Consider the following 57,198-nt stretch of genomic DNA (forward strand, 5'->3'; position numbering starts at 1 on the left):
CCTTGCCACTGATGGTCTGCTCGGCCTTGGACTCGTCGATGTTGACGATGTCGTCACCGGCGATGACGTCGATGATCAGACCGGCAATCGGTTCCTCGATCTTCACCTCGTACGCATGCTTGGCGGTAACGTCGATGCTGTTGCCCGCGGCATCGTGGGCCACCAGGGTGGCGTTGATGCTGGTGGCTTTCGCCAGGTCGGCACCGGCTACCTGCACGCTCCATTCGCCCGCGGTGTTCACCACGGTCTGATAGGCCGTGCCGTTGAGGTCGAACTTGACCACGTCACCGGCCTGGAACTCGCCTGTCACTTTGCCGCTGATGGTCTGCGGGGTCTGCGATTCGGCGAAGTTGAGGATGTTGTCGGTGGTGACGTTGTTGATGGTCAGCTGCGCGACCGGCGCGGTCACGTCCACGGTGTAGCCACGATCGGCCACGACAGCGGCAACGTTGCCCGCCACATCGTGGGCTTCCAGGGTGGCGTGGATGGTGCCAGCCTTGGCCAGATCGGCACCGGCTACCTGCACACTCCAGTTGCCCGAGGTGTCGACAGCGGCGCTGTACTGCGTGCCGTTGAGGGTGAAGCTCACCAGGTCGCCGGCCATGAACTCGCCAGTGGCCTTGCCGCTGATGGTCTGCTGGGCCTTCGATTCGTCGAGGTTGACGATGTCGTCACCCGCCACGGCGTTGATGGTCAGCTGGGCCACCGGCGCAGTAACGTCGACCGCGTAGTTGTGGCTGGCACTGGCGCTCGCGCTGTTGCCGGCAATGTCGGTGGCGACGAAGGTGGCGTCGATGCGGTGATCGGCATCGGCAGCCAGCTCGGCACCCGGAACACTGATGCTCCACTTGCCGTCGGCATCGACAGTGCCGCTGTAGGTCACTTCGTTGACAACGATCTTGACGATGTCGCCGGCACGGCCGCCGGTGGTGCTACCGGTGATCGACTGGTTGGCCTGCGACTCGACGGCGTTGACGATGTCATCGCTGCCCAGGACGTTGATGTTCAGCGACGGGAACAGCGGTTGGGTGATGACGGTGTACGGGCGGTCAGCCTCGACATCGACGGCGTTGCCAGCTTCGTCATGGGCCTTGAGGGTGGCATGGATGTTGGACTCAGCCGCCAGATCGGCGCCGGCTACCTGCACGCTCCACTTGCCATCGGCTGCCACAGTGGCGCTGTAGGTGGTGCCGTTGAGCTCGAAGCTCACCACGTCACCGGCCTTGAACTCGCCAGAGGCCTTGCCGCTGACGGTCTGCGCCTGGGTGGCTTCAGTGCCGTTGAGCATGTCGTCACCAGCAACGGTGTCGATGGTCAGGGTCGCCACCGGGGCGGTGGTGTCCACGCTATAGGCATGCTCGGCCACGATAGAACCGGCGTTGCCTGCCGCATCATGGGCGACCAGGGTGGCCTTGATGTTGCTGCCCTTGACCAGGTCAGAACCCGCTACCTGCACGCTCCACTTGCCATCGGCGGCGACGGCGGCACTGTAGGTGGTGCCATTGAGCTGGAAGCTCACCACGTCACCAGCCTTGAACTCACCGGTGGCCTTGCCGCTGATGGTCTGCTGAACCTTGGACTCTGCGCTGTTGACGACGTCGTCGCCAGCCACGGTGTCGATGGTCAGTTGGGTGGTGGTTTCGCTCGGACCGCTCAGGTCGATGACGAGCGGGAACGGCTGCGATTGCTCGCTGATATTGCCCGCCGGATCTTCGGCGGTAACGGTCAGGCCATGATTGCCTTCGGTCAGGGCCTTGTCGGCCGGAACTTCGAACGACCAGGTACCGTCTTCTTTGACAACGGTGGAGCCCAGTTCGGTCTCGCCATCGAAGACATGGATGATGTCGCCCTTCTCGGCGCCACTACCGGAAATCACCGGGGTGGTGTCGTTGGTCGAGCCATCTTTCGGAACGTCGATCAGGTTGGCCGGATCGTCGTTGTCGGTCACCTTGTCGATGCTCGGCACTGCCGAGGCAACGAAGTCCACGTTCAGGTGGAAGCCGTCAGAACTGCTGTGGTTGCCGGCCTTGTCATGCGACTCGGCGACGAAGGTGTAGGCGGTTTCCGGGCTGCCCACCAGGCTGTGGGCATCGGTTGGCTTGATCTGCCAGTTGCCGTCCTTGTCTACAGTGGTGCTGCCAATCTCGACGCGCTTGCCACCATCCTGTTCTGCGAACAGATGAATGACGGTGCCCGCTTCGCCCTTGCCATGGAACACCGGGTTCGGGTCGTCGGTATAGCCGTTGTCGAGGACCTGGCCCTGGACCTTGCCGACGGTGTCTTCGACGTAATCGATGGTCGGTTGGGTCGGGTTGGTGACGTCGATATTGATGGTGAACGACGAGACCTGCTCACTCCAGTTGCCGGCCGGCTCCTTGGCACGCACGGTGAGGACATGCTCACCCTCGGCCAGGGGCGAGGTGTCGAGCGACCAGTTACCCGATGCATCGGCAGTGGTGCTGCCAATCAGGGTGTTGGTGTTGTCGTAGACCTCGACCAGGCTGCCCGCTTTGGCAGTGCCATGGATTTCCGGGGTCGGGTCATTGGTGTAGCCGCCACGCTCTACCGGCAGCAGGATCGAGCCTTCGTCGTTGAAGACGCCGGTGATGGTCGGGGCGTTGGGGTCCACGTCAGTGATAAAGGAGACTTGAGGGCTCCTCTCACCTTCGTTGCCAGCCAGGTCGGTCACGGTCACGCTGAAGTCGTGCGGGCCATTGGGCGCCGGTACGTCTACGGACCAGGTGCCATCTTTGTTCACCGTGGTCGAGCCAATCGCCTTGTCGCCGTCGTAGACGGTCACGATCGAATCCGGCGGCAGGGTTTCACCCGCGGCGTTACGCACGGTCGGCACTTCGTCGTCGGTCACATCGCCACTGTTGATCAGGCCTTTCAGATTGCCCACGTCATCGATGATATCCCACTGATTCGAGGTCAGCGGTGCCGGTGCCTGGGTGTCCACAATGAAGTGATACGGGCCAGCCTTGGTGCTTTCCATGCCGGCGGCATTCACGGCAACGGCGTAGATGGCGTACTCGCCGTCCGCGCTGCCTGCGGGCAGGTTGATCTGCCATTGCCCATTGGCGTCGGCATCGACGGTACCCAGCAGGGTCTCGCCATTGAACACCTTCACCTTCTCGTTCGGCTCGGCGGTGCCCTTGATCAGTGCGGTGTTGTCATTGGTGTAGCCCTTGGGCTGCACGTTCAGGTGCGGGAAGACGTCGTCGTTCCAGACTTCCTTGATGACTGGTGCGGTAGGCGGTGCGGTCAGGACGGTGAAGTCACGCTCGTTACTGAACTCGCTCTGGTTACCGGCCAGGTCAGTGGCCTTGGCCACCAGCTTCACGTCTCCTGCCAGGGGCGCCTTGTACTGATCGCTGGTCAGCGTCCAGTTGCCATTTTCGCCGCTGATGGTACGGCCGACTTCCACTTCCTTGCCGTTGACGATGTTGTACACCACGATCGTCAGACCGGCTTCGTTCGCGGTACCCGAGATGACCGGCTTGCGATCATCGGTCGGAACGCTGCTGCTGATCTCGCCCTTAACCTCGCCCTCGTTATCGACAACGTGCTCGATACGCGGCGCGACCGGTGCGGTTACATCAACGTGGATCGGGAACGCCGGCGACGGCTCGCTGATGTTGCCGGCACTGTCTTCAGCGGTAACCGTGAGATTGTGCTCGCCTTCGACCAGGGCCTTGTCAGCCGGGACTTCGAACGACCAGGTGCCATCTTCCTTGGCAACCGTGCTACCCAGCTCGGTTTTGCCGTCGAAGACGTGGATGACGTCGCCTTTCTCGGCGCCGCCACCGGAAATCACCGGCGTGGTGTCGTTGGTCCAGCCGTCCTTCGGAACGTTGATCAGCTGCGCGGGATCACCGTTGTCGGTGACCTTGTCGATCTGCGGGGCGGACGAAGCGTTGCTGTCGACCACGATAGCCACAACATTGGGCTCGCTCGTATTGCCCGCTGCGTCGGTGACGATGACGGAGATTGCGTTTTCGCCGTTCTCCAGGGGCTGGGTCGGCGTTACCGACCAGTTACCATCTTCATCGGCGATGACGGTCGCCACTTCGCCCGTGGGGAAAGTGACTTCCACGGTCGAACCCGGCTCGGTCTTGCCGTCGATGGTCGGGGTCGTGACGTTGGTGATGCCATCCCCCTTGGTGCCGCTGTCGGACTCTTCATTGAGCCACGCATCAGCCGGCGGAACGGAGGTGTCGACGATGATCGGCAGGACGTTCGGCTCGCTGATGTTGCCAGCCGGATCAGTGACGATGACGGTGATTTCGTTTTCACCGTCCACCAGGGGCTGGGTCGGCTTCACCGACCAGTTGCCGTCTTCATCCGCGGTGACAGTCGCCACTTCACCGTTGGGGAAGATGACTTCCACGGTAGAGCCCGGCTTGGTCTTGCCGTCGATGGTCGGCTTTTCTTCGCTGGTGATGCCATCGCCCTTGGTGCCGCTGTCGGACTCTTCATTGAGCCAGGCATCGGTCGGCGGAGCGCTGGTGTCAACGATGATCGGCAGAACATTGGGCTCGCTGGTATTGCCCGACGGGTCAGTGACGATAACGGAGATTGCGTTTTCGCCATTCTCCAGGGGCTGGGTCGGTGTTACCGACCAGTTGCCATCTTCGTCAGCAATGACGGTCGCCACTTCACCGTTGGGGAAGATGACTTCCACGGTAGAGCCCGGCTTGGTCTTGCCGTCGATGGTCGGCTTTTCTTCGCTGGTGATGCCATCGCCCTTGGTACCGCTGTCGGACTCTTCATTGAGCCAGGCATCGGCCGGTGGCGTATTGCTGTCGACGATGATCGGGAAGACGTTGGGCTCGCTCGAATTGCCCGCCGGGTCGGTGACGATCACGGAGATTGCGTTTTCGCCGTTCTCTAGGGGCTGGGTCGGCGTTACCGACCAGTTGCCATCTTCATCAGCGGTGACGGTTGCCACTTCGCCCGTGGGGAAAGTGACTTCCACGGTCGAACCCGGCTCAGTCTTGCCGTCGATGGTCGGGGTCGTGACGTTGGTGATGCCGTCACCCTTGGTGCCGCTGTCGGACTCTTCGTTGAGCCACGCATCGGCTGGCGGAGTGATGGTGTCAACGATGATCGGCAGGACGTTGGGTTCGCTCGTGTTGCCAGCCGGATCAGTGACGATGACGGAGATTTCGTTTTCGCCATTTTCCAGGGGCTGGGTCGGCGTTACCGACCAGTTGCCATCTTCATCAGCAGTGCTGGTCGCCACTTCGCCGTTGGGGAACGTGACTTCCACGGTAGCGCCCGGCTCAGTCTTACCTTCGATGGTCGGGGTCTCGACATTGGTGAAGCCATTACCAAGGGTACCACTTTCCGACTCCGGGCTCAGCCAGGCATCGGTTGGCGGGGTGCTGGTGTCAACGATGATCGGCAGAATGTTGGGCTCGCTCGAGTTGCCTGCTGGGTCGGTGACGATCACGGAGATTGCGTTTTCGCCATTTTCCAGGGGCTGGGGCGGAGTCACCGACCAGTTGCCGTTCTTATCAGCAGTAGTGGTGGCTACTTCACCTTTGGGGAAAGTTATTTCCACGGTCGCGCCCGGCTCGGTCTTGCCGACGATGGTCGGGGTTTTGTCGCTGGTGATGCCATCGCCTTTGGTGCCGCTGTCGGACTCCGGGTCCAGCCAGGCATCGGCCGGCGGAGTGCTGGTATCGACGATGATTGGCAGGATTTTCGGCTCGCTGCGGTTGCCCGCCGAGTCAATCGCGATAACGACGATCTCGTTGCTGCCTTCTGTCAGCGGCTTGGTCGGGGTAATCGACCAGTCACCGTTAGCATCCGCAGTGGTGGTTACCACTTCGCCGTTGGGGAAAGTGATTTCCACGGTCGCGCCCGGCTCGGTCTTGCCGTCAATGGTGGGGGTCTTGACGTTGGTAACTCCATCACCCTTGGTGCCGCTGTCGGACTCGGGATTGAGCAACGTCTCGACCGTTGGAGCGACGCTATCGACGATGATGTCGATGACTTTGTTCGGCGCGCTGGGCTTCTCGCCCGCGACTTCCTGGATCACCTCGATGGTGTGCGCACCGTCGGTGAGCTCAGGTACAAACGTCCAACTGCCGTCAGGCTGAACAGTAGTGCTGCCGATCTCCACACCGTTGTCGGTGACATGAATGGTCGCACCAGGAATACCGCTGCCGGAAATTTGCGGGCGGGTATCATCCGTGGAGTCGCCATCGGCCAGTTGGCCCTGGATCGAGCCGACATTGTCGGTCACTTTGGTGTTGGTCGGCGCCGCAGTGGTCTTGGTGCCAGTCTTCTTACCATCATCCTTGTTATGACGGATGATGGCGGCAGTGGCAGCGCCTGCACCGGCCAGGCCCAGCAGCAGTGGCCACAAGGCAAAACCGGCGGCGTCTTCAATCATGGCCACGGCGTAGGGAGCCCCGTCACCGCCCAGGGCGATGGGCGCAGTTTCGCCATCGACCATCAGCAGCTTGCCATAGAAGCCTTCGCCGTCGGTGCGCACGTACGCGTAAAGATGGCCGTCTTCGGAGACGCCATAGAGCTGGCCGTCCATGCCGTCTGCGAAGAAGTCCTGGATGGTGAGGTCAGGCTTTTCACTGCCCTCAAAGGATACCTGCAGGTCGTCTCCGACGCGCTTGACGGTGACGTTCTCCGGAGCGACATCGGTGCCGTCAACCTGAAGCAGGTACTTGGTGCCTGCCTGTGCCTTGACCTTGCCATTCGCCTTGACCGCAACCTTCTTGGCTGCGTTCTCGGTGACGGCTACCAGGCCGATAGTTTCAACTGCCATTTATACCCACCTCAATTGGGTCACTTGTGAGGTAGTAAGGATATTTACCCGATAGCACGAGGCATATTCAGAGGTTTCTCATAAAACTCCGAACTCTCTGACACTCCCTCCTACAACAGCAACATCGGACATGTGGATAGCAGCGCCCTCCCCCTCAGTTGTCGACCCTGGAAATCGACCAACCAAGAGATGCCTCACACACGCACCTTCAAAAAAATAATATTCGGACTATTCCCAAAAAAATACGAACCCCACAAAACCCAAGACCAAGAAGGCCCTATAAAAAGCAGCGCTTCGCCTAGAACCAGGAGATAAGAACAGAAAAAACCGGACTAGCAAAAAGCATCAAGTCTCAGCATTCAGAATATTCCCAAAAAAAACCGAACTATCTTACAGAGCCTCTACCCTGATAACCTCAGCAAAACCAAAACCACAACCAGCTCAACATCGATCTCACCATAGAAGCACAATCGAACGCCTGCATATCGCTCATAAATTTGATATTCGGACATTTCCCAAAAAGCCACTTAACCAATCATTTGCAGCCGAACCTCAACCTGCCAATTGAATCGCCCCTAGTTTCGTAGACACCTCCAAGCCTCATAATGAGGCCCATCAGGAGGTGCCATGAGCAACCAGCGTTACCCCGAAGAATTCAAAATCGAAGCGGTCAGACAAGTTACCGAGCGCGGCCTGCGTGTAGCGGATGTGGCGGAGCGTTTGGGTGTGTCGGTGCATAGCCTCTATGTCTGGATCAGGCGCTATAGCAAGCCCCAGGAACAGCGGCAGCAAGAAGGCGATCAGCAAGCCGAACTGCGTCGTTTGCGCGCCGAACTCAAGCGGGTGACCGAAGAGCGAGACATCCTAAAAAAGGCCGCCGCGTACTTTGCCAAGGAGTCCGGCTGAAGTACGCCTTCATCAGCAAGCTGTCGGTGGAGTACCCGGTTCGACGTCTCTGCCAGACCCTCAAGGTGCATCCCAGCGGTTACTACGCCTGGCTGGCCGAGCCGAAATCCGTACGCGCTAAGGAAGATCAGCGCCTGCTCGGATTGATCAAACATGCCTGGCTGGAAAGCGGTGGGGTCTACGGCTATCGCAAGATCCACGACGACCTGCGTGAGCTGGGAGAGTCCTGTGGCCGGCATCGCGTAGCCCGCCTGATGCGGGGGAAGGGTTGCGCTCGCAGACCGGCTATCGTCGTCGGCCCGGCTACTACGGCGGCAAGCCCACGGTGGCTTCGCCCAACCGTCTGGAGCGGCAATTTACCGTCAGCGAGCCGAACAAGGTCTGGGTCACTGACATCACTTACATCCGCACTTATGAAGGCTGGTTGTACTTGGCGGTGGTGCTGGATCTGTTTTCGCGCCAGGTGATCGGCTGGTCGATGAAACCTCGGATGTGCAGCGACTTAGCTATCGATGCGTTATTGATGGCGGTTTGGCGACGCAAGCCCAAGCAGGAAGTGAAGATCCACTCCGACCAGGGCAGCCAGTTCAGCAGCTCGGACTGGCAGAGTTTCCTCAAGGCCAACAACCTGATCAGCAGCATGAGCCGACGCGGTAACTGTCACGATAACGCCGTGGCAGAAAGCTTTTTCCAGTTGCTGAAGCGCGAACGCATCCGACGAAAAACCTATGCCACTCGCGAAGAAGCTCGCAGTGATGTGTTCGATTACATCGAGATGTTTTATAACCCCAAACGCCGGCACAGCAGCGCTATGCAGCTATCGCCAGTGGAGTTTGAGAAACGCTATTTCCAGAGCTTGGAAAGTGTCTAGGAAAGCCGGGGCGATTCAAACAGATAACGCAGAAACTTTAAAACACCCAACCACATCATATTAGATATATGTAGGTAGGTATCCAAACTCCTGCGGGAGTGCAGCGAGCATCAGGCACTAGCAGAGGAAGCCCGGGAAGCAGCCTCAACCACCGATGATCTTCATGATGGTGACGCCGCCGGAGAACGCGACCTCTTGCTTGTCCGCCAGGGCACGCACCAGCAGCCGTTGCAGGGCCGGGAGCGCCTGGTGACGGGGCTTGTCCAGCAGGTCGCCGACATAATGGCGATTGCTCGACGACAGACAGCCATGCAGCCAGCCGGTCGAGGACAGGCGCAGGCGCGAACAGGTCCGGCAGAACGGCACGCTCTCGTTGGCGATTACGCCAAAGAAGCCCTGCCCTGGTACCTCGTAGCGAATGGCGGTGGCATCCACCGGCGCATCAGCCTGAATATAGGGATGGCGCTCGCCAATCAAATCAAGCAGCTCCGTCATGCCGATGAACTGCTGGTTGAAGCCGTTCGGATCGCGGGCCAGGTGGCCCATGCGCATCAGCTCGATAAAGCGCAGCTCGAAGCCGTGCTCCAGGCAGTAATCCAGCAGCGGCACCACCTGGTCGAGATTCTGCCCGCGTAGGGGCACCATGTTGAGCTTGATCTTCAGGCCCGCGGCGCGAGCCTCTTCGAGCCCCTTGAGCACGGTGGCTAGGTCGCCGCCACGGGCGATGCGTCGGAAGGCGTCGGCATCCAGAGTATCGAGGGACACATTGAGGCGGCGGATACCACAATCGAGCAACAGCGGCAGCTTCTTCGAAAGCAGTTGGCCGTTGGTGGTCAGGGCGATCTCCCGCAGGCCGAGGCGGCTCACGCCGTGCAGGAAGACATCCAGTTTCGGGCTGACCAGCGGTTCGCCGCCGGTAACCCGCAGCCGCTCGATGCCGGCCGCCTCAATCAGGTAGGCGACGCCACGCACCAGCGAATCGGCGGAGAGCTCATCCTGCGCGGCGACCAGACGCTTGCCGTCCGGCACACAGTAGGTGCAGGCGTAATTGCATGCGGCGGTCAGGCTGACCCGCAGGTTGCGGAAGCGCCTGCCCTGGCGATCGACGATCATGCTTGGCTCCGGTGGGAATCACTCAGGCAAGTATATCCCCACCCTCACCACAAGCCCTGTCGCAACTGCGACGATGGGCCATCTGAATGGCGACTCAGGCGGCCGGTGTATCGCCGTCGCGTTTGCGCTTGTTGCCCATGCGCACGCCGATGTCCATGAGGAACTGGAAGAACCCTTCCTGATCCTCCAGCACATCGCGCCAGAACGGCGAGTGGTACAGCGCCACGGCGCCATGCACCAGTGCCCAAGCCGCACAGTAGTGGAAGTAGGCCGGCACGTCTTCCAGCTTGCCGGCCGCGATGCGTTCCTTGATCAACTGGCTCAGTCGCTCGAAGTTGGATTCGCGGATCTTGTGCAACTCCTCGACCATCTCCGGGACCTGGCTGGTCTTCACCACCTTTTCTTCCAGGCGATCGAACAGGCGGTAGCGCTGCGGGTCGCGCATGCGGAACTCGAAGTAGGCGCGCGACAGGCGCTCCTTGTCGCGGGCGACGTCTTCGGAGTGGAACAGGTCGGCCAGATCGCGCTCGTAGTCCAGCATCAGGCGCAGGTAGATTTCCGCCTTGGACTTGAAGTGCTTGTAAATAGTGCCTTTGCCGATACCCACGGCATCGGCGATCATTTCGACCGTGACACTGTCTTCGCCCTGCTCGAGGAACAGCTTGAGGGCGGTGTCGAGGATTTCCTGTTCGCGACGACGGAATTCGCGAACCTTGCGCGGCTCTTTCTGCATAAAAAGACTGTTCGGTCAAAAATAGTCAAAATTCGAAGCCGCGTATTATGCCTATTCAGCGCCAAATTGCACGGATCATCCGACATGATTAGCTTTTCTTCCGAGTTTCCCCAACAAGCCGGCCTGCGCTACCTGAACCACGCAGCCGTCGCACCCTGGCCCAGGCGCGCCGCGGACGCTGTCGCCGCCTTCGCCCAGGAGAACATCCTGCAGGGCGCCCGCGATTACCCGCAGTGGCTGATCATCGAGAAACGCCTGCGCGAGCGCCTGATGCGCCTGGTGAACGCCCAGACCACCGGCGACATCGCACTGGTAAAGAATACTTCCGAGGCACTGTCGTTCGTCGCCTTCGGCCTGGATTGGCGCGCCGGCGACCAGGTTGTGATCAGCGATCAGGAATTCCCCTCCAACCGCATCGTTTGGGAAGCACTGAAGCCACGTGGAGTGGAAGTCATCCAGGTCAGCCTGGACGGTGACGACCCGGAAGGCGACCTGCTGGCCGCCTGCACCCCGCGCACGCGCCTGCTGTCGATCAGCGCCGTGCAGTACGCCAGCGGCCTGCGCATGGACCTGGAGCGTCTTGGCGCGGGCTGCCGCCAGCTTGGCGTGCTCTATTGCATCGATGCCATCCAGCAACTGGGCGCCCTGCCCTTCGATGTTCGGGCCTATGACTGCGCCTTTGCCATGGCCGACGGCCACAAGTGGATGCTCGGCCCAGAGGGCCTGGGTGTGTTCTATTGCCGCGCCGCCGAGCGCGAGCAACTGGCGCTGCAGGAATATGGCTGGCACATGCTGGAGAACGCCGGCAATTACGACCTTGCCGACTGGCAGCCGGCCCGCAGCGCACGACGCTTCGAATGCGGCAGCCCGAACATGCTGGGCGCTGTGGCTCTGGAAGCAAGCCTGAGCCTGCTTGAGGAAGTCGGCATGGGGACGGTGGGCGAATTGGTGCAGGCGCGCGTCCAGCAGTTGCAGGATGGCATGGGGCGTATCAACGGCGCCTCGCTGCACAGCCCGTTGGACCCGGCACGTCGCGCCGGCATCCTGACATTCAGCCTCGCCGGCTGGGACAACACCCGCCTGCTGGAGCGCCTGCGCGCCGAGCAAGTGGTATGCATCCAGCGGGGCGCCGGCATCCGCTTCTCGCCGCACTTTTACACCAGCGAGGCGGTCATCGAGGAAACCCTGGGGCTGATCGGGGAGCTGGCGGCACAATAACGCCGGCGCGACCGAGAAAGCTGCTCAGCCCGGTGTGATGTATTCCAAATCCGTTTAAAAAACACCGGGCACCCCGTGGCAGCCGCCGCATCTTGGCCAATACTTGTAGATACCGGTGCGCGGCATCTCCCCCCAAGTGCCCCGCCGGTGAAGGTACCGAGGATCGCGTACCTTATTGTTACACTCCTAATGGTCTTGACCCGGATTCATCCCCCAGAACCCGGGTTTTTTTTGCGCGTAACAAAAGTATCAGCGCCGACGCAATCAGGTGGCGAGCGGGAACAGCCGGCGGAAGTTGGCGGTGGTCTGCTCGGCCAGGGCCTCGAAGCTCACCCCGCGCAGCACGGCCAGGTACTCGGCGACCTCGCGCACGTACTCGGGCAGGTTCGGCTTGCCGCGATGGGGCACCGGCGCCAGATAGGGCGAATCGGTCTCCACCAGCAAGCGATCCACCGGCACCTGGCGGGCCACTTCGCGCAGCTGCTCGGCATTGCGGAAGGTGACGATGCCCGAGAGCGAGATGTAGAAGCCGATATCCAGCGCCGCCTTGGCCATTTCCCAGTCTTCGGTGAAGCAATGCAGCACTCCGGCCTGCGGCAGTGCTGCCTCTCGCAGCAGCGCCAAGGTGTCGGCGCGGGCTTCGCGGGTATGCACGATGACCGGCTTGCCAGTGACCTTGGCTGCCTCCAGGTGCAGGCGGAAGGCCTCTTGCTGCAACTCGGCGGCTTCGGGCTCGTAGTGATAGTCCAGGCCGGTCTCGCCGATGGCCACCACACGCGGGTGGCTCAGCTCGCCCAGCAGCCAGTCCAGCGCAGGCGCGGCGCCCGGCTCCAGGTCCAGCGGGTGGACGCCCACCGAACAATGCACATCGGTATAGCGGTCCGCCAGGTCTTTCACCGCCTTGGCGTTGTCCGCACTCACGCCGATGCACAGGAACTGGCTGACACCGCGCGCGCGCGCGGCGTCCAGCGCGGCTTCCAGCGATCCGTCATGGGCGGCGAGATCGAGGCGATCGAGATGGCAGTGGGAATCGACCAGCATGAAAACACTCTCCGAAAAAAAGACGAAGCGCCCCATCGGGCGCTTCGTGCGTGCAGCTTGTATAGCTACGAATTCTACATGGTATGCGTCGGGCGGTCCGACTTCAGCGCGCCGGCAAGGTAGGTCTCGATCTTGTTGCGCGCGGTGTTGTCGCCATCGTTGAACTGCACGCCGATGCCGGCGGCACGGTTGCCCTGGGCGCCCTTCGGCGTGATCCAGACCACCTTGCCGGCGACCGGGATCTTCTCCGGCTCGTCCATCAGGTTGAGCAGCATGAAGACCTCATCACCCAGCTTGTAGGTCTTGTTGGTCGGAATGAACAGCCCGCCGTTGCGGATGAACGGCATGTAGGCGGCATACAGCACGGACTTGTCCTTGATGGTCAGGGACAGGATTCCGTTACGCGGACCCAGATTTGGTGGCAAGCTCATTCAGCTGTCCTGGCAGATTTTTCCGATGGCCGGATTCTAGCCCGGCCCGGGCAGACTTGCCCACTGTACGAGCAAGGCTTCGAGAAGCAAGGCACGGTTGAGGTTGGCTTTGTTGAGGACTTTCTGCCGTTGCGTCAGCAGCCAGTCCTGCATCGCCAGCACCTTGGGCTGTGTCGACTTCTCGGCGAGATACTGCACGACCTTGCGCATGTCGGTCAGCCCGAGACCTTCTTCGTCGCGGGCCAGCTGATAGCGCAGGATCAGCAGCGACCAGTCGCAGAACCAGTCGAACAGCAGCGTCAAGGGTACGGCATTCCAGCTTTCCGCCAGCTGACTTGGGGCAACCTGCTGCTTGAGCAGCTTCTTCACCCCTTCCACCACCTGTGCCCGCTGCTCGCGCACGCCCTGGCCCTGCAGGCGCAACGCGGTCAGCGGCGAGCCGCCGGCCAGTACCAGCCATTCGTCCAGCGCCTCCGCCGACTCATCGGGCAGAGAGCCTGCCAGCCAGGTGCGAGCCTGCTCGGCAGTCGGCTGCGGGCAGGCCTGCTGCACGCAGCGGCTCTTGATGGTCAGCAGGAGACGGCTGGGCTGATGGCTGATCAGCAGCAGCACGGTATCGCCGGAGGGCTCTTCGAGGCTCTTCAGCAGCGCGTTGGCGGCGTTGAGGTTCATCGCCTCGGCTGGCTCCAGCAGTACCACCTTGCGACCGCCGAGCTGCGCGGTCTGCACCACGAAGTTCACCAGCTCGCGAACCTGATCGACCCGGATCGGCTTCTCCGCCTCTTCTGGCTCCAGCAGGAAATAATCCGGATGGGTGCCGGCCGCCAGCAACTGGCAGGCCTTGCATTGACTACAGGCCTTGCCGCCTTCAGGGCGCTGGCAGAGCAGGAAATGCACGAAGTTTTCCGCCAGCACACGCTTGCCGATACCGGCCGGGCCATGCAGCAGATAGGCATGGGCATGTTGCGGGCGGCTGCTGAGCTGCTGCCAGAGGCCCTGCTGCCAGGGGTAGATGTCAACCATTGAGGCGCTCCAGCAAGGCCGGCAGCAGCTTGTCCAGGTCGCGCTGCACCTCGGCCAGCGATTGCGCGGCATCGAGGATGTGATAGCGCGCCGGCTCGGCACGGGCGCGAGCCAGATAGGTGTTGCGCACCGCGTCGAAGAAGGTACGGCCCTCCTGCTCGAAACGATCCAGGCGACCACGGGCGGCCGCGCGGGACAGGCCGATTTCCACTGGCAGGTCGAAGACCAGCGTCAGATCCGGGCGCAGGCCGCCCTGGACGAAGCTTTCCAGCTGCGCGATGCGCTCGACCGGCAGCCCGCGACCGCCGCCCTGGTAGGCGTAGGTGGCATCGGTGAAACGATCGCAGAGCACCACGGCGCCCCGCTCGAGTGCCGGGCGGATCACCTGGGCTATGTGCTGCGCACGAGCAGCGAAGACCAGCAACAGTTCGGTATCCACCGCCATTTTTTCATCGCTGGGGTCCAGCAGCAGCTCGCGGATACGCTCGGCCAGCGGCGTGCCGCCGGGCTCGCGGGTCAGCTGGACCTCGATGCAACGCTCGCGCAGGCGCTCGGCCAGGTACTCGCGGTTGGTGCTCTTGCCCGCGCCTTCGGGGCCTTCCAGGGTGATGAACAGGCCGGTCACTCGGCTCACTCCTTGTGTTAACGGGCTACTGCGCTGCAGGAGAATCTGCAGCGGGAGCATCTGCATCCGGCGCCTGCGCCGGCAGCGGGACGGGCGCCGGACTGGAACGGTAGTCGGCGCGACGCTTGATCTGGAACTCCTGGACGGCCTTGTTGTGGTCGTCGAGGTTGTCGGAGAAGGTATGGCTGCCATCGCCGCGGGCGACGAAGTACAAGCTCTGCCCCGCCACCGGGTTGAGCGCGGCATGGATGGCCTCGCGGCCGGGCAGCGCGATGGGCGTCGGCGGCAGGCCGGCGACAACGTAGGTGTTGTAAGGCGTCGGCGTGCGAAGGTCGGTGCGGGTGATCTTGCCGGCGTAGCGCTCGCCCATGCCGTAGATGACGGTCGGGTCGGTCTGCAGCAGCATGTTCTTCTGCAGGCGCCGCACGAAGACGCCGGCGATCTGGCCGCGCTCCTGGGGCACGCCAGTTTCCTTCTCCACCAGCGATGCCATGATCAGGGCCTGGTAGGAGTCCTTGTAAGGCAGCTCCTGCGCGCGCTTGTCCCACTCCTCGGCCAGGATGCTGTCCATGCGCTGGTAGGCGTGCTTGAGGATATCCACATCCTTGGTGCCGCGGACGAAGCGGTAGGTATCGGGGAAGAAGCGGCCTTCCGGGAAGACGCCGGGCTTGCCCAGCTTCGCCATGACCTCGGCATCGCTGAGGCCATTCAGGGTCTGCTCCAGCTTGGGCTGGCGGGCGAGCAGCTCGCGCACCTGGTGGAAGTTCCAGCCCTCGACCAGGGTCAGGCCGTACTGCACCACAACGCCTTCGCGCCACAGATCGAGCAGCTGGGCGGCGGTCATGCCAGGCGTCAGGCGGTATTCGCCGCTGTGCAGCGCCTCACCGGCCAGGTTGAAGCGCCAGTAAAGGCGCAGCCAGAAACCTCCGTGCAGGACGTTTTCGTCCTCCAGGCGGGTCAGCAGGCGGCCAGGGGTGGCGCCGCTGGCAGCATCAAGCAGTCGCTCTTCGGTGAGCTGGAGCGGCTGCTGCAGCGCACGGTGCTGCTCCCAGGCCGCCAGGCCCAGCACGAGCCCGGCCAGCAGCAGGCCGCCTTCCAGCAGCACCAGCAATTTGCGCATCACGTATCAGGAATCCAGAAGTTCGCGGAGTTGGCCCTGCAGTTTACGGGTCAGGGGCCCGACCGGCCAAGCGTGCTCGGCAATGCCGCACACCGGCCAGATACCGTAGAGACTGTTGCAGAGAAAGACCTCATCGGCCTGCGCCAGTTCGCCGTGCTCTACATCACGGACGATGACCGGCAACCCCAGATCGCTGGCGCGCTCGATGATTTCGGCACGCATCACACCAGCGACGCCACAGCGGCTGAGCTCGGCGGTGATCAGTGCGCCCTGCTTCACCAGGAACAGGTTGCTGAACACGCCCTCGACGATCCGCCCGGAAACATCGCGCATCAATCCTTCGGCGAAGGCCGGGTCGCTCCATTCGGCGCGAGCCAGGACCTGTTCCAGGCGATTGAGGTGCTTGAGGCCGGCGAGCAATGGCTGTTCGGCCAAGCGGGTGGCGCAGGGGAAGAGCATGACGCCCTCCTCGCGGTTCTTCGCCGGGTAGGCCGGCGCGGGCGAGGCCAGCAACACACGGCGCACCTGCGCATCGGCCTGCGGGGCATAGCCACGCGCGCCTTCGCCACGGGTCAGCATCAGCTTGGCGACGCCATCGCCGAGCTGGGCGGAAAACCGCAGGAGTTCGTCTTCGATGAGATCGAGCGAAACCGGCAGGCACAGGCGCCGAACGCCCTCCTCCAACCTCGCCCGATGGCGTGCCAGCAGGCGCGGACGACCTGCGGACACGCGGATGGTCTCGAACAGCCCGTCACCGTAGGCCAGCCCGCGATCACGCGCGGACAGGGCCTCGGCGCTCTGGCCGTCGATCCAGCTCAGCATCAGCCGTGGAACCGGCGGAATACCAGGGAGCCGTTGGTGCCACCGAAGCCGAAGGAGTTGGACAGGGCGACGTCGATCGGACGCTCCTTGGCCTGATGGGCAACCAGGTCGAGGTCGCAGCCTTCGCTGGGGTTGTCCAGGTTGATGGTCGGCGGAGCCACCTGATCACGCAGCGCGAGCACGCAGAAGATCGCCTCGACCGCACCGGCAGCGCCCAGCAGGTGGCCGGTCATGGACTTGGTGGAGCTCATCGACAGCTGGTAGGCGTGGTCGCCGAAGATCGATTTCACCGCGGCAATTTCCGCGATGTCGCCGGCCGGCGTCGAGGTGCCATGGGCGTTGATGTAATCGACCTGCCCGGGGTTCAGCCCGGCATCACGCAGCGCGGCTTTCATGCAGCGGGCAGCGCCGGCGCCGTCTTCCGGCGGAGCGGTCATATGGAAGGCGTCGCCGCTCATACCGAAGCCGACGACCTCGGCGTAGATACGCGCGCCACGGGCCTTGGCGTGCTCCAGCTCTTCCAGCACCAGCGCACCGGCGCCGTCGGAGAGCACGAAGCCGTCGCGGTCCTGGTCCCACGGACGGCTTGCCCGGGTCGGGTCGTCGTTGCGGGTGGACAGCGCGCGAGCGGCGCCAAAGCCGCCCAGGCCAAGACCACAGGCGGCCATTTCGGACCCGCCGGCGACCATCACGTCCGCATCGCCGTAGGCGATGTTGCGCGCGGCCATGCCGATGTTGTGGGTGCCGGTGGTGCAAGCGGTGGTGATGGCGTAGTTGGGGCCCTGCAGGCCAAGGTTGATCGACAGGAACCCGGAAACCATGTTGATGACCGAGCCAGGCACGAAGAACGGCGAGATGCGCCGCGGGCCCTGCTCGAACAGCGAACGACAGGTGTTTTCGATGTTGGTCAGGCCGCCAATGCCCGAACCGATGGCAACACCGATGCGCTCCCGGTTGGCGTCGGTGACTTCCAGGCCGGAATCGCGCACCGCCTGATAGCTGGCGGCGAGGCCGTACTGGATGAACAGGTCGAGTTTGCGAGCTTCCTTGGCGGACATGTATTGCTCAACGTCGAACCCTTTCACCGAGCCGCCGAAACGGGTGGCAAAGGCGGACAGATCCATGTGTTCGATCGGGGCGATACCGCTGCGCCCGGCGAGAATGCCTTCCCAACTGCTCGGCACATCCACACCCAGGGGCGACAACATACCCATGCCAGTGATGACTACGCGTCTACGCGACACTGTGACTTCCTCTCATGTATTTCACGGCAATAACGCCGGCTGGTGCCGGCGTTAAAGAAAAGCCGCACGCCTTTGCAGGCCGTGCGGCTTCTTTCGTCGGGGAACCGACGACTACGTCTTATGCCTGGTGGGCAACGATGTAGTCGATGGCTTCCTGAACGGTGGTGATCTTTTCGGCTTGCTCGTCGGGGATTTCGGTCTCGAATTCCTCTTCCAGAGCCATCACCAGCTCAACGGTGTCAAGGGAGTCGGCGCCCAGGTCTTCGACGAAGGAAGCGCTGTTGGTGACTTCTTCTTCCTTAACGCCGAGTTGCTCAGCAACGATCTTCTTGACGCGTTCTTCGATGGTGCTCATACCTTGTTTTCACTCCTATGGACAATCCGTACAGCTGGGCTGCGGGTAAGTGTATAGAAAGGGTTTTCTGCATTTCAAGCTGAACGCTGACGCCCCTTCGCGGCAACCCAGATGCCCTGTCTATTCCAGCGCTACGACGCTTGGATAATTTCAGACAGCGCATATGACATCGCCACTAAGGAACTCGTCACATCAGCTCATGTACATTCCGCCATTCACCGGTACCGTGGCACCCGTTACATAAGCTGCGCCCTCGGAAGCGAGGAATGCTACCACTTTGGCGATCTCTTCGGCTTGTCCCAGTCGACCCAGCGGAATCTGGCCAAGCAGCGCTTCACGCTGGGCCTCCGGCAGTTCGCGAGTCATGTCGGTGTCGATGAAGCCCGGAGCAACCGCGTTGACAGTGATAGCACGTGAACCGACCTCGCGCGCCAGGGCGCGAGTGAAGCCTTCCAGGCCGGCCTTGGCAGCGGCGTAGTTGGTCTGCCCGGCGTTGCCCATCGCACCGACGACGGAGCCGATATTGATGATGCGACCCCAGCGAGCCTTGGTCATGCCGCGCAGGACGGCTTTCGACAGACGGTAGAGGCTGTTGAGGTTAGTGTTGACCACGTCGAACCACTCGTCGTCTTTCATGCGCATCAGCAGATTATCGCGGGTGATGCCCGCGTTATTGACGACGATAGCCGGTGCGCCGGATTCTTTCTGGATGGCTTCCACAACGGCGATCACGGACTCGTCGTTGGATACATCCAGGACCATGCCCGAACCCTGGATGCCGTTTTCCTTGAGGTATTCGGAAATTTTCTGAGCGCCGGACTCGCTGGTCGCGGTGCCAACCACAGTGGCACCCATGCGACCCAGTTCCAGTGCGATGGCCTGGCCAATACCGCGGCTCGCGCCGGTAACCAGGGCAACCTTACCTTGCAGACTCATGCCTTATCTCCTGTTCAAGCCAGAGCCGCGCGGGCTGCGCCGAAGGCGTCCGCGGAGTCCAGGTTGTGGGTGGTCACGCCTTTGGCGCAACGCTTGTTCAAACCAGCCAGCACCTTGCCCGGACCACATTCGACCAGGTCGGTGACGCCCTTCTCGGCCAGCAGTTGCACGCTCTCGACCCAGCGGACCGGGCTGTACAGCTGCGCCAGCAGGTCGCGCTTGAGCGCGGCCAGATCGGCCGGGACCTGGGCGGTAACGTTCTGCACCAGGGCGATTTGCGGCATCTGCCACTGGACGGCTTCGACAGCCTCCGCAAAACGCTCGGCAGCCGGGCGCATCAGCTCGCAGTGCGACGGCACGCTGACCGGCAGCGCGACAGCACGCTTGGCGCCACGAGTCTTGCACGCCTCGATGGCGCGCTCGACGGCCTTGGCCGCACCAGCGATCACCACCTGGCCGGGTGCGTTGAAGTTCACGGCACTGACCACTTCGCCCTGAGCCGCGTCAGCGCAGGCGGCGAGCACGTCAGCGTCTTCGAGACCGAGAATGGCAGCCATGCCGCCAGTGCCGGCAGGGACAGCTTCCTGCATCAGCTGGCCACGGCGCTCGACCAGCTTCACTGCATCGGCGAAAGCCAGGCTGCCAGCGGCGACCAGGGCGGAGTACTCACCCAGGCTGTGGCCGGCGACATAAGCCGGCTGCACACCACCTTCGGACTGCCACAGGCGCCAAAGGGCGATGGAGACAGTGAGGATGGCAGGCTGGGTCTTGTCGGTCTGGTTCAGGCGCTCTTCCGGACCTTCCTGCACGAGAGCCCAGAGGTCATAACCCAGGGCGGCGGAGGCTTCGGCGAAGGTCTCGCGCACGATGGCGTGTTGAGCGCCCAGTTCGGCAAGCATGCCGAGCGACTGCGAGCCTTGACCGGGGAATACGAAGGCGAGGGATGCGGACATTGCAACAGGTCCCTTTTGTCTGTGTCGTCAAATGGATAACGCCGGCGAGAGCCTGGCGCATTGAACTGACAGTTGGATGACGGTCTGACGACCGCGGTCACATTAGGGTCTGTTAACGTTTCGCCGCGAGCCGCGTTGCCGCGGCAAATCACGCCAGGCTAGACGCGGGGCGACGGCAATGGTCGCTCCCTTGCCTAGCCCCGCAACGACGCATGGCGTGATTTGCCGCGCAACCCGAAGGGACGGGCCGCATTTTGCGCAGAGCGTCGTTACTCGTCGTTCATTTGGAATGACCAAACCACACTCCTCGCGCTAACTCTGCGCAAAATGCGGCGCCGTCGCGGCCGCGTCGAAACGTTAACAGACCCTATCAGAGCAGATGTTCCAGACGGCCATGCAGCCGCTGGGGCAGATTCTCACGAACTTCCAGCAGCGCGCGCCGCAATGCGCTCTGGATGCCCTCCTCCTTCGCACTGCCGTGACTCTTCACCACGATGCCCTGCAAACCGAGGAAACTCGCGCCATTGTGTTGTGACGGCGTGAGGTCGCCACGCAGCCGGCGCAGGAAAGGCATCGCCATCAGGCCGACCGCCTTGGCCGGCAGGCTGGAGTTGAACAATTCTTCCAGGCGCGCCGCGACCATAGCCGCCAAGCCCTCGCTGGACTTGAGCAGGATATTGCCGACGAAACCGTCGCACACCACTACATCGGCCAGCCCGCGATACAGACCGTCGCCTTCGATATAGCCGATGTAGTTCAAACCCTGCGCCTGCTGCAGCAGACTGGCCGCCAGCTTCACCTGCTGGTTGCCCTTAATGTCTTCGGTGCCGACATTCAACAACGCTACACGCGGATTGCTCTTGCCCAGCGCTTCCGCCGCCACGGCACCCATGACGGCAAACTGAAAGAGATGCTCGGCACTGCAATCAACGTTGGCGCCCAGGTCGAGCAGATGACAGTGGCCGGTCTGCGTCGGCACGGCTGTCACCATCGCCGGGCGGTCGATGCCGGGCAACGTCTTGAGCAGGTAACGGGATAGCGCCATCAACGCACCGGTATTACCGGCGCTGACGCAGGCATGGGCCTTGCCATCACGAACCAGTTCGAGGGCAACACGCATGGAGGAATCGGGCTTGCCACGCAACGCCTGGGACGGACGCTCGTCCATCGTGACGATTTCGCTGGCGTGATGGATATGAAGACGCTGGCGCTCAACCGGAGAAAGGCCGCGCAGGTGTTCTTCTATCAGAGAAGCTTGGCCGACGAGGACCAGCTGGAGGGAAGCATGTTCGGCCAGAAAGGAAATGCAGGCCGGAACAATGCAGTGGGGACCGTAGTCCCCACCCATTGCATCAATCGCGATGATTGGTGCGGACAAAGATTACTCGTCAGAGCCTTTGTCTACGACCTTGCGGCCGCGATAGAAACCGTCCGGGGAGACGTGGTGGCGCAGGTGAACTTCACCGGTGCTCTTTTCCACGGACAGAGCGTTCGCGTCCAGGGCATCGTGCGAACGACGCATGTCACGAGCGGAACGGGATTTTTTGTTCTGCTGAACAGCCATGATTGATTAACTCCTAAACGTTTGGGTCACGCTTCAACTGCGCCAGTACGCTGAACGGATTGGGCCGTTCTTCGACGTTCTCGCTCGGTTCGGGCGCTGTAGCGTATCCCACCGGCTGCTGGCAATCCTCAGGGTCATGGACCGGCACGATGGGCAAGGCGAGCAGCAACTCGTCCTCAGCCAGCGAGGTCAGGTCGATGGGGTCATCCCCCACTTCCAACGCATCGTAGCCACTGGGCAGATCATCGATCGACTTGCCTTCCGGGATGATGACGTAATCGTACGCACCACCCACATGGAATTTGGTCGGCTCGAGACAGCGCTGGCATACCATGCTCACCTCGCCATTGAGCTCGACGTGCATAACCGCCAGCTTCTGCTGATCACGGAAGAAGGAAAACTTCGCGTGAACATCGCCATCACTGCTGGTCAGTTGCTCGCTGAGACGTGCCATCTTGGCAATCGGCAGCACACCCTCGAGGGTGGCGGCGCGCTCTACCAATTTGCGCGGATCAACGTGAGGTGGTATCGGTCCATTCAACATAAGCGCGCCATTATAGGGATGCACCCGAAGCTGTCAAAGGAAATTAGCCATAAACCGCTGTATGGACAGCCCTTTTCGCTAGAATCGCGGTGACGCTCCGAAGGAATTCTCCATGCTACCCCTGATCCTTGCTTCCAGCTCGCCTTACCGCCGCGAATTGCTGCAGCGCCTGCGCCTGCCGTTCGAATGCGCCAGCCCCGACATCGACGAAACCCCGCTGCCCGGCGAGAGCGCCGACCAACTGGTACGCCGACTGGCGCAAAGCAAAGCCCGCGCCCTGGCCCAGCGCTACCCCGCCCACCTGATCATCGGCTCCGATCAAGCCGCGGTAAACGGCGACCGGATCCTCGGCAAGCCCCATGGCATCGAGCGCGCGACCGAGCAACTGCAGGACGCCAGCGGCAAGAGCGTCAGCTTCCTCACCGGGCTCTGCCTGCTCAATAGCCAGAGCGGCGAAACCCAAATCGATTGCGTGCCTTTCACCGTGCACTTCCGTGACCTCGACGAAGCACGCATTCGCCGCTACCTGGAAGCCGAACAACCCTTCGACTGCGCCGGCAGCTTCAAGGCCGAAGGCCTGGGCGTCAGCCTGTTCCGCTCCACCGAAGGCGAAGACGCCACCAGCCTGGTCGGCCTGCCGCTTATTCGCCTGGTGGATATGCTGCTTGCCGAACAGGTACAAATCCCCTGACCTGGAAAGCCTGAAACGAAAAGGCCCGGCAATCGCCGAGCCTTTTCCTTCCTTATATAAGGAAGCGCACTCAGCGCAGGACTGGACCCTGCCAGCCCATCCACATCGCCATGCGCTCGGCGACGCTCGCGCCCAGCTTCTTGGTGAAGCGGTCGAAGGCCGTTTCCTGGACGGTGTAGTCCACGATTTCCTTTTCCTTGATGATCTCGCGCGCCACGTAGCTGGAGCTGCCCAGACCGTCGATCAGACCTAGTTGCAGTGCCTGCTCGCCGGACCAGATCAGGCCGGAGAACAGCTCGGGATGGTCCTTGTCCTTCAGGCGATTGCCACGCCCCTTCTTCACCACATCGATGAATTGCTTGTGAGTGGTATCCAGCACCCGCTGCCAGAAGGCGGTTTCATCCGCCTTCTGCGGCTGGAACGGATCGAGGAACGCCTTGTGCTCGCCCGAGGTATAGATGCGACGATCCACACCCAGCTTTTCCATGGTGCCGACGAAACCGAAGGTCGCCGCCGTCACACCGATGGAACCGACCAGGCTGGCCTTATCCGCGTAGATCTCGTCGGCCGCGCTGGCGATGTAATAGGCACCCGAAGCCCCCAGGTCGCTGATGACCGCGTAGACCTTGATATCCGGATGCTCACCGCGCAGGCGCTTGATTTCATCGTAGACATAGCCGGACTGCACCGGGCTGCCACCCGGGCTGTTGATACGCAAAACGATGCCCTTGGTGCCGGTGTCCTCGAACGCGGAACGCAGCGCGCCAACGATGTTGTCGGCACTGGCCGACTCATTGTCGGCGATCATGCCTTTCACTTCGATCAGTGCTGTATGGCTGGCACTGCGCGATGCGGATTTGGACAAACCACCGAAGGGGCTGAACAGCGCCAACGCGCCGAACAGATAAACGAATGTCAGCAATTTGAAGAAGATACCCCAGCGACGGGACCGGCGCTGTTCCTGGACGCCAGCCAGCACGGCCTTCTCCAGCAACTTCCAGCTCTTGTCGTTACCCGCCGTGGTTTGCGCAGCCTTGCTATCGTCCGCCTTCCATTCATCCGACATCAGTTGCCTACCTCGAGCACCGGTTTGACCGAACGCCCGGCGAGCCAGGCGCGCAATTCGTTGAAATGATTCACTTCCAGCGCCGGAGCATACTCCCGAAGGATCTCCAGCGACTGAGCACCATAGCCCACCGCCACCGAATCCATGCCGGCGCGGCGCGCCATTTCCAGATCGAAAGGCGAATCGCCCACCATCAGCGCATCACGCGCGTCGGCCCGGCAATGCTCGAGAATCTCGTGCAGCATGCGCGGGTCCGGCTTGCTCGCCGATTCATCGGCGGCGCGGGTGATATCGAAGAAATTCGTCCAACCTTGCCCCGCCAGCACGCGATCCAGCCCGCGACGATTCTTCCCGGTAGCGACCGCCAACTGGTAACCGGCGCTGCGAAATTCCGCCATCGCCTCAGCCACGCCCGGGAACAGCGGCGAAGGCTGCACTTCCAGGCTCAGGTAGTGGCTTCCGTAATCAAGCCGGAAGCGATCAAGCGGCTCGCCATCCTCTACCTCCGGGTACAGCGTCTGGATAGCTTCCGGCAGGCCCAGGCCGATGATGCCCTTGATCGCCGCATCGCTGCGCTCCGGAAGACCGGAGCCCACCGCCGCCACTCGCATTGCCTCGACGATACGACCGATGGAATCCACCAGCGTGCCATCCCAATCGAAGATCAGCAGGGAATACTCACGCATCCAGGCGCTCCACGGTGCGCAGCCAGACTTCGTCCACCGGCGCTTCGAGCTCCAGCACACCGCCATCAGGCAACGGTACGCGCAGGTAGGCCGAGTGCAGGAACAGACGCTTGCCGCCCAGCTCGCGGATTTCGCGGGAGAAATCCTCGTCGCCGTACTTGGGGTCGCCGGCAATGGAATGGCCAGCGTGCTTGGCGTGCACACGGATCTGGTGAGTGCGACCGGTGATCGGACGCGCCTCGACCAGCGTGGCGAAGTCACCGAAGCGTCGCAGCACCTTGAACTCGGTCAGCGCTTCCTTGCCTTCTGGATTCACTTCCACCACGCGCTCGCCGGAGCGCAGATTGTTCTTGAGCAGCGGCACGGCGATCTGTTTCTTAGCCGCCGGCCAGTTGCCGCGTACCAGGGCGTGGTAGCGCTTATCCACGATGCGCTCGCCACGCAGGGCGTCGTGCAGATGGCGCAACATGCTGCGCTTCTTGGCAATCATCAACAGGCCGGAAGTATCGCGATCCAAACGATGCACCAGCTCTAGGTCTTTGCACTCCGGCCGCAGCTGGCGGAACGCCTCGATAACGCCGTAGTTCAGACCGCTGCCGCCATGGACAGCGATTCCGGTGGGCTTGTTCACCACGATCAGCGCCTTGTCTTCGTAGACGATGGCGGCTTCCAGCCGCTCCAGCAGGCCCTGGGCCAACGGCACCGGCTCGTCGCGTTCAGCCAGACGCAGCGGCGGAACGCGTATCACATCGCCCACCTGGAGCTTGTACTCGGGTTTGATGCGTCCTTTATTCACCCGGACTTCGCCCTTGCGCAGGATGCGATAGATCAGCGTCTTGGGCACGCCCTTGAGCTGAGTACGGAGGAAATTGTCGATTCGTTGGCCGGCATACTCCGGCGCGACTTCAAGCAGCTGGACGCCGGAAGTCGGAGGGGCGGGATTTGTCATCCGTACATGATAACAATTTTTCATTCAATTGAAGCACTTAATCATTGCTGCTATATTCGGGAGGCCGCCAAAAGTGGCCAGGCCTGCGGATGATCGCGTAATCGCCATCCCCAACCGCCTGCAAACACATTGAATGGACACGAGGCAGTCCCCGGAAGCGTTGCAACGGCCCGAGCGACTCTCGCGCCGACAGCGCCTCGAAACCCAGGCCTTCAGACATGACCACGGCAGCCAATGTCGCCGTGATAAAAGCCAACCCCGCTCCCGGATTCAGCGAGTGGCACCCGGCTCTTAGGGAAATGTGCAGGGTGGAGATGCACAACTGTCGGATTGCGTTGCGTTCATACCTTGAACGCATGCCTTGAACGTAGACGCACTTATCGTCCGCATCTGACAGCTAATTCCTCCTCCTGATGAGTGCTTGTTCTTACTCGACAAGCAGGAAACGTAGTCGCGGCACAGCAGATTTATCCTGCTGCCGCTGGACACTGGAATGGTCCGCCGTTCCTGAGTACGTGCCTTAGCACCGACCGTGAGAGTCGTGTGTGCCGATCGCCGTTTCCGGTGGCCCCGGAAACCATTGGTACTACATGAAAAGAATGCTGATCAACGCAACTCAACCCGAAGAGTTGCGTGTAGCGCTGGTAGACGGCCAACGCCTGTTCGACCTGGACATCGAGTCCGGCGCGCGCGAACAGAAAAAGGCCAACATCTACAAAGGCCGTATCACCCGCATCGAGCCGAGCCTCGAGGCCGCATTCGTCGACTTCGGCGCCGAACGCCACGGCTTCCTCCCCCTCAAGGAAATCTCCCGCGAGTACTTCAAGAAGAATCCTGAAGGCCGCATCAACATCAAGGACGTCCTGAGCGAAGGCCAGGAAGTCATCGTCCAGGTCGAGAAAGAAGAACGTGGCAACAAGGGCGCCGCCCTGACCACCTTCATCAGCCTCGCCGGCCGTTACCTCGTACTCATGCCCAACAACCCGCGTGCCGGTGGCATCTCCCGCCGCATCGAGGGCGAAGAGCGCAACGAACTGCGTGAAGCCCTGAACGGCCTGACCGTTCCCGGTGACATGGGCCTGATCGTCCGCACCGCAGGCCTGGGCCGCAGCTCCGAAGAGCTGCAATGGGACCTGGACTACCTGCTGCAACTGTGGGGCGCCATCAAGGAAGCCTCCGGCGAGCGCAGCGGCCCCTTCCTGATCTACCAGGAAAGCAACGTCATCATCCGCGCCATCCGCGACTACCTGCGCCAGGACATCGGCGAAGTACTGATCGACAGCCTCGACGCCCAGGAAGAAGCGCTGAACTTCATCCAGCAGGTCATGCCGCAGTATGCGAGCAAGGTGAAGCTGTACCAGGACAGCGTTCCGCTGTTCAACCGCTTCCAGATCGAGAGCCAGATTGAAACCGCCTTCCAGCGCGAAGTGAAGCTGCCGTCGGGCGGCTCCATCGTCATCGACCCGACCGAAGCCCTGGTGTCCATCGACATCAACTCGGCGCGAGCCACCAAGGGCGGCGACATCGAAGAAACCGCCCTGCAGACCAACCTGGAAGCGGCCGAGGAAATCGCCCGCCAGCTGCGTCTGCGTGATATCGGCGGCCTGATCGTCATCGACTTCATCGACATGACCCCGGCGAAGAACCAGCGCGCTGTGGAAGAACGCGTCCGCGAAGCCCTGGAAGCCGACCGCGCCCGCGTACAGGTTGGCCGCATCTCGCGCTTCGGTCTGCTGGAAATGTCCCGCCAGCGCCTGCGTCCGTCCCTGGGCGAGACCAGCGGCATCGTCTGCCCGCGCTGCAACGGCCAAGGCATCATCCGTGACGTCGAATCCCTGTCGCTGGCCATCCTGCGCCTGATCGAGGAAGAAGCCCTGAAGGACCGCACCGCCGAAGTTCGTGCGCGCGTGCCGTTCCAGGTTGCCGCCTTCCTCCTCAACGAGAAGCGCAACGCCATCACCAAGATCGAACTGCGCACCCGCGCGCGCATCTTCATCCTGCCGGACGACCACCTGGAAACCCCGCACTTCGAAGTCCAGCGCCTGCGTGACGACAACCCCGAATTGCTGTCCGGCCACGCCAGCTACGAGATGGCCCCGGAAGAGCACGAGGAAGTCCAGCCGGTCAGCGCCACTCGCACCCTGGTTCGCCAGGAAGCCGCGGTGAAGACCGTTTCCCCGCAAACCCCTGCCCCGCAGCAGACTGCCGCCGCAGCACCGGCCGCCGTCGAAGCTACCAAGCCCATGCCTGAGCCGAGCCTGTTCCAGGGGCTGGTGAAGTCGCTGGTAGGCCTGTTCGCCGGCAGCAAGCCGGAGCCGACCCCGGTTGCCGCCGAGAAGCCCGCCACCGAGCGCAGCGAAGGTCAGGGCGAGCGTCGCAATGGCCGTCAGCAGAACCGTCGCCGTGACGGTCGCGATGGCGGTCGTCGTGATGACGAGCGTAAAGAACGTGGTCGCCGCGACGAGCGCGGTGAGCGCACTGAGCGCGCGGCTCGCGAAGAGCGTCAGCCGCGTGAAGAGCGCGCCGAGCGTCAGCCCCGCGAAGAACGCCAGCCGCGCGAAGAGCGTGCCGAGCGTCAACCTCGCGAGGAACGCCAGCCGCGTGAAGAGCGCGCCGAACGTCAACCGCGTGAAGAGCGTCAGCCGCGTGAAGAGCGCGCCGAGCGCCAGCCGCGCGAGGAGCGTCAGCCCCGCGAAGAGCGTGGCGAGCGCACCGAGCGTCAACCGCGTGAAGAACGCCAGCCGCGCGAAGAGCGTCAACCTCGCAGTGAGCGCGCCGAGCGCCAGCCCCGCGAAGAGCGTCAGCCGCGCGAAGACCGTCCGGCTCGCGATGCCGCCGCCCTGGAAGCCGAAGAGCTGCCGAACGAGGAGTTGCTGGATCAACAGGACGACGAAGGGTCGGACGACGAGCGTCCGCGTCGCCGCTCCCGTGGCCAGCGTCGCCGCAGCAACCGCCGCGAGCGCCAGCGTGAAGCCGGTGTGGATGGTGTTGAAGGCGCCGAAGGCGAAGTGAATGCCGAAGGCACTGCCGAACAGGCTGCTTCCGACACCCCGTCGCCTGCCGCCATGGTCGCTGCCGCCGCTACCGCTGTAGCCGTTGCTGAAGCCGCCGCCGAGCAGGAGCAGCCCGCTGCCCAGGCTCAGGTCGAGGCCCAGCCGCTGGAGTCCGGCGTGGTTGAAGCCGTACGCACCGAAAGCGCCCTCGAGCAGACCATCGAGTTCCTGGCCAAGCCCGCCGAGCAGGCTGCCGAGCCGGTAGGTGCTGCCAGCGAGATCGTTGAAGTGGCTGCCGCCGAGCCGGTGGTTGCGGAAGAAGCGTCGGCTCCAGCTGCTGAAACCGTGATCGAAGCCGTCGCCCAGCTGGTCGAAGAGCCTCAGGTAGAAGCTGTAGTTGCCGAGGAAGCTCCGGCTGCCGCTGCGACTGCTGCCGAAGAAGCTCCGGCCGTTCCGGCCAACGCCACCGGCCGCGCCTCCAACGACCCGCGCGAGCGTCGTCGCCAGGAGCGTGCTGCTCGCGAAGCCGCTGCTGCCGCAGCCGCCGCTCCGCAGGTAGAGCAGGCTCCGGCCGTCGAAGCCGTGGTTGAAGAAGCCGCTGCCGTGGAAGCCGAAGTCGTGGTCGAGCCAGCTGCTGAAGTCACTGTCGAGGCCGTCGAAGCCGAAGTCGTGAACGAAGCCGTTGAAGCCACCGAGCAACCGGCTGCCGAACAGGCTGAAGGCGACAAAGCCGAGAAGACCGAGGAAGAACAAGGCACCGTGGTGGAAAAACACCACAGCTGATAGCTTCCTGATCTGAAAAAGGGGATGCCAACGGCATCCCCTTCTTCATGTCCGAAGCACCTCAGTAGAGATTCGGCTCCATCTCCAACTCCACGCCGAAGCGCTGCTGGATATCGTCATGGATACGCCGAGCCAGTGCATGCAGCTGCATCCCGGTGGCGCCGCCGTAGTTCACCAGTACCAACGCCTGCTGGGCATGGACACCCACCGGACCCTCGCGGAAGCCTTTCCAGCCAGCCTTGTCGATCAGCCAGCCGGCGGCCAGCTTCATCTGCCCATCGCCCTGCGGATAGGCCACCAGGTCGCTGTACTGCTGGCGCAGCGCATCGGCCAGAGTCACGGAGACCACCGGGTTCTTGAAGAAGCTGCCGGCATTGCCCAGCACCGCCGGGTCCGGGAGCTTCTCACGGCGAATTGCACAGATCGCCCGCGAAACATCGGCCGGTGTCGGCGCAGTGACGCCCTCCTCTGCCAGACGCTGGCGCACTGGACCGTAGTCCAGATGCAGTTTCGCGATGCGGCTCAGCGCGAAGCGCACCCGCAGGATCAGCCAACGGCCCGGCTCACGCTTGAACCGACTTTCGCGGTAGGCAAAGGCGCAGTCTTCCAGGCCGAACTCGCGCAGATCGCCGCTCTCGCGATCCAGCGCGGTCAGGCCGGCGAACACGTCCTTGATCTCGACGCCATAGGCGCCGATGTTCTGCATCGGAGCTGCGCCGACGGTGCCGGGAATCAGGCTGAGGTTCTCTAGCCCGCCGAAACCCTGGGCGAGGGTCCAGCGCACGAAGTCATCCCATACCTCGCCAGCCTCCGCCTCGACTACCACGCGCTCGCCGTCGTCACTGACGACACGCACGCCACGGGAAGCCATGCGCAGCACCAGCGCCTCGACGTCACGGGTCAGCAACAGGTTGCTGCCGCCACCGATCACCATCAGCGGCAGGCCCTTTGCTGCTGCGGCGGCGATACCGGCGCGCACCTCAGCATCGTCGTGGGCCTGGGCGAACCAGCGCGCCGCGACTTCGACACCGAAGGTGTTGTAGGGCTTGAGGGAAACGCGTTCTTGCAGTTGCAGCGTCACAGGCGCCCCTTCACTTCCGTCAGCAGGCCGTCGCAGGCCCTTTCCACCAGGTCCAGCACCTGCTCGAAACCGTCTTCGCCGCCGTAATACGGGTCGGGGACTTCGTCGACTTCCAGCTCGTAGCGGCGCAGGAACAGGTCCAGCTCCGCCTTGCCGCTGCTGCCGCGAAGATGCTTGAGGTCGCGCAGGTTGGCGTTGTCCATCGCCAGGACCAGATCGTAGCGGGAGAAGTCGGCGACGCTGACCTGTCGCGCCCGCAGGCCCGACAGGTCATAGCCACGGCGCAGCGCGGCAGCGCGGGTCCGCGCGTCCGGCGCCTTGCCGACGTGCCAGTCGCCGGTGCCAGCCGAATCGATCTCGATGCGATTCTCCAGGCTCGCTTCGCGGACCTTGTGGCGGAATACGCCTTCGGCGGTGGGCGAGCGGCAGATGTTGCCCAGGCAGACGAACAGAACCTTCATCAGCCCCCCAGGATGCGCCGGACGCGCTCCAGGTCTTCCGGGGTATCGACGCCGGCTTGCGGCGATTCCAAGGCGTCAGCCACGTGGATGCGCACGCCATGCCAGAGCGCGCGCAGCTGCTCCAGGCACTCGGTGTCTTCCAGCCAGCACGGGCCCCAGGCCACGAAATCGCGCAGGAAGCGCGCACGGTAGGCGTAGATGCCGATGTGGCGGCGGTACGGCACGTTGGCCGGCAAGCTTTCGCGATCCACCGCGAAGGCGTCGCGCGCCCAGGGCAGCGTGGCGCGGCTGAAGGTCAGGGCCAGGCCGTTCTTGTCGCTGACCACCTTAACGATGTTCGGGTTGAACAGCGCGGCCGGATCGTGGATTTCCTCACACAGGGTGGCGATGCCTGCTTCCGGGTGCGCCGCAAGGTTGGCGGCCACCTGGTCGATGATCGACGGCGGCACCAGCGGCTCGTCGCCCTGCACGTTGACCACGATGGCATCGTCGGCCAGGCCCAGGGCGTCGGCAACTTCCGCCAGGCGGTCGGTGCCGGAGTTGTGGTCGGCGCGGGTCAGCACCACCTGGGCGCCGAAGCCCTGGCAGGCATCGAAGATGCGCGCATCGTCGGTGGCGACCACCACCTGGGTGGCCGAGCTTTTGCCGGCCTGCGCCCAGACGTGCTGGATCATCGGCTTTCCGGCGATGTCCTGCAGCGGCTTGCCGGGCAGGCGGGTGGAGGCGAAGCGGGCGGGAATGACGACGGTGTAGGCCTGGGTCATGGCGTTACTTGTCCAGACGCTCGTCGACGTTCAGGGTACGCGCCTCGCCTTCGAGCATCACCGGGATGCCGTCGCGCACCGGGTAGGCCAGGCCGTCGGTCTTGCAGATCAGCTCGGACTTATCATCGGTGAGCTTGAGCGGGCCCTTGCACAGCGGACAGGCGAGGATATCGAGGAGTTTCGGGTCCATGGTGCGTTCCTTGAGCTTGAACAGCGAACAATTTGAATGCGGACGGCACCGGGTTGCGACGGCGGATCAGCGGACGAGCAGGCGCTCGAGCTGAACGTCGAACCAGGCGACGAAGGCCGGCGACGGCTGCGCTTCGACGGCGAGGTACCACCAGTCGGGCGCGGCGAAGGACCGGCATTTCACCGCGTCCTTCTCGGTCATGACCAGCGGCAGTTCCGGCGTGAAGCGCAGCTGCTCGGCGGTGTAGGCCGCATGGTCGGGGAAGGGATGCGGAATCGGCCGCCAGTTTAGCGCCTCGAGCGTTGCGAAGAAACGCTGCGGGTTGCCGATCCCGGCCAGTGCATGCAGCGACTGACCACTGGGGAAGTGCTCGACGCCACGCCGCTCACCGCTGGCCAGGTTGACCAGGGCAGCCGGTCGCAGGACGAAGGAGAAGGCGCCGGACGGATCGGACGGCGCACCGTTGTGCAGCACGGCGTCGACTTCGGACAGTCGCTCGGCGGGTTCGCGCAACGGCCCGGCGGGCAGGCAGCGGCCGTTGCCCAGGCCACGGGCGGCGTCGATCAGCACCAGTTCCAGGTCGCGGGCCAGCCGGTAATGTTGCAGGCCGTCATCACAGAGGATCAGGTCCAGTGGCTCTTCGGCCAGCAGCGCGCGCACGGCACTGGAGCGGTCCGGGTCGATCATCAGCGGCACGCCACTGCGACGCACGATCATCAGCGGCTCGTCGCCCGCCTGGGCCGCCGATTGCTCGGCGCGCACGCGCCAGGGCGTCTGCGGCGGCTTGGCGCCATAGCCACGGCTGACCACACCGACCTTCAATCCACGGGCGCGGCAGTGTTCGATCAGCCAGAGGATCATCGGTGTCTTGCCGGTGCCACCCACCGTAATGTTGCCGACCACGATGATCGGTACCGGGGCGCGGTAGGCCGGCTTGGCGCCGGAGAGGAAGTCCTGCCGGCGGCCCTGGGCGACGCGCCGGTAGAGCAGTTCGAGCGGCCTGAGCAGGGCGAGGGCCGGGTGGCCCTTGTACCAGGCGTCGAGCAGGCGATCGGAGAACGCCATCAGGGGGTCTTCTTGTCCGCCCGGGACTCGATGGTGGTGATGCGCAGGTGGGTGAAGCCCAGCTTGCCGGCGGCATCCATCGCGGTGACCACGGACTGGTAGTCCACCTTGCCGTCGGCGGTGATCACCACCGGCAGGCTGTTGTCGCCGGCGGATTCACGCTGCATGGCGTTCATCAGGTTTTCCAGGTCGTCGCGCGCCAGGCTCTGGCCGTTCAGCGCGTAGTGACCTTCGAGGCTGATGGAGATTTCCAGCTGCTTGATCTCGGTGGCTTCGGGCGGCGTGCCGCTGACCGCCTCAGGCAGTTCGACCTTGAGCTGCGAAGGCTTGGTGAACGAGGTGGCAACCACGAAGAACAGCAGCAACACGAAGATCACGTCGATCAGCGACGCCAGGTTGATGAAGACGTCCTCGCGGGCCGCTCCGCCCGCTCTGCGGCGGAATTTCACGCTTTGCCTTCCTCGACAAAGTCGACTTCGCGATCGCCCTGGGTCACTTCCACCAGCTTGATGGCTTCCTGCTCCATGGCGATGACCAGTTCATCGACGCGGCGCAGCAGGTAGCGATGGAAGAACACCGCCGGGATCGCCACGATCAGGCCAGCCGCGGTGGTGATCAGGGCCTTGGAGATACCGCCAGCGAGCATCGGCGCATTGGCCATGCCGTCGCCCATGAAGGCGCTGAAGATCTGGATCATGCCGAACACGGTACCCAGCAAGCCAAGTAGCGGCGCCATGGCAGCGATGGTTCCCAGGGCGTTGAGGTAGCGCTCCAGCTCGTGGATGACGCGGGAGGCGGCTTCCTCGATGCACTCCTTCATGATCTCGCGACCGTGCTTGGAGTTGGCCAGGCCAGCCGCGAGGATTTCACCCAGCGGGGAAGACGCGCGCAGGTCCTTCAGGACCTGGCTGTTCATCTTCTTGTCCTTGATCTGCTTCCACACCTGGCCGAGCAGCTGCGGCGGGGCCACACGGCTCAAGCGCAGGGTCCAGAGACGTTCGGCGACGATCGCCATGGCAGCGATGGAGCTCAGCAAGATCGGCAGCATCATCCAGCCGCCAGCTTTGACCAGTTCCCACACAGTGGTGAATCCCCTGAAAAAAAGTGGCGCCACTCTAGCACAGGGGCCGTGGCGAGCCGACCGCCCGAGGCTCAATTTTCCTGCCAGAAATGTGCGCCTTCCCGCACTCCCCGGACCTCGCCATGGGCACCGAGCGTCAGGGTCAGTGCGCCCTGCTCCGCCGTATCCTGAATCCTGATGCCCAGCGCGCGGAAGCGCTCGACGACCGACGGGTGCGGATGGCCGTAGGGATTGTTAGCGCCACGGGAGATGATCGCCGTCGTCGGCCTGATCGCCCGCAGGAAGGCCGGTCCGGAGGAACTGCGGCTGCCGTGATGGCCGGCCAGCAGCCAGTCGATACGCTCCCCCGGATGCGCGGCCAGCCAGGCCAGCTCGGCGGGTCGTGGCAGGTCGCCGGTCAGCAGGATGCGTTCGCCGTTGGCTTCGACTTCCAGCGCGCAGGAACGGTCGTTGCTTTCCCCGGCGCCCGCCCAGGCCCAGCTGGAGAAGCGAACGCCATCGACCTGCCACTCTTCGATTCGACAGGGACGCGCCTGCAGTTCCTGCGGCAGGCGATCGGGCTCGCCGCTGATGACCTGAGCCGGCCGCAGCGAGCGCTTTACCGCTGCGGCGCCGCCGGCATGGTCGTTGTCCGCGTGACTGAGCATCAGCCTATCCAGCCGCCCGATACCCAGGCTACGCAGCGTCGGTACGACCACACGCTCACCGATGTCGAATTCGCCGTTGCGCGCCCCGGTGTCGTAGAGCCAGACCTGGCTGCGCGTGCGGATCAGCACTGAAAGCCCCTGCCCCACGTCCAGCACGCGGATCTCGGCCGTGCCCGGTGCGGGCAACGGGACGGTCGGCCAGAAGACCGGCAGGAACATTGCCAGCCCCAGCGCACGCAATGGCACGCCGGCCGGCGCAAGCAGCAGGAGCGCCCCCAGCATCGCCAGCGCCACGGCCAAGACGGGGGCGGCTACCGGCTGCCAGGCGGGCGCCAGCTCGGCCATCCAGCCCAGCAGGCGGAACAGCAACTCCAGCAGTCCGCCCGACACCCAGAGCAGCCCCTCGCCCAGCCATGGCACGCCAAGCGTCAGGCTCCCCAGCAGCGCCATCGGCACGACGACCAACTCGACCCATGGCACGGCGATCAGGTTGGCGACCACGCCAGACACACTCAGCGGCAAACCCAGTGCGATGGACGCCGGCAGCAGCCCCACCGCCATCAGCCATTGCGCGCGCAGCCAGGTGCGCAAGGCGGTCCAGCGTCCCAGCCGTCCCGAAAAACCGTAGATCAGCAGCGCCACCGCCGCATAGGACAGCCAGAAGCCCGGCAACAGCACCACCAGCGGCTCGACCAGCAGCACCGCCAGCAAGGCGCCGAGCAAGGGCGTCCACAGGCCCCGATGGCGATAGCACAGACGCCACAACAGGACGATGGAGACCATGACGCAGGCGCGCGCCAACGGCACCTCGAATCCCGCCATCAGGCTGTAGGCCCAGGCGCCGCTTGCGGCCAGCAGGCAGGCAGAGGGCAACCACGGGACTCGCGCCGGCCAACAACCGAAGCGCGCCAGGCCAGCGACCAGTGCATAGAGCAGGCCGGCCAGCAGCGAGATGTGCGAGCCGGAGATCACCATCAGGTGCAGGGTTCCGGTGTCCTGCAGGACTTGCCAGTCCGCCGTGGTCAGCCCGGACGCATCGCCCAGCACCAGCGCGGCGAGCGCCCCGGAGCGCCCATGGGCATCCACCACCAGCAGTCGTTGCCGCCAGGCTTCGCGCCAAGCGCGCGGGCCGCCGGAAGCTTCCAGGCGCTGCCCGTCCTTCACGCTGCCGGTAGCGCCGATGCGCTGGGCGGTAAGCCAGGCTTCGTAATCGAACCCCGCGCCATTGGCCATGCCGTGGGGACGCTTGAGTTTCACGGCGAGCCGCCAGCGCTCGCCGCCCTCCACCGGCGGCCCGCCGAACCAGGACAGACGCAGCGTGGCAGGGACCTTCGCGCGAGGGCTGGAGACCTCGGCGAGCTGGAAACGCACCGATGGCCCGGAGCGATCCGGCAGGCCCTCTACCCTGCCCTCCAGCCATAGCGTACGGCCGTCCAGCTCCAGCGCCAGACGATCATCCAGCGCCCACTGCGCCGACTGGCAGGCCCAGGCGAAACCGAGCAGGAACAGGCCGACGAAATAGCCGCGAGTGAACAACAACGGCAGCGCGACCAGCGCGAGAAGCAGCAGAACCCAGCCGGATGGCAGCGCCGGCATCCAGCGCAGCGCCAGCAACCCCAGGGCCAGCGCGAACATCCCTGTACGAGGCAACGGAGCGACTCCCTGACCCCGGCGCAACCGCCGATCCGATTGGTCTGCGGCGGTTACACACGGACATAGTTGGCAACGAATGACTGTCACCTAGCTAGGCATAATGAACCGTCGTCCGTCTGCCAGAGATTTCCTCCATGCCGCGCCGAATCTTCAAGCGCTACATGCCCGATCCGGAGAGCATCAGGAACCACAAGGGCCTGCGCTTTCTCGGACCGCTGATCCAGTCGCCCAACCTCTGGCACCTGAATCGCCGCTCCGTGTCCCGTGCCATGGGCATGGGGCTGTTCGCCGCGTTCATCCCGATCCCGCTGCAGATGCTGCTGGCCGCCTCGCTGGCGGTGTGGGTGCGGGCCAACCTGCCGATCTCGGTGGGGCTGGTCTGGCTGACCAACCCGATCACCATGCCGCCGGTGTTCTACTGCACCTACAAGATGGGCGCCTGGGTGATGGGCATCCCGGCACGCGCCCTGCCCGACCACCTGACCTGGGAATGGATCAGCGGCGAGCTGTCGATGCTCTGGCAGCCGTTCCTGCTGGGCTCGGTGATCTGCGGCATCCTGGTGGGCATCCTCGGCTACCTGCTCACCGAGGGTTACTGGCGCTGGTGGATCGGCCGCAGCTGGCGGCGGCGTCGGGCGCTGCGCAACCTGCAGAACGGCCTGTAGACGCAATCGCCGCCTCGGCAATTACGTTTTTTCGTAGAAACGAGCTTGCTCCTACAGGTACAAAAAATCCGCCCCGAAGGGCGGCTTTTTCATGGGCCGGTGATCACTCGTACCGCAGCGATTCCGCCGGCTGGGTCGAGGCCGCGCGCCAGGCCGGGTAGAGCGTGGCGAGGAAGCTCATCGACAGCGCCGCGACGCAGATCAGCACGATGTCGCTGATCTGCGGGTCGGACGGCAGGTAGTTGATGAAATAGATGTCCGAGTTGAACACGTGGGTGCCGGCGACGCGCTCCAGGGTCGAGACGATCGCGGTGACGTTGTACGCCGCCAGCACGCCCAGCACGCAGCCGATGACGGTGCCGATCAGGCCGATCACCGTGCCCTGCACCATGAAGATCGCCATGATCTGCTTCGGCGTGGCGCCCAGGGTGCGCAGGATGGCGATGTCCGCGCGCTTGTCGGCCACCACCATGATAAGGGTGGCGATGATGTTGAAGGCGGCGACCGCGACGATCAGCAACAGCAGCAGGCCGATCATGGTCTTTTCCATCTTCATCGCGCTGAACAGGCTGCCCTGGGTGTGAGTCCAGTCCACCGAGCGGTAACCGTCGCCCAGCTGTTTGGCGATGGCCGCGCCGACTTCGGGCGCCTGGAAAAGGTCCTTCAGGGCGATGCGCACGCTCTGCACCTGGCCTGGCTGCCAGCGCATCAGGCTGGCCGCGTCGTCCACGTGGATCAGCGCCAGGGTGCTGTCCAGTTCGGCGCCGACCTTGAAGATGCCGACCACATTGAGGCGCTGCATGCGGGGGGTGATGCCGCCGGGCGCGGTGCTCGGCTCGGGGACGATCAGCAGCAGGCTGTCGCCGACATTGACGTGGAAGCGCCGCGCAGTGATCTCGCCGATGACCACGCCGAACTCGGTGGCCTTGAGATCGTCGAGACTGCCGCGGACCATGTGCTGGCCGATGATCGACACCTGGGTTTCCAGCGCCGGATCGACGCCATCGACCTCGATGGGTTGCATCATGCCCTTGTAGGAGAGCATGCCGTCGACTTCGGTGTAGGGCACCGCGCCGACGATCTTCGGGTTCTGTTTCGCCACCTGGGCCACGCGCTGCCAGTCGTCCAGCGGGCCGCTGGCCTGCTGCAGCACGGCATGCGGAACCATGCCGAGGATGCGCGAGCGCATTTCCTTCTGGAAGCCGTTCATCACCGAAAGCACCACGATCATGGCCAGCACGCCCAGCGCAAGGCCGATCATCGAGGTCAGGGAGATGAACGAGATGTAGTGGTTGCGTCGCTTGGCACGGGTGTAGCGGGTGCCGATGAAGACGGACAGGGGTCTGAACATTCCGTTATCCCTCAGGCGGCGACCAGCCGGCCCTCCTCCAGGCGCAGCACACGATCCATCTGCTGGGCGAGGTGAGTGTCGTGGGTCACCACCAGGAAGGCGGTGCGCAGGGACTGCGACAGTTCCAGCATCAGCTCCTGGATACCGTGGGCGGTGTGCTGGTCGAGGTTGCCGGTGGGCTCGTCGAGAAGCACCAGCTTCGGCGTGTTGACCAAAGCACGGGCGATGGCCACGCGCTGGCGCTCACCACCGGACAGCTCCGACGGCTTGTGGCTCAGGCGATGGCCCAACCCGACCCGCTCCAGCAGCGCAGTGGCACGCTGGCGCGCCTCGGGGATCGGCGTCTTGCCGATCAGCAACGGCATGCAGACGTTCTCCAGCGCGGTGAACTCGGGCAGCAGGTGGTGGAACTGGTAGACGAAGCCCAGCGCGCGGTTGCGCAGCAGGCCGCGCTGCTTCTCGTTCAGCGCCGACAACTGCTCACCGGCCAGCCATACGCTGCCGGTACTGGGCGTGTCGAGGCCGCCGAGCATGTTCAGCAGGGTGCTCTTGCCCGAGCCGGAGCTGCCGACGATGGCGACGCGCTCGCCGGGCAGCAGCTCCAGTTGCACGCCGGAGAGCACTTCGACCGACTGCGGGCCTTCCTCGTAGCGCTTGCCGAGGTCGCGGCAGCTCAGGACGGCCTGGTCGTGGGGGGTCGGCTTACTCATAACGCAGGGCCTCCGCGGGCTGGGTGCGGGCCGCACGCCAGGCCGGATACAGGGTGGCGAAGAAACTCAGGATCAGCGCGGCGCTGCACACCAGGATCACGTCCTCGCTCATCAGTTGCGAGGGCAGGTAATCGATGAAGTAGACGTCCGCGTTGAGGAATTTGTGGCCCAGCAAGCGCTCCAGCAAGGCGATGGCGGAGCTGACATTGAGCGCCGCGAGGATGCCCAGCACGCCGCCGATGAAGGTGCCGATGACACCGATCACCGTGCCCTGGACCATGAAGGTCGCCATGATCTGCCCCGGCGTGGCGCCCAGGGTGCGCAGGATGGCGATGTCGGCCTTCTTGTCGGTCACGACCATGACCAGGGTGGAAATGATGTTGAACGCGGCGACCGCGACGATCAGCAGCAGCAACAGGCCGATCATGGATTTCTCCATGCGGATCGCCTGGTACAGGTTGCCGTGGCTGCGGGTCCAGTCGCGGGCGAAGTAGTCGTTGCCCTTCAGGGTGCGGGCGATTTCCCAGGCGGTGCGCGGCGCCTGGAACAGGTCGTCGAGCTTCAGGCGAAGGCCTTCGACCTGGCCTTCCTTGAGGCGGCGCATGCGCGCGGCGTCGTCGATGTGGACCATGGCGACGTAGCCGTCCAGTTCACCGGCGCCGACATGGAAGGTGCCGACCACGGTGAAGCGCTTCATGCGCGGGAACATGCCGGCCGGGGTGACCGAGACTTCCGGGGCGATGAAGGTGACCTTGTCGCCCAGCTTCACGCCGAGGTTCTTCGCCGCCTTGTCGCCGATGATGATGCCGAACTCGCCGGGCTTGAGGCTCGTGAGCGAACCCTCCTGGAAGAACTGGTCGATGATCGAGACCTTGCTCTCCTCGTTCGGGTCCACGGCGTTGATCAGTACCTTCTGTACCGTGCCGCCGGCGCTGAGCAGGCCCTGCATCTGGATGAAGGGCGCGACTTCCAGCACGTTGGGGTGCTGGGTCTTGATCTGCGTGGCGATGCCCTGCCAATCGGAGATCGGCTGGTAGGACTCCACCGTGGCGTGGGGCACCATGCCCAGCACGCGGGTGCGCATCTCGTGGTCAAAGCCGTTCATCACCGAGAGCACCACGATCATCACCACCACACCCAGCGCGAGGCCGATCATGGAGGTGAGCGAGATGAAGGAAACGAAATGGCTGCGGCGTTTGGCGCGTGTGTAGCGCGTTCCGATGTAGACGGAAAGGGGTCTGAACATGTGGGGCCGAATGAGAAGGTGAAGAGTGCGTCGGGCGTCAGTTCCATCTGGCGTGCGACTTCCGTGTGGCGAGGCCAGGCAGGCGGCTTTACACTCAGACCATCACTGCTGCCGTGGGTTCGCCATGTCCACTCCAGACGCGGATGACCGCCGCGAATACTATCGTATTGAAGACACGCTCGCATTGGAATTTCGCCCGCTGCGCGAAGACGAAATCCAGTCGCAAGAAGTGCTTCAGGATGATTCCGCGCTGTTCAATCTGCTCAGCGACCTGCACCTGACCGACTTCGAGTCGCAGCACCTGCTGCGCCATATCAATGAGCGCGACCGCCCGCTGGCCAGCTACCTGAAGGTGATGAACAAGCGCATCGACCTGATCGCCCAGGCCCTGACCCAGAGCCTGCTCAGCGAGATCGGTCCGGCGCGCAAGGTCACGCTGTCCGAGGGCGGCATCAATTTCCGTGACGCCCAGCCGCTGCCGGTCGGCCAGGACCTGGCGCTGAAGATCATCCTGCTCCCCCACGGCCTGGGCCTGCTGCTGCGCGCCAAGGTCACCCATTGCCAGCAGCAGCCCGAGGGCGACTACGAGATCGGCACCGAGTTCGAGATGCTCGGCGACGCCCAGCGCCAGTTGCTGGCTCGCCACATTCTCCAGCGCCAGGCACTGGAACGCCGGCAGGCCAAGGCCCGCGAAGAATGAACCCAGGGAAATCCATGCGCCATCTGCTGCTCCTGTTGAGCCTTGTCACCCCGCTGCCACTGCTGGCGGATACCATCGAGATACCTGTGGGCAGCCAGGGCGACCCGCACATCGTGCTGCCGGCCCGTGGCGAGAGCCAGAAGGCTGTGTTGGAGCGCTTCGGCCTTCCGGACGAAGAGCACCCGGCGGTGGGCAAGCCGCCCATCTCGCGCTGGGACTACCGCGAATTCAGCGTCTATTTCGAGAGTGGCGTGGTGGTCGATGCCGTCCGCCAGCACCGTTCGCAATACCTCAAGGACCTTTCACCGACTCCCAAGGAGCCCCAGTGACTCTGATCTATGGCCATCGCGGCGCCAAAGGCGAAGCACCGGAAAACACCCTGAACAGCTTCCAGCGCTGCCTGGAACATGGCGTGAAGCGCTGCGAACTGGACCTGCACCTGTCCCGCGACGGCGAGCTGATGGTGATCCACGACCCGACGCTCAAGCGCACCACCGGCCGCCGCGGCAAGGTCTCCGAGCAACTGGCGGAGGATCTGGTGACCATGGACGCCCGCGACGGCGGCCCAGGCTGGGTACGCCCCTGCCCCATCCCGCGCCTGGCGGAGTTGTTCGAGCGCTGCGAGTTCGAGCACTGGCAGCTGGAGGTGAAAAGCGCGTCGAAGGATCGTGCTGGCCGCACGGTTCAGGCGATCCACCAGTTGGTAGGCCGTTTCGGCCTGCGCGACCGGATCACCGTGACCTCGAGTTCGCGCACGGTACTGCGCGCACTGGAGGAACTGGCGCCGGAGCTGTCACGCGGGCTGGTGGCCGAATATGCCTGGCTCGACCCGCTGAAGGTCGCCGCGCACTACGGCTGTGATCTGCTGGCGCTGAACTGGATGCTGTGCACCCCGGAGCGCTTGCTGAAAGCGCAGAAGCAGGGGCTGCATGTGTCGGTGTGGACGGTCAACGAACCGGCGCTGATGCGCCGGCTCGCTGATTTTGGCGTGGATAGCCTGATCACAGACTTTCCCGGTTTGGCCACTGCCACGATCGGGAATCGCTGAGCAGGTTCTCCCCGACCGGCTCAGGCCGCCGGTCGGGGTATTTCAAAAAATCCGGTTCAGGCCGTCGAACGCCGCTACGCGGTAGGCTTCGGCCATGGTCGGATAGTTGAAGGTGGTGTTGACGAAGTACTTCAGGGTGTTCAGTTCGCCCGGCTGGTTCATGATCGCCTGGCCGATGTGGACGATCTCCGAGGCCTGGTCACCGAAGCAGTGCACGCCGAGGATTTCCAGGGTGTCGCGGTGGAACAGGATCTTCAGCATGCCCACCGGCTCGTTGGAGATCTGCGCGCGGGCCATGCCCTTGAAGAAGGCCTTGCCCACCTCATAGGGAATCTTCGCCACGGTCAGTTCCTGCTCGTTCTTGCCGATCGAGCTGATCTCCGGAATGGTGTAGATACCGGTCGGCACGTCGTTCACGAAGCGCCAGCCATCGTACTCGACGATGTTGCCGGCAGCGGAACGACCCTGGTCGTAGGCGGCGCTGGCCAGGCTCGGCCAGCCGATCACGTCACCGGCGGCATAGATGTTCGATACCGAGGTGCGGTAGTTCTCATCGGTCTCGATCTGGCCGCGGCTGTTGACCTTGATGCCGATGTTCTCGAGGCCCAGGCGATCAGTGTTGCCGGTGCGGCCGTTGCACCACAGCAGGGCGTCGGCCTTGATCTTCTTGCCCGACTTCAGGTGCAGGATCACCCCGTTGTCCAGGCCTTCCACGCGCTCGTAATCCTCGTTGTGACGGATCAGCACGTTGTTGTTGCGCAGGTGGTAGCTCAGCGCATCGGAGATTTCGTCGTCGAGGAAGCTGAGCAACTGGTCGCGGGTGTCGATCAGGTCCACCAGCACACCCAGGCCACTGAAGATCGAGGCGTACTCGCAGCCGATCACGCCGGCTCCGTAGATGATCAGGCGGCGCGGGGTGTGGCTCAGGGACAGGATGGTGTCGCTGTCGTAGACGCGTGGGTGGTTGAAGTTGATATCCGACGGGCGATACGGGCGCGAGCCGGTGGCGATGACGAACTGGTCGGCCACCAGGCGCTCCACGGCGCCGCTGGGGGTCACGACTTCAACGGTACGCTCGTCGACGAAACTGGCGGTGCCGTTGAACATGTCGATGCGGTTGCGCGCGTAGTAGCCGGTGCGCGAGGAGACCTGCTTGGAGATCACCCGCTCGGCGCTTTTCAGCACATCCGGGAAGGAGAACCAGCGTGGCTCGCCGATCTGGCGGAACATCGGGTTGGTGTTGAACTCGATGATCTGCTTCACCGAGTGACGCAGCGCCTTGGACGGGATGGTGCCCAGGTGCGTGCAGTTGCCGCCGACCACGCGACGGCTGTCCACCACCGCCAGCTTGCGCCCGTACTTGGAGGCGTTCATCGCCGCCCCCTCGCCTGCCGGACCCGTGCCGAGAATCACCACGTCGTAGTTGTAGACAGCCATGCGTACTCCTTCAGAACAGGCCGGGGCGCCCGCGTGGCGCTCCCGGCGAAGCCCCGGCGCCACATGCGCCGAGGCGGATCGAAATCATTGGCGCAGCTTAGCCCTGCGGCAAAAGGCTGCACATTAGCGGTTGGTCGGCAGGTAGGCGAATTTTGCCGCCACTACATACCGCTGCCACCCGGCGGGCCGCCATCATGCCCGCCGAAGCTTTCATTCAGGCGACGGAAACAGCGCTTCGAAGCGCGTCGTCGCGCGGGTCACGAAGCCGTCGCCGTCGTGCACGATGAAGAAGGCCGCCAGCCCATTGCGCTCGGCAAAGGTATAGCCCTCCTCCGGTCCCAGCACCATCAGCAGGGTCGACACGCCATCGGCGCGCAGCGCCTGGGCTTCCGCCACGGTGACCGCCGCCAGCGCATGGCGGACCGGCGCGCCGGTCCGCGGATCGAAGGTGTGCGAGTAGCGCTGCCCACCCTCCTCGAAATAGTTGCGGTAGTCGCCGGAGGTGGACAAGCCGATGCCGTCCAGCGCCACCGAACGCTCCACCTGCCGCTCGCGCTCGCCGCTGGGCACTTCCAGGGCGATGCGCCACGGCGTGCCATCGGGCTTGTGACCCACGGCCTTGAGCTCGCCGGTGATCTCCACCAGGTAATCCGTCAAGCCCAACTCGGCAAGGCGGGCACTCACCTGGTCCACGGCATAGCCGGCGACGATGCTGTCGAAGTCCAGCTGCGCGTCGACGTCCTTGCACAGCTGATCGCCGTTCAGACGCAGATGCTGATGGCCGACGCGGGCGCGTTCATGCTCCAGCGCGGCGGCGTCGGGCACCTTCTCGCTGCGCGACTGCGGGCCGAAGCCCCAGAGGTTCATCAGCGGCTCGACGGTGAGATCGAAGGCGCCACCGCTCTGTTGCGAAAGCTGTTCGCCGTAGCCCCAGAGCGTCAGCATGTCCGCCGGCAAGGCCACGCAGGCGCCGGCGGGCAAGGCGTTGAAACGGGACACCACGGAGTCGTCGCGGTAGGTGGAGAACTGCTCGTCCAGGCTCGACAGGATCGCGTCGACCTCGGCCTTGAGCTTGGCTGAGTCCGGCGACTTGCCGGTCGGCACGTACTGCACCGTATAGCTGCTGCCCATGGTCGGCCCGCCGAAGCGCTCGACGGATTTCCCGCAGCCGCTCAGGGCTGCCAGAACCAGCACGATCAACAGGCTTGCACGGGACAAGGTTATCTCCATCAGCCGCCAGGTGCGCGGCGCCGGGCATTCTACCGCAAGCAGCCGGCGCCACTGTTTCCGCTCTGGCAAAGGTGCGTTACCCAAAGAAAACGGGAGCCGAAGCTCCCGTTTCTCAATCGGCTCAGGCGCTGGCCTTGGCCGGGGTCTTGCGCTTGAACAGGTAGCACACACCCATCAGCACGATCCACACCGGGATTGCATACACCGACACGTCGATGCCCGGGATCTGCAGCATGATGGCCAGGATGAACACCACGAAGGCCAGGCACAGCCAGTTGCCGTAGGGGTACCACAGCGCGCGGAAGAACGGCTGCACACCCTTGGCGACCATGGCCTTGCGGAACTTCATGTGCGCCAGGCTGATCATCGCCCAGTTGATCACCAGCGCCGCGACCACCAGGGACATCAGCAGCTCCAGCGCCTGGTGCGGGATCACGTAGTTGACCACCACGCAGGCCAGGGTGATGAACGCCGAGACGCCGATGGCCAGCAGCGGCACGCCACGGTCATCGACCTTGGCGAAGGCGCGCGGCGCATCGCCCTGCTCGGCCAGGCCGAAGAGCATGCGGCTGTTGCAATACACGCAACTGTTGTAGACCGACAGGGCGGCGGTGAGTACGACGAAGTTCAGGATGTTCGCCGCGTACTCGCTGCCCAGCAGCGAGAAGACCTTCACGAACGGGCTGCCGCTATAGGGGTCGCCGGCGCTGCTGATGCTCTGCAGCAGGGCATCCCAGGGGTACAACGAGAGCAGCACGGCCAGCGCGCCGATGTAGAAGATCAGGATCCGGTAGATGACCTGGTTGATCGCCTTGGGGATCACCTTCTTCGGCTCTGAGGCTTCGGCGGCGGTGATGCCGACCAGCTCCAGGCCACCGAAGGAGAACATGATGATCGCCAGGACCATCACCAGGCCCTTCCAGCCATTGGGGAAGAATCCGCCATGCGCCCACAGGTTGCTCACCGACGCCTGCGGGCCGCCGGTGCCGCTGACCAGCAGCCAGATGCCGAGCAGGATCATACCGATGATGGCGACGACCTTGATGATGGCGAACCAGAACTCGGTCTCGCCGAAGGCCTTCACGTTGAACAGGTTGATGGCGTTGATCAGCACGAAGAACACCGCCGCCGTCGCCCAGGTCGGGAAGTCCGGCCACCAGAACTGGATGTACTTGCCGACCGCGGTCAGCTCCGACATACCCACCAGGATGTACAGCACCCAGTAGTTCCAGCCCGACATGAAGCCGGCGAAACCGCCCCAGTACTTGTGCGCGAAGTGGCTGAAGGAGCCGGCGACGGGCTCCTCGACGATCATCTCGCCGAGCTGGCGCATGATCAGGAAGGCAATGAAGCCGCCGATGGCGTAGCCGAGGATCATCGACGGGCCGGCGGATTGCAGCACGCCGGCAGAGCCCAGGAACAGGCCGGTACCGATGGCGCCGCCGAGGGCGATCAACTGGATGTGGCGGTTCTTCAGGCCACGCTTCAGCTCGCCTTCATGCAGATGTTGTCCATCCATTTGAAGTCTTTCCAGGTTCGGGAATTGGCAGATTTTATCGTTGGAATGGTGGAGCCAGTAACGAAAAACGGGAGCCCGAGAGCTCCCGTTTATCTAGACCGCCTGGATCAGCGCGGGAAAGCCGGCGGGTTCACGCCAGCCATGTCTTCCATCACGCGGACGACCTGGCAGCTGTAGCCGAACTCGTTGTCGTACCAGACGTACAGGACGACGCGGTTGTCGTTGGCGATGGTCGCCTCGGCATCGACGACGCCCGCATGGCGGGAGCCGACGAAGTCGGTGGAAACCACTTCCTGGGACGACACGAAGTCGATCTGCTTCTGCAGGTCCGAGTGCATGGCCATCTGGCGCAGGTACTCGTTGATCTCTTCGCGGTTGGTGGCCTTTTCCAGGTTCAGGTTGAGGATGGCCATGGAGACGTTCGGCGTCGGAACGCGGATGGCGTTGCCGGTCAGCTTGCCTTTCAGGACCGGCAGAGCCTTGGCGGCAGCGGTAGCGGCGCCAGTCTCGGTGATCACCATGTTCAGCGGCGCGGCGCGGCCACGACGGCTGCCCTTGTGGAAGTTGTCGATCAGGTTCTGGTCGTTGGTGAACGAGTGAACGGTTTCGACGTGGCCGTTGACGATGCCGTACTGGTCGTTGACAGCCTTCAGCACCGGCACGATGGCGTTGGTGGTGCAGGAAGCGGCGGAAACGATCTTGTCGTCAGCGGTGATGTCGCCATGGTTGATGCCGTGAACGACGTTCTTCAGCGCGCCCTTGCCCGGAGCGGTCAGGATCACGCGGTCGATGCCCGGGCACTTCAGGTGCTGGCCCAGGCCTTCGGCGTCACGCCACTTGCCGGTGTTGTCGACCAGCAGGGCTTTCTTGATGCCGTACTGGGTGTAGTCGATCGACGCCGGGTCGTTGGAGTAGATCACCTGGATCAGGTTGCCGTTGGCGGTGATGGTGTTGTTTTCTTCGTCGATGGTGATGGTGCCATCGAACGGACCATGCACGGAGTCACGGCGCAGCAGGCTGGCACGCTTGACCAGGTCGTTGTCGGCGCCCTTGCGCACGACGATGGCGCGCAGGCGCAGGCCGTCGCCGCCACCGGTCTTCTCGATGAGGATGCGCGCCAGCAGGCGGCCGATACGACCGAAGCCGTACAGGACCACGTCGGTGCCTTCGCGGGCGCCGCCGTTCTGCTTGCCGACCACGTCGGCCAGCTCGTCCTTGGTGAACTGCTCGATGCTGCGGCCGTTACCTTCGGTCTTGAACTTGGCAACCATCTTGCCCAGGTCTACCGAGGCGGCGCCCAGCTTGAGCTCGCTCATCGCCTTGAGGATCGGGAAAGTGTCGTGAACCGACAGCCCGCCTTCTTCGGCCAGGCGGTGACGGGCAAAGCGGTGCGCTTTGAGGATCGCGATCACCGAACGGTTGATCAGGCCACGGCCGTAGATCGAGGTCACCACGTTGTTGTTACGGTACAGCTGACCGATCAGCGGAATCATGGCTTCCGCGAGGGCTTCACGATCGATCCACTCACCGAGACACTGGTCGGGCTTCTGGGTCACGGGCAATACCTTCCACATGTAGGAGAAGAAAAAAGGGGCTACATTATGACGGCGCGAACAATCGCCGGCAATCCGCAGCGGTCGTATGACTGACATCCGTCAATCGGGATAGTTACAATCCGACCGGTCAAATTCCTCGACCGGAGCCAAGACTGCCCGTGTCCGTATTGCGTATCCCTACATTGCCGACCGCGGCCGGCAAGCAATCCTGGGGCAACCTCCCCGGGGCCGCCCTGAGCCTGGCCATCGCTGAAGCGGCTGGTCCGGCGAAGCGTTTCACCCTGTTGCTGACAGCCGACAGCCAGAGCGCCGAGCGCCTGGAGCAGGAGCTGCGCTTCTTCGCGCCGGACCTGCCGGTGCTGCAGCTGCCGGACTGGGAAACCCTGCCCTACGACGTGTTCTCGCCGCACCAGGACATCATTTCCCAGCGGGTCGCCACTCTTTACCAACTGCCCGAACTGCGCCGCGGCGTGCTGGTGGTGCCGATCACCACCGCCCTGCACCGCCTGGCGCCGGCCAAGTTCCTGCTCGGCAGCAGCCTGGTGCTGGATGTCGGCCAGAAGCTCGACGTCGAGCAGATGCGCAGCCGTTTCGAGGCCGCGGGATACCGCTGCGTGGACACCGTCTACGAACACGGCGAGTTCGCCGTGCGCGGCGCGCTGATCGACCTGTTCCCGATGGGCAGCGAGCTGCCCTACCGCATCGACCTGTTCGATGACGAAATCGAGACGCTGCGCACCTTCGACCCGGAAACCCAGCGCTCCATCGACAAGGTGGAGAGCATCCGCCTGCTGCCAGCGCGCGAGTTCCCGCTGCGCAAGGAAGCGGTGACCGGCTTCCGTGGCCGCTTCCGCGAGCGTTTCGACGTCGACTACCGCCGCTGCCCGATCTACCAGGACCTCGCCAGCGGCCTGACACCTTCCGGCATCGAGTACTACATCCCGCTGTTCTTCGAAGATGGCGAGACTTCGACGCTGTTCGACTACCTGCCGCAGGACACCCAGGTGTTCTCCCTGCCGGGCATCGAGAGCGCAGCGGAACAGTTCTGGACCGACGTGCGTAACCGCTACGAAGACCGCCGCTACGACCCGGAACGCCCGCTGCTGCCCCCAGCCGAAGTCTTCCTGCCGGTGGAAGATTGCTTCGCCCGCCTGAAGAACTGGCCGCGCGTGGTGGTCAGCCCCGAGCCGATCGAGACCGGCGTCGGCCGCGAGCGCTTCCCCGCGCAAGCGCTGCCGGAACTTGCGATTGAAGCCAAGGCCACGGAGCCGCTGGCACGCCTACGCCAGTTCATCGAACAGTTCGACGGCCGCATCCTCTTTACCGCCGAGTCCGCCGGCCGCCGCGAAGTGCTGCTGGAACTGCTGGCGCGGCTGAAGCTACGCCCAGTGGAAGTCGAGGGCTGGCCGGGTTTCCTGGCGCACAAGGATCGCTTGGCGATCACCATCGCACCGATGGACGAAGGCTTGCTGCTGGACGCAGACAAGGGCCAGCCGGGCATCGCCCTGGTGGCCGAGAGCCCGCTGTTCGGCCAGCGCGTCATGCAACGCCGGCGCCGCGAGAAGACCCGCGACGGCGGCGAGAACGTCATCAAGAACCTCACCGAGCTGCGCGAAGGCGCACCGGTAGTGCACATCGACCACGGCGTCGGCCGCTACATGGGCCTGATTACCCTGGAGATCGACGGTCAGAACGCCGAATTCCTCGCCCTGCAGTACGCCGACGAAGCCAAGCTCTACGTGCCGGTGGCCAACCTGCACCTGATCGCCCGCTATACCGGCAGCGACGACGCCCTGGCGCCGCTGCACAAGCTGGGCTCGGAAACCTGGCAGAAGGCCAAGCGCAAGGCCGCCGAACAGGTACGCGACGTCGCCGCCGAACTGCTCGACATCTACGCCCGCCGTGCTGCCCGCAAGGGTTACGCGTTCAAGGACCCGCAGGCGGACTACGCCAACTTCTCCGCCGGCTTCCCCTTCGAGGAAACCCCGGACCAGCAGACCGCCATCGAAGCCGTGGTGGCCGACATGCTCGCCGACAAGCCGATGGACCGCCTGGTTTGCGGCGACGTGGGCTTCGGCAAGACCGAGGTAGCCATGCGCGCCGCCTTTGTCGCGGTGCATAGCGGCAAGCAGGTCGCCGTGCTGGTGCCCACCACCCTCCTCGCCCAGCAGCACTACAACAGCTTCCGCGACCGTTTTGCCGACTGGCCGGTAAGCGTGGAGGTGATGAGCCGCTTCAAGTCCGCCAAGGAAGTCGAAGGTGCCGTGGCGCAGTTGGCCGTAGGCAAGGTCGACATCGTCATCGGCACTCACAAGCTGCTGCAGGACGACGTCAAGTTCAAGAATCTCGGCCTGGTCATCATCGACGAGGAACACCGCTTCGGCGTGCGCCAGAAGGAGCAGCTCAAGGCCCTGCGCAGCGAGGTGGACATCCTCACCCTCACCGCCACGCCGATCCCGCGCACGCTCAACATGGCGGTGGCCGGCATGCGCGACCTGTCGATCATCGCCACGCCACCGGCGCGCCGCCTCTCCGTACGCACCTTCGTCATGGAAGAGCAGAAGTCGGTGATCAAGGAAGCCCTGCTGCGCGAACTGCTGCGCGGCGGCCAGGTGTACTTCCTGCACAACGAAGTGAAGACCATCGAGAAGTGCGCCCGCGACCTGGCGGAGCTGGTTCCCGAGGCGCGCATCGGCATCGGCCACGGGCAGATGCACGAGCGCGACCTGGAACGGGTGATGAGCGACTTCTACCACAAGCGCTTCAACGTGCTGGTAGCCTCGACCATCATCGAGACCGGCATCGACGTGCCGAGCGCCAACACCATCCTCATCGAGCGCGCCGACAAGTTTGGCCTGGCCCAGTTGCATCAGCTGCGCGGGCGCGTCGGCCGCAGCCACCACCAGGCCTACGCCTACCTGCTGACTCCGCCGCGCAAGCAGATGACCCCGGACGCCGAGAAGCGCCTGGAAGCCATCGCCAACGCCCAGGACCTGGGCGCCGGCTTCGTGCTGGCGACCCACGACCTGGAAATCCGCGGCGCCGGCGAACTGCTCGGCGACGGCCAGAGCGGACAGATCCAGGCGGTGGGTTTCACCCTCTACATGGAAATGCTCGAACGTGCGGTGAAGGCCATCCGCAAGGGCGAACAGCCGAACCTCGAACAGCCGCTGGGCGGCGGCCCGGACATCAACCTGCGTGTACCGGCGCTGATCCCTGAGGATTACCTGCCGGACGTCCACGCCCGCCTGATCCTCTACAAGCGCATCGCCAACGCCGCCGACGAGGACGGCCTGCGCGAGCTGCAGGTGGAAATGATCGACCGCTTCGGCCTGCTGCCTGACCCGGCGAAGAACCTGATCCGCCTGACACTTCTCAAACTGCAGGCGGAAAAACTCGGGATCGTGAAGGTAGATGCCGGCCCACAGGGCGGACGGGTAGAATTCGCCGCCGATACCTGCGTCGACCCGCTGGTGCTGATCAAGATGATCCAGAGCCAGCCCAATCGGTACAAATTCGAAGGGGCCACCCTCTTCAAGTTCCAGGTGCCCATGGAGCGCCCGGAAGAACGGTTCAACACGCTAGAAGCGCTGCTCGAGCGCCTCACGCCACAGACTCATTAAGGACCCTGTGCATGCGCCTGTTCCAACCCTTGCTGCTGTCGCTGGCGCTTCTGTCGCCAGCCGCCTTCGCCGAGCCCTACCAGGTGGAGCTGATCCTCTTCCAGCAGTCCGGCGACGCCGTGTTCGCCAGCCGCCCCGCACCCGACGACTGGGCCAAGGGCGCGCAACCGCCGGGCCCGGACAGCTCGCGCCCCACCGCGATGGACGCCCAGGTGGCCAAGCTCAAGCAGAACGAAGGTTTCCAGGTGCTGATGCACAAGGCCTGGCGCCAGGAAATCGATGCCAACCCGGTGAGGGTCTCCCTGACCGAAGGCGCCCAGCGTGACGGCCACTTCCCGGTGGAAGGCACCGTCACCCTCAGCCAGCAGCGCTTCGTGAACACCCAGACCGACTTCTGGATCAACCAGTTCGGCCAGGACGGCCTGCTTGCCGCCAGCCAGCACATGGTCCAGGAAGCCAGCCTGAAAAACAGCGTACTGACCTACCTCGACCACCCGAGTCTGGGCATGCTGATCAAGGTGACCCCACTCAACGCAAAGCCCGCCTCAGCCCCGCCGCCGGGCATGGAAGACGAAGCGCCGACCGGCCCGGATGCACCGCAACAGCAGCCGGCTCCGGCCGCACCGGCAGACGGCGGCTTCGAAGCCCCACCGCCGGCACAGCCCGCCAAGTAACGAAAAAACCCGGCATTCGCCGGGCTTTTTTGTTCTTCGTAGGAGCGAGCCTGCTCGCGAACCGCCTGGCACCGTGCCTTGCAAGTTCGCGAGCAAGCTCGCTCCTACAGGAAACCATCAGCTGACCAGGACGCGCCCCAGCACCTCGCGCACCTTACCGATGCCTTCGTGCAGCGCCTGCTCGATCTCGGCCATGGTGATGATCCCGCTGGACTTGCCGGCCGCCGGGTTCACCACCAGCGACAGGCAGGCGTAAGGCAGGTCCAGTTCACGGGCCAGCGCGGCCTCGGGCATGCCGGTCATGCCGACGATGTCGCAACCGTCGCGCTCCAACTTGGCAACTTCCGCCACGGTTTCCAGGCGCGGCCCCTGGGTCGCGGCATACACGCCATGGCTACTGTACGCATAGCCCAGCGCCTGCAGGGCGGCGATCAGCTTTAGCCGCAGCGACTCGTCGTAGGGATGGCTGAAGTCGATGTGGGTAACATGCTCGATGTCGCCGGCAAAATAGGTGTGCTCGCGACCCCAGGTGTAGTCGACGATCTGATGCGGCACGCAAAGATGGCCGCTGCCCATGGCCGCGTGAATGCCGCCTACGGCATTCACCGCCAGGACGGCCTCAGCGCCCGCCTGCTTCAGTGCCCAGAGGTTGGCGCGGTAGTTCACCTGATGCGGCGGGAAACGATGCGGGTGGCCGTGACGGGCGAGGAACAACACCTCGCGGCCGGCGAACTCGCCGCGCTGGATGGCCGCCGAGGGCGAGCCGTAGGGCGTATCCAGCTCAATGGCATCCTTCAGGGTCAATCCTTCCAGCTGGGTCAGGCCGGTGCCGCCGATGATGGCGTAGACAGTCATGGCAATTCCTTAATCAATCAGTTGTGCAGCACGCAGTTCGCCAACAGCCTGTTGCCAGCGTGGCAACTGCTTGTATTCGGTACCCGGCCAGGCCTTGGCGCGCATGCGTTGCAGACGCTGTGGCGCAGTGACCTTGAGGCGCTGCAGGGCGCTCAGAGCCAGTTCGGCGGACGCGCGGTCGTTGCACACCAGGCCCATGTCGCAACCAGCGCTGAGCGCAGCCTCGATGCGGTTGGCGGCATCGCCGACCACATGTGCGCCAGCCATGGAAAGGTCATCACTGAAGATCACCCCGTCGAAGCCAAGCTCGCCACGCAGGATGTCCTGCAGCCAGCGGCGGGAAAAGCCTGCGGGATTCGGATCGACCTGCGGGTAGATCACGTGGGCCGGCATCAGCGCATCCAGCTCACCGGACAGGCGCTGGAACGGCACCAGGTCTACGGCGCGGATCTGCTCCAGCGTGCGCTCGTCCTCGGGAATCCCCACATGGGAATCCACTTCCGCCCAGCCGTGACCGGGGAAGTGCTTACCGGTGGAAGCCATGCCGGCAGCGCGCATACCACGAATGAAGGCGCCGGCCAGCGCAACGGCGCGCTCCGGATTGCCCTCGAAAGCACGGCTACCGACCACGGCGCTGCGCTGATGATCCAGGTCGAGTACTGGGGCGAAACTCAGGTCCAGCCCTACCGCCAGCACCTCGGTCGCCATCAACCAGCCGCACTGCTCGGCCAGTCGCTCGGCATTGGTGTTATCGGCAATGGCGCGCATCGCCGGCAGGCGCAGGAAACCCTGGCGCAGGCGCTGCACGCGACCGCCCTCCTGGTCCACCGCCAGCAGCAGGTCGGGGCGTACTGCGCGAATAGCCTCCATCAGCTCGCGCACCTGGCGCGGCGATTCGATGTTGCGGGCAAAGATGATCAGTCCACCGACTTCCGGGTGGCGCAGGATCTGGCGGTCCTCGGCGGTAAGCCAGATACCGCCGATGTCGAGCATCAGGGAGCCTTGCATGTGCATTCCTTTCAATTCAGTTGCGCCGCCTGCCAGTCGGGACAGGCGGCCTCTTCGATTCGGACCCGGCAATGGAGCGGCACCTGCGGGAAGAGTTCCAGCAGGTCGTCATTGCGCAAGCGGATACAGCCGTGGGACAGCGGCGTCCCCATGGGCTCGCAGTCCGGCGTACCGTGCAGATAGATGTAGCGGCGGAAGGTATCGACCTCACCCATCCGGTTGCGCCCCGGCTCGCAGCCGCTGAGCCAGAGGATACGCGAGAGTATCCAGTCGCGACCGGGAAACGCCTCGTGAAGCTCGGCCGTCCAGGTCTCGCCGGTCCAGCGACGCCCCTTCAGAACCGCCCCCTTGGGCAAGCCATCGCCGATGCGCGCACGGACCTGGTGCAAACCGCGTGGCGTGCAGCCGGAGCCGTTGCGCTCGCCCGCGCCGTTGGCGGCGCTGGATACCGGAACACGCACGACAAGACGCCCCTCGGCAAAGCCGTAAAGCATCTGGTCAGCAAGGGATACATAGAGAAGATCGAGATCAGCCATGGCCGGCTACTGTAGCCGATCAGGCAGACGCAGCCCAGCGCGAAGCCGGGCCGGGCCGGGCCGGGATCAGACCTTGGCGGGCGCCTGGGCGGTGCTCGACTTGGTGCGCGGCTTGAGCTGCGCACCCGCCAGCGAGGGATCACTGACGCCACTGTCGGCACGCATGCCGGCGGCGAGGAACGGCACCATCAGGCGCATGACCTGCTCGATGGAAGTATTCACGCCGAAATCGTTCTCAGCCATGGCACGCAGTGCCTTGATGCCGGACATGCTGAACACTGCGGTACCCAGCATGAAGTGCACGCGCCAGAACAGCTCCAACGGCGGCAGGCGCGGCGCCGATTCGTGCACCAGCAGCATATAGCGGCGGAACACCTTGCCGTAGACCTCTTCGAGGTACTTGCGCAGGTGCCCCTGGCTTTGACTGAACGCCAAGCCCAGCAGGCGCATGAAGATCGACAAGTCGTTGCCGCTGCGCGGTTTGACGGCCATGGCCTGGACCACGAGCAGTTCGAGCAGCTCTTCCAGGGTGGCGCGCGGCGCATCGGGCTTGGCCTGGCGGCGATCCAGCTCTTTTTCGAGACTGGCGCAGAACGGGCCGAGGAAGCGCGAGAAGACCGCCTGGATCAGCGCCTTCTTCGAGCCGAAGTGATAATTCACCGCCGCGAGGTTTACACCCGCCTTGCTGGTAATCAAACGCAGGGAGGTTTCGGCGAAGCCCTTCTCCGCGAACAGCTGTTCCGCAGCATCCAGGATGCGTTCGACGGTTTCCGACTGGGCCATGGCTACTCCGCCTGACAAACACTTGTTTGAAACATACGTTTCAGCGTCTTGTATTGTCAAGCAAAGTGCGATGGATTGTTACCAATATCATGGCAATGCGACGAGACACCTAATAAACAGCAAGACGCTTGCCAGGCTCGAAAGGTTACATGCACACACGTTCCACTGACAGCCGCCCTCAATAAAAGCATTGCCAGCCCGCCATCACTGTATATAATTCCAGGCACTGTATAAAAAGCCAGAGTATGGACATGCTGAAGCTCACGCCGCGCCAAGCCGAGATCCTTGCCTTCATCAAACGCTGCCTGGAAGCCAACGGCTACCCGCCCACCCGCGCGGAAATCGCCCAGGAACTCGGCTTCAAGTCGCCCAACGCCGCCGAGGAGCACCTGAAAGCCCTCGCCCGCAAAGGCGCCATCGAGATGACCCCGGGCGCCTCCCGCGGCATCCGCATCCCCGGTTTCGAGCCCAAGGCCGCCGCCAATGACGACGAATTGCCGATAATCGGCCGCGTCGCCGCCGGTGCGCCGATCCTCGCCGAGCAGAACGTCGACGACACCTGCCGCATCAACCCCACCTTCTTCAACCCGCCGGCCGACTACCTGCTGCGCGTACGTGGCCAGAGCATGAAGGATGTCGGCATCATGGATGGCGACCTGCTCGCCGTGCATGTCACCCGCGAGGCTCGCAATGGCCAGATCGTGGTCGCCCGCCTGGGTGAGGAGGTCACGGTGAAGCGCTTCAAGCGCGAAGGAAGCAAGGTCTGGCTGCTCGCCGAAAACCCGGAGTTCGCCCCCATCGAGGTCGATCTCAAGGAACAGGAACTGGTCATCGAAGGCTTGAGCGTCGGCGTTATCCGTCGCTGAACAGGAGACACCCATGCAGTACCCGCAGCCGCAGAACCTGCCGCAACTCCCGCTGTTCCAGGAAGCACTCTGGGCAAGCGGTACTGCTCCCCTGCTTCCGGAGCTGATGGAAAAAGAGCCCATCACCGACGAAAGCGCCTTCAGCGAGATCGCCCTGCGCGGCCTCCCCGGCCAGTGCCTGATGTTGCTGGCGCCGATGCTCCGTGAGCTGAGCGAGGAAAGTGATTCACGCTGGCTAACCCTGATCGCTCCGCCGTCCAGTCTGACTCCGGACTGGCTGCGCAAGGCCGGCCTGAACCGCCAGGGCATCTTGCTGCTGCCTGCGCGCGATCAGGCTGCCGCCCAGGCACTGGCCTGCGAGGCACTGCGCCTAGGCAACAGCCACACCGTGGTGAGCTGGCTGAATCTCAGCGCGAAAGCGCGCGCGCAACTGTCCCGCGCCGCCGTTGCCGGCCATGCGCAGAGCTTGAATATTCGTCTGGGGTGATCTGATCGGGAAGCTTCGCCGCGAACGCGGCGAAGCGGAAGAACTCAATGCAGGACGCGCGGGCCTTCCTCGTCCATGCTCATGTCGCCGCCTTCGGCAAGACGGCCGGCCATCTGCACACCGACATTGAACATCGCCTTGGCGATCTCGATGTGCTGGCCCTGCAGGAAGCCCTTGGCGTCGGCGGAGAACTCCAGGGTCACCAGCGCCTCCTCCTCGTCCGCGCGACGCAGCACGATACGCCCGTCAGGCAGCTCGACAATTTCCAGAAATGAGGTTGGCATAGCGACGTTCTCCACAGCAGAACGCGTAGTGTAACAGCCACATCCGCTACACCCTAGCCAAAGCTTGCGCGGACCGACCAGAAGGCCGGCACGCTGTGAAGCAGGAATCAGAGCTCGGTGAGCGATGCGCGGAAGCGCAGCACCAGGTCCTTCAGCGCCTTGCGCCAGGCTTCCAGCTCGTCATTGGCCAGCTCGACCGGAGCCTCGTCGTCGACATT

50 protein-coding genes and 2 pseudogenes (1 of these 52 only partly in view) are annotated in these 57,198 nt (G+C 63.8%); 12 read left to right on the plus strand and 40 right to left on the minus strand.

Annotated elements, in window-relative coordinates:
- A partial coding sequence (locus IB274_RS00005) for an Ig-like domain-containing protein (protein WP_192430119.1) occupies window positions 1-6,793 on the minus strand: 6,793 nt, incomplete at its 3' end.
- 627 nt (window positions 6,794-7,420) lie between these two features.
- Between IB274_RS00005 and IB274_RS00010 the strand changes: the two are divergent.
- Window positions 7,421-8,570, plus strand: a pseudogene (locus IB274_RS00010) (IS3 family transposase).
- A 144-nt stretch (window positions 8,571-8,714) separates the two neighbouring features.
- Here the strand turns inward: IB274_RS00010 and IB274_RS00015 are convergent.
- Both IB274_RS00015 and IB274_RS00020 read right to left on the minus strand, forming a co-directional pair.
- Window positions 8,715-9,683 carry a GTP 3',8-cyclase MoaA gene (locus tag IB274_RS00015; RefSeq protein ID WP_192430120.1) on the minus strand — a complete coding sequence of 323 codons (969 nt, stop codon included), beginning with the start codon at window positions 9,681-9,683 and terminating at the stop codon, window positions 8,715-8,717.
- A 94-nt stretch (window positions 9,684-9,777) separates the two neighbouring features.
- Window positions 9,778-10,416, minus strand: a complete 639-nt coding sequence (locus IB274_RS00020) for a TetR/AcrR family transcriptional regulator (RefSeq protein ID WP_017517621.1) — start codon at window positions 10,414-10,416, stop codon at window positions 9,778-9,780.
- Window positions 10,417-10,500: 84 nt separating this feature from the next.
- Here IB274_RS00020 and IB274_RS00025 point away from each other — a divergent pair, with 84 nt between their 5' ends.
- Window positions 10,501-11,634 carry an aminotransferase class V-fold PLP-dependent enzyme gene (locus IB274_RS00025; protein ID WP_192430121.1) on the plus strand — a complete coding sequence of 378 codons (1,134 nt, stop codon included), beginning with the start codon at window positions 10,501-10,503 and terminating at the stop codon, window positions 11,632-11,634.
- A gap of 264 nt (window positions 11,635-11,898) precedes the next feature.
- On the opposite strand, the gene IB274_RS00030 is transcribed toward IB274_RS00025, so the two are convergent.
- From IB274_RS00030 to IB274_RS00090, 13 genes are all read right to left on the minus strand, one after another.
- Window positions 11,899-12,675 carry a TatD family hydrolase gene (locus IB274_RS00030; RefSeq protein ID WP_192430122.1) on the minus strand — a complete coding sequence of 259 codons (777 nt, stop codon included), beginning with the start codon at window positions 12,673-12,675 and terminating at the stop codon, window positions 11,899-11,901.
- Window positions 12,676-12,749: 74 nt separating this feature from the next.
- Entirely contained in the window at window positions 12,750-13,106 is a 357-nt protein-coding gene (locus IB274_RS00035; RefSeq protein WP_009621447.1) for a PilZ domain-containing protein, read from the minus strand.
- 36 nt (window positions 13,107-13,142) lie between these two features.
- The gene (locus IB274_RS00040) at window positions 13,143-14,129 is read right to left on the minus strand and encodes a DNA polymerase III subunit delta' (protein WP_192430123.1); all 987 of its coding nucleotides are present in this window, start codon (window positions 14,127-14,129) and stop codon (window positions 13,143-13,145) included.
- On the minus strand, window positions 14,122-14,754 hold the full coding sequence (gene tmk / locus IB274_RS00045; protein ID WP_192430124.1) for a dTMP kinase: 633 nt from the start codon (window positions 14,752-14,754) through the stop codon (window positions 14,122-14,124). Before tmk ends, IB274_RS00040 begins: the two co-directional genes overlap by 8 nt.
- A 25-nt stretch (window positions 14,755-14,779) precedes the next feature.
- Window positions 14,780-15,874: an endolytic transglycosylase MltG gene (gene mltG / locus IB274_RS00050; RefSeq protein WP_192430887.1), complete on the minus strand. Its 1,095-nt coding sequence runs from the start codon at window positions 15,872-15,874 to the stop codon at window positions 14,780-14,782.
- Between the two features lie 6 nt (window positions 15,875-15,880).
- The gene (gene pabC, locus IB274_RS00055; protein ID WP_192430125.1) at window positions 15,881-16,696 is read right to left on the minus strand and encodes an aminodeoxychorismate lyase; all 816 of its coding nucleotides are present in this window, start codon (window positions 16,694-16,696) and stop codon (window positions 15,881-15,883) included.
- On the minus strand, window positions 16,696-17,940 hold the full coding sequence (fabF, locus tag IB274_RS00060; RefSeq protein WP_192430126.1) for a beta-ketoacyl-ACP synthase II: 1,245 nt from the start codon (window positions 17,938-17,940) through the stop codon (window positions 16,696-16,698). Before fabF ends, pabC begins: the two co-directional genes overlap by 1 nt.
- Before the next feature lie 118 nt (window positions 17,941-18,058).
- Window positions 18,059-18,295, minus strand: a complete 237-nt coding sequence (acpP, locus tag IB274_RS00065) for an acyl carrier protein (protein ID WP_015477931.1) — start codon at window positions 18,293-18,295, stop codon at window positions 18,059-18,061.
- A gap of 192 nt (window positions 18,296-18,487) precedes the next feature.
- Window positions 18,488-19,231: a 3-oxoacyl-ACP reductase FabG gene (gene fabG, locus IB274_RS00070; RefSeq protein WP_192430127.1), complete on the minus strand. Its 744-nt coding sequence runs from the start codon at window positions 19,229-19,231 to the stop codon at window positions 18,488-18,490.
- Between the two features lie 14 nt (window positions 19,232-19,245).
- Entirely contained in the window at window positions 19,246-20,184 is a 939-nt protein-coding gene (gene fabD, locus IB274_RS00075) for an ACP S-malonyltransferase (protein ID WP_192430128.1), read from the minus strand.
- A 370-nt stretch (window positions 20,185-20,554) separates the two neighbouring features.
- Entirely contained in the window at window positions 20,555-21,562 is a 1,008-nt protein-coding gene (gene plsX / locus IB274_RS00080; RefSeq protein WP_192430129.1) for a phosphate acyltransferase PlsX, read from the minus strand.
- 3 nt (window positions 21,563-21,565) lie between these two features.
- Complete coding sequence (rpmF, locus tag IB274_RS00085; protein WP_009621425.1) at window positions 21,566-21,748, minus strand: 50S ribosomal protein L32; 183 nt, start codon at window positions 21,746-21,748, stop codon at window positions 21,566-21,568.
- Between the two features lie 13 nt (window positions 21,749-21,761).
- Window positions 21,762-22,292 (minus strand): YceD family protein, encoded by a 531-nt coding sequence (locus IB274_RS00090; RefSeq protein ID WP_192430130.1) that lies wholly within the window; start codon window positions 22,290-22,292, stop codon window positions 21,762-21,764.
- Window positions 22,293-22,404: 112 nt separating this feature from the next.
- On the opposite strand from IB274_RS00090, the gene IB274_RS00095 reads away from it, so the two are divergent.
- Entirely contained in the window at window positions 22,405-22,983 is a 579-nt protein-coding gene (locus IB274_RS00095; RefSeq protein WP_192430131.1) for a Maf family protein, read from the plus strand.
- A 70-nt stretch (window positions 22,984-23,053) separates the two neighbouring features.
- On the opposite strand, the gene sppA is transcribed toward IB274_RS00095, so the two are convergent.
- The 3 genes from sppA to rluC are packed head-to-tail and all read right to left on the minus strand — an operon-like array spanning window position 23,054 to window position 25,684.
- Window positions 23,054-24,049, minus strand: a complete 996-nt coding sequence (gene sppA / locus IB274_RS00100; RefSeq protein WP_192430132.1) for a signal peptide peptidase SppA — start codon at window positions 24,047-24,049, stop codon at window positions 23,054-23,056.
- Window positions 24,049-24,735, minus strand: a complete 687-nt coding sequence (locus IB274_RS00105) for an HAD-IA family hydrolase (protein ID WP_192430133.1) — start codon at window positions 24,733-24,735, stop codon at window positions 24,049-24,051. The genes sppA and IB274_RS00105 overlap by 1 nt, the downstream gene beginning before the upstream one ends.
- The gene (gene rluC / locus IB274_RS00110) at window positions 24,728-25,684 is read right to left on the minus strand and encodes a 23S rRNA pseudouridine(955/2504/2580) synthase RluC (protein WP_192430134.1); all 957 of its coding nucleotides are present in this window, start codon (window positions 25,682-25,684) and stop codon (window positions 24,728-24,730) included. Before rluC ends, IB274_RS00105 begins: the two co-directional genes overlap by 8 nt.
- A gap of 590 nt (window positions 25,685-26,274) precedes the next feature.
- On the opposite strand from rluC, the gene rne reads away from it, so the two are divergent.
- A complete protein-coding gene (gene rne / locus IB274_RS00115; RefSeq protein ID WP_192430135.1) occupies window positions 26,275-29,460 on the plus strand; it encodes a ribonuclease E in 3,186 nt (1,061 codons plus the stop codon).
- A gap of 61 nt (window positions 29,461-29,521) precedes the next feature.
- Here the strand turns inward: rne and murB are convergent, their stop codons facing one another.
- From murB to IB274_RS00155, 8 genes are all read right to left on the minus strand, one after another.
- Complete coding sequence (murB, locus tag IB274_RS00120) at window positions 29,522-30,541, minus strand: UDP-N-acetylmuramate dehydrogenase (protein ID WP_192430136.1); 1,020 nt, start codon at window positions 30,539-30,541, stop codon at window positions 29,522-29,524.
- Window positions 30,538-31,002, minus strand: a complete 465-nt coding sequence (locus IB274_RS00125; RefSeq protein ID WP_192430137.1) for a low molecular weight protein-tyrosine-phosphatase — start codon at window positions 31,000-31,002, stop codon at window positions 30,538-30,540. The genes murB and IB274_RS00125 overlap by 4 nt, the downstream gene beginning before the upstream one ends.
- Entirely contained in the window at window positions 31,002-31,766 is a 765-nt protein-coding gene (gene kdsB, locus IB274_RS00130) for a 3-deoxy-manno-octulosonate cytidylyltransferase (protein ID WP_192430138.1), read from the minus strand. Before kdsB ends, IB274_RS00125 begins: the two co-directional genes overlap by 1 nt.
- Before the next feature lie 4 nt (window positions 31,767-31,770).
- Window positions 31,771-31,956 (minus strand): Trm112 family protein, encoded by a 186-nt coding sequence (locus IB274_RS00135; protein WP_081519465.1) that lies wholly within the window; start codon window positions 31,954-31,956, stop codon window positions 31,771-31,773.
- 66 nt (window positions 31,957-32,022) lie between these two features.
- Complete coding sequence (lpxK, locus tag IB274_RS00140) at window positions 32,023-33,021, minus strand: tetraacyldisaccharide 4'-kinase (RefSeq protein ID WP_192430139.1); 999 nt, start codon at window positions 33,019-33,021, stop codon at window positions 32,023-32,025.
- Entirely contained in the window at window positions 33,021-33,470 is a 450-nt protein-coding gene (locus tag IB274_RS00145) for an ExbD/TolR family protein (RefSeq protein WP_045211644.1), read from the minus strand. The genes lpxK and IB274_RS00145 overlap by 1 nt, the downstream gene beginning before the upstream one ends.
- On the minus strand, window positions 33,467-34,102 hold the full coding sequence (locus IB274_RS00150; RefSeq protein WP_192430140.1) for a MotA/TolQ/ExbB proton channel family protein: 636 nt from the start codon (window positions 34,100-34,102) through the stop codon (window positions 33,467-33,469). Before IB274_RS00150 ends, IB274_RS00145 begins: the two co-directional genes overlap by 4 nt.
- A 71-nt stretch (window positions 34,103-34,173) precedes the next feature.
- Window positions 34,174-36,384: a DNA internalization-related competence protein ComEC/Rec2 gene (locus IB274_RS00155; RefSeq protein WP_192430888.1), complete on the minus strand. Its 2,211-nt coding sequence runs from the start codon at window positions 36,382-36,384 to the stop codon at window positions 34,174-34,176.
- A 152-nt stretch (window positions 36,385-36,536) separates the two neighbouring features.
- Here IB274_RS00155 and IB274_RS00160 point away from each other — a divergent pair, with 152 nt between their 5' ends.
- Window positions 36,537-37,067, plus strand: a complete 531-nt coding sequence (locus IB274_RS00160) for a DUF2062 domain-containing protein (RefSeq protein WP_192290733.1) — start codon at window positions 36,537-36,539, stop codon at window positions 37,065-37,067.
- A gap of 103 nt (window positions 37,068-37,170) precedes the next feature.
- Here the strand turns inward: IB274_RS00160 and IB274_RS00165 are convergent, their stop codons facing one another.
- Genes IB274_RS00165 through IB274_RS00175 form a run of 3 tightly spaced genes read right to left on the minus strand, consistent with a single transcriptional unit; the run spans window position 37,171 to window position 40,374 of the window.
- A complete protein-coding gene (locus IB274_RS00165; RefSeq protein ID WP_192430141.1) occupies window positions 37,171-38,418 on the minus strand; it encodes a lipoprotein-releasing ABC transporter permease subunit in 1,248 nt (415 codons plus the stop codon).
- A gap of 11 nt (window positions 38,419-38,429) precedes the next feature.
- Window positions 38,430-39,128 carry a lipoprotein-releasing ABC transporter ATP-binding protein LolD gene (gene lolD / locus IB274_RS00170; protein WP_192430142.1) on the minus strand — a complete coding sequence of 233 codons (699 nt, stop codon included), beginning with the start codon at window positions 39,126-39,128 and terminating at the stop codon, window positions 38,430-38,432.
- A complete protein-coding gene (locus IB274_RS00175; RefSeq protein ID WP_138214930.1) occupies window positions 39,121-40,374 on the minus strand; it encodes a lipoprotein-releasing ABC transporter permease subunit in 1,254 nt (417 codons plus the stop codon). Before IB274_RS00175 ends, lolD begins: the two co-directional genes overlap by 8 nt.
- A 124-nt stretch (window positions 40,375-40,498) precedes the next feature.
- Here IB274_RS00175 and IB274_RS00180 point away from each other — a divergent pair, with 124 nt between their 5' ends.
- Genes IB274_RS00180 through IB274_RS00190 form a run of 3 tightly spaced genes read left to right on the plus strand, consistent with a single transcriptional unit; the run spans window position 40,499 to window position 42,122 of the window.
- Window positions 40,499-41,074, plus strand: coding sequence for a PilZ domain-containing protein (locus IB274_RS00180; protein WP_192430143.1), 576 nt, complete (start codon window positions 40,499-40,501; stop codon window positions 41,072-41,074).
- A 14-nt stretch (window positions 41,075-41,088) separates the two neighbouring features.
- Window positions 41,089-41,403, plus strand: a complete 315-nt coding sequence (locus IB274_RS00185; RefSeq protein WP_138214932.1) for a phosphodiesterase — start codon at window positions 41,089-41,091, stop codon at window positions 41,401-41,403.
- Window positions 41,400-42,122 carry a glycerophosphodiester phosphodiesterase gene (locus IB274_RS00190; RefSeq protein WP_081519456.1) on the plus strand — a complete coding sequence of 241 codons (723 nt, stop codon included), beginning with the start codon at window positions 41,400-41,402 and terminating at the stop codon, window positions 42,120-42,122. The genes IB274_RS00185 and IB274_RS00190 overlap by 4 nt, the downstream gene beginning before the upstream one ends.
- 42 nt (window positions 42,123-42,164) lie before the next feature.
- Here IB274_RS00190 and sthA read toward each other — a convergent pair whose 3' ends face one another.
- The 4 genes and pseudogenes from sthA to IB274_RS00210 form a co-directional block, all read right to left on the minus strand.
- Window positions 42,165-43,559 (minus strand): Si-specific NAD(P)(+) transhydrogenase, encoded by a 1,395-nt coding sequence (sthA, locus tag IB274_RS00195; protein ID WP_192430144.1) that lies wholly within the window; start codon window positions 43,557-43,559, stop codon window positions 42,165-42,167.
- A 210-nt stretch (window positions 43,560-43,769) separates the two neighbouring features.
- Complete coding sequence (locus tag IB274_RS00200; protein WP_192430145.1) at window positions 43,770-44,789, minus strand: FAD:protein FMN transferase; 1,020 nt, start codon at window positions 44,787-44,789, stop codon at window positions 43,770-43,772.
- Between the two features lie 151 nt (window positions 44,790-44,940).
- A pseudogene (locus IB274_RS00205) lies at window positions 44,941-46,308 on the minus strand (amino acid permease); the annotation flags it as partial.
- Window positions 46,309-46,415: 107 nt separating this feature from the next.
- A complete protein-coding gene (locus IB274_RS00210) occupies window positions 46,416-47,882 on the minus strand; it encodes a glyceraldehyde-3-phosphate dehydrogenase (protein WP_192430889.1) in 1,467 nt (488 codons plus the stop codon).
- Window positions 47,883-48,022: 140 nt separating this feature from the next.
- Here IB274_RS00210 and mfd point away from each other — a divergent pair, with 140 nt between their 5' ends.
- A complete protein-coding gene (gene mfd / locus IB274_RS00215; protein WP_192430147.1) occupies window positions 48,023-51,487 on the plus strand; it encodes a transcription-repair coupling factor in 3,465 nt (1,154 codons plus the stop codon).
- A gap of 11 nt (window positions 51,488-51,498) precedes the next feature.
- Window positions 51,499-52,161: a CsiV family protein gene (locus IB274_RS00220; protein WP_192430148.1), complete on the plus strand. Its 663-nt coding sequence runs from the start codon at window positions 51,499-51,501 to the stop codon at window positions 52,159-52,161.
- 117 nt (window positions 52,162-52,278) lie between these two features.
- Here the strand turns inward: IB274_RS00220 and IB274_RS00225 are convergent, their stop codons facing one another.
- From IB274_RS00225 to IB274_RS00240, 4 genes are all read right to left on the minus strand, one after another.
- The gene (locus tag IB274_RS00225; protein WP_192430149.1) at window positions 52,279-53,016 is read right to left on the minus strand and encodes an S-methyl-5'-thioinosine phosphorylase; all 738 of its coding nucleotides are present in this window, start codon (window positions 53,014-53,016) and stop codon (window positions 52,279-52,281) included.
- A gap of 9 nt (window positions 53,017-53,025) precedes the next feature.
- On the minus strand, window positions 53,026-54,024 hold the full coding sequence (gene nagZ, locus IB274_RS00230; RefSeq protein ID WP_192430150.1) for a beta-N-acetylhexosaminidase: 999 nt from the start codon (window positions 54,022-54,024) through the stop codon (window positions 53,026-53,028).
- A gap of 11 nt (window positions 54,025-54,035) precedes the next feature.
- Window positions 54,036-54,560 carry a L,D-transpeptidase gene (locus IB274_RS00235; RefSeq protein WP_192430151.1) on the minus strand — a complete coding sequence of 175 codons (525 nt, stop codon included), beginning with the start codon at window positions 54,558-54,560 and terminating at the stop codon, window positions 54,036-54,038.
- Window positions 54,561-54,626: 66 nt separating this feature from the next.
- Entirely contained in the window at window positions 54,627-55,343 is a 717-nt protein-coding gene (locus tag IB274_RS00240; protein WP_192430152.1) for a TetR/AcrR family transcriptional regulator, read from the minus strand.
- Window positions 55,344-55,594: 251 nt separating this feature from the next.
- Here IB274_RS00240 and lexA point away from each other — a divergent pair, with 251 nt between their 5' ends.
- Both lexA and sulA read left to right on the plus strand, forming a co-directional pair.
- Window positions 55,595-56,209: a transcriptional repressor LexA gene (lexA, locus tag IB274_RS00245; protein ID WP_026079098.1), complete on the plus strand. Its 615-nt coding sequence runs from the start codon at window positions 55,595-55,597 to the stop codon at window positions 56,207-56,209.
- 13 nt (window positions 56,210-56,222) lie between these two features.
- A complete protein-coding gene (gene sulA / locus IB274_RS00250) occupies window positions 56,223-56,696 on the plus strand; it encodes an SOS-induced cell division inhibitor SulA (protein ID WP_192430153.1) in 474 nt (157 codons plus the stop codon).
- Between the two features lie 44 nt (window positions 56,697-56,740).
- Here sulA and IB274_RS00255 read toward each other — a convergent pair whose 3' ends face one another.
- Both IB274_RS00255 and IB274_RS00260 read right to left on the minus strand, forming a co-directional pair.
- Window positions 56,741-56,980, minus strand: coding sequence for a hypothetical protein (locus tag IB274_RS00255; protein ID WP_017519282.1), 240 nt, complete (start codon window positions 56,978-56,980; stop codon window positions 56,741-56,743).
- A 107-nt stretch (window positions 56,981-57,087) separates the two neighbouring features.
- Window positions 57,088-57,198: the 3' end of a DUF6586 family protein gene (locus IB274_RS00260; RefSeq protein WP_192430154.1), read on the minus strand. It continues 411 nt past the right edge of the window; the window shows 111 of its 522 coding nt (coding positions 412-522); its start codon lies off the right edge, out of view — the gene reads right to left on this strand; the stop codon is at window positions 57,088-57,090.

Origin of the sequence: Pseudomonas sp. PDM18 (genome assembly GCF_014852585.1) — a bacterium.
Lineage (GTDB): Bacteria > Pseudomonadota > Gammaproteobacteria > Pseudomonadales > Pseudomonadaceae > Pseudomonas.

Bases quoted from the DNA above. Each gene is read 5' to 3' on its own strand.
- IB274_RS00040 (WP_192430123.1), bottom strand. From the start codon at position 14,129: ATGGTTGACATCTACCCCTGGCAGCAGGGCCTCTGGCAGCAGCTCAGC.
- acpP (WP_015477931.1), bottom strand. From the start codon at position 18,295: ATGAGCACCATCGAAGAACGCGTCAAGAAGATCGTTGCTGAGCAACTC.
- IB274_RS00035 (WP_009621447.1), bottom strand. From the start codon at position 13,106: ATGAGCTTGCCACCAAATCTGGGTCCGCGTAACGGAATCCTGTCCCTG.
- IB274_RS00175 (WP_138214930.1), bottom strand. From the start codon at position 40,374: ATGTTCAGACCCCTTTCCGTCTACATCGGAACGCGCTACACACGCGCC.
- IB274_RS00165 (WP_192430141.1), bottom strand. From the start codon at position 38,418: ATGTTCAGACCCCTGTCCGTCTTCATCGGCACCCGCTACACCCGTGCC.
- rpmF (WP_009621425.1), bottom strand. From the start codon at position 21,748: ATGGCTGTTCAGCAGAACAAAAAATCCCGTTCCGCTCGTGACATGCGT.
- lolD (WP_192430142.1), bottom strand. From the start codon at position 39,128: ATGAGTAAGCCGACCCCCCACGACCAGGCCGTCCTGAGCTGCCGCGAC.
- IB274_RS00020 (WP_017517621.1), bottom strand. From the start codon at position 10,416: ATGCAGAAAGAGCCGCGCAAGGTTCGCGAATTCCGTCGTCGCGAACAG.
- IB274_RS00235 (WP_192430151.1), bottom strand. From the start codon at position 54,560: ATGGCTGATCTCGATCTTCTCTATGTATCCCTTGCTGACCAGATGCTT.
- IB274_RS00200 (WP_192430145.1), bottom strand. From the start codon at position 44,789: ATGGAGATAACCTTGTCCCGTGCAAGCCTGTTGATCGTGCTGGTTCTG.
- nagZ (WP_192430150.1), bottom strand. From the start codon at position 54,024: ATGCAAGGCTCCCTGATGCTCGACATCGGCGGTATCTGGCTTACCGCC.
- IB274_RS00090 (WP_192430130.1), bottom strand. From the start codon at position 22,292: ATGTTGAATGGACCGATACCACCTCACGTTGATCCGCGCAAATTGGTA.
- IB274_RS00220 (WP_192430148.1), top strand. From the start codon at position 51,499: ATGCGCCTGTTCCAACCCTTGCTGCTGTCGCTGGCGCTTCTGTCGCCA.
- IB274_RS00155 (WP_192430888.1), bottom strand. From the start codon at position 36,384: ATGTTCGCGCTGGCCCTGGGGTTGCTGGCGCTGCGCTGGATGCCGGCG.
- IB274_RS00180 (WP_192430143.1), top strand. From the start codon at position 40,499: ATGTCCACTCCAGACGCGGATGACCGCCGCGAATACTATCGTATTGAA.
- IB274_RS00240 (WP_192430152.1), bottom strand. From the start codon at position 55,343: ATGGCCCAGTCGGAAACCGTCGAACGCATCCTGGATGCTGCGGAACAG.
- pabC (WP_192430125.1), bottom strand. From the start codon at position 16,696: ATGCTGAGCTGGATCGACGGCCAGAGCGCCGAGGCCCTGTCCGCGCGT.
- rluC (WP_192430134.1), bottom strand. From the start codon at position 25,684: ATGACAAATCCCGCCCCTCCGACTTCCGGCGTCCAGCTGCTTGAAGTC.
- sthA (WP_192430144.1), bottom strand. From the start codon at position 43,559: ATGGCTGTCTACAACTACGACGTGGTGATTCTCGGCACGGGTCCGGCA.
- IB274_RS00135 (WP_081519465.1), bottom strand. From the start codon at position 31,956: ATGGACCCGAAACTCCTCGATATCCTCGCCTGTCCGCTGTGCAAGGGC.
- fabD (WP_192430128.1), bottom strand. From the start codon at position 20,184: ATGTCCGCATCCCTCGCCTTCGTATTCCCCGGTCAAGGCTCGCAGTCG.
- IB274_RS00225 (WP_192430149.1), bottom strand. From the start codon at position 53,016: ATGACTGTCTACGCCATCATCGGCGGCACCGGCCTGACCCAGCTGGAA.
- sppA (WP_192430132.1), bottom strand. From the start codon at position 24,049: ATGTCGGATGAATGGAAGGCGGACGATAGCAAGGCTGCGCAAACCACG.
- IB274_RS00210 (WP_192430889.1), bottom strand. From the start codon at position 47,882: ATGTGGAAGGTATTGCCCGTGACCCAGAAGCCCGACCAGTGTCTCGGT.
- IB274_RS00030 (WP_192430122.1), bottom strand. From the start codon at position 12,675: ATGCTGGTCGATTCCCACTGCCATCTCGATCGCCTCGATCTCGCCGCC.
- IB274_RS00185 (WP_138214932.1), top strand. From the start codon at position 41,089: ATGCGCCATCTGCTGCTCCTGTTGAGCCTTGTCACCCCGCTGCCACTG.
- IB274_RS00015 (WP_192430120.1), bottom strand. From the start codon at position 9,683: ATGATCGTCGATCGCCAGGGCAGGCGCTTCCGCAACCTGCGGGTCAGC.
- lpxK (WP_192430139.1), bottom strand. From the start codon at position 33,021: ATGGCGTTCTCCGATCGCCTGCTCGACGCCTGGTACAAGGGCCACCCG.
- sulA (WP_192430153.1), top strand. From the start codon at position 56,223: ATGCAGTACCCGCAGCCGCAGAACCTGCCGCAACTCCCGCTGTTCCAG.
- IB274_RS00160 (WP_192290733.1), top strand. From the start codon at position 36,537: ATGCCGCGCCGAATCTTCAAGCGCTACATGCCCGATCCGGAGAGCATC.
- mltG (WP_192430887.1), bottom strand. From the start codon at position 15,874: ATGCGCAAATTGCTGGTGCTGCTGGAAGGCGGCCTGCTGCTGGCCGGG.
- kdsB (WP_192430138.1), bottom strand. From the start codon at position 31,766: ATGACCCAGGCCTACACCGTCGTCATTCCCGCCCGCTTCGCCTCCACC.
- lexA (WP_026079098.1), top strand. From the start codon at position 55,595: ATGCTGAAGCTCACGCCGCGCCAAGCCGAGATCCTTGCCTTCATCAAA.
- IB274_RS00095 (WP_192430131.1), top strand. From the start codon at position 22,405: ATGCTACCCCTGATCCTTGCTTCCAGCTCGCCTTACCGCCGCGAATTG.
- fabG (WP_192430127.1), bottom strand. From the start codon at position 19,231: ATGAGTCTGCAAGGTAAGGTTGCCCTGGTTACCGGCGCGAGCCGCGGT.
- IB274_RS00025 (WP_192430121.1), top strand. From the start codon at position 10,501: ATGATTAGCTTTTCTTCCGAGTTTCCCCAACAAGCCGGCCTGCGCTAC.
- IB274_RS00105 (WP_192430133.1), bottom strand. From the start codon at position 24,735: ATGCGTGAGTATTCCCTGCTGATCTTCGATTGGGATGGCACGCTGGTG.
- IB274_RS00255 (WP_017519282.1), bottom strand. From the start codon at position 56,980: ATGCCAACCTCATTTCTGGAAATTGTCGAGCTGCCTGACGGGCGTATC.
- rne (WP_192430135.1), top strand. From the start codon at position 26,275: ATGAAAAGAATGCTGATCAACGCAACTCAACCCGAAGAGTTGCGTGTA.
- IB274_RS00125 (WP_192430137.1), bottom strand. From the start codon at position 31,002: ATGAAGGTTCTGTTCGTCTGCCTGGGCAACATCTGCCGCTCGCCCACC.